Here is a 57,671-nt window from a genome sequence, read left to right on the forward strand (position 1 = left end):
CCAGCGGGAGCAAGCTCCCTCGCCACAAGAGCCTCAGCTCCGCCCTCCAGACAAGTCCTGGCGATCAGCGCTTGTCTTCAACGGTCCATTTACCGCCGTCGTAGTACGCCTTCCACCCGGTCGGCTTGCCGTCGACTTCGGTCTGCACGTACTGCTCCTTGGTCTTGCGGCTATAGCGAATGACCGCTGGGCGCCCGTCAGGATCCTTCTGCGGCGCTTCGCAGAGGAAATGGTACTTCGGATCGATCTCATCCTTGTGCGGCACGATTTCCAACACCAACGGTGCACGGGTCTCGCGGTTTTTCGGGAACTGACTGGCCGCCAGGAACAGGCCGGACGCACCGTCGCGCAGAATGTAGGTATCGTTGACCTTCTCGCATTTGAGTTCGGGCATCTTCACCGGGTCCATTTTCGGCGGCGCCGCGTCACCGCTCTTGAGCAGCTTGCGGGTGTTCTTGCAGGTCGGGTTGGTGCAACCGAAGAACTTGCCGAAACGACCGGTCTTGAGCTGCATCTCGCTGCCACACTTGTCGCATTCCAGGCTTGGACCTTCATAGCCCTTGATGCGGTAGGTGCCCTCTTCAATCTCATAGCCGGCACAGTCCGGGTTGTTGCCACAGATGTGCAGCTTGCGTTTTTCGTCCAGCAGATAGGCATCCATCGCCGTGCTGCAGATCGGGCAACGATGCTTGCCGCGCAGCACCAGGGATTCGGATTCGCCCTCGTCGTCAGCGGCGATTTCATCGCCTGGCACCAGGTTGACAGTCGCCTTGCAGCGCTCCTTGGGTGGCAGGCTGTAGCCCGAGCAACCGAGGAACACGCCGGTCGAGGCGGTACGAATTTGCATCGGACGCCCGCAGGTCAGGCACGGAATGTCGGTCATGACCGGCTGGTTGGCCCGCATGCCGTTGTCCGGGCTCTCGGCCACTTCGAGCTTTTTCTTGAAGTCGCCGTAGAACTCGTCAAGGACGTTTTTCCAGTCTCGCTCGCCCTGGGCCACGTCGTCGAGATTCTCTTCCATGCCGGCGGTGAAACCGTAATCCATCAGGTTCGAGAAGCTCTCGGACAGGCGTTCGGTAACGATGTCACCCATCTTTTCCGAGTAGAAGCGACGGTTGTGCAGCGCCACGTAGCCACGATCCTGAATGGTGGAGATGATCGCCGCGTAGGTCGAAGGACGACCAATACCGCGCTTTTCCATTTCCTTGACCAGGCTGGCTTCCGAATAACGCGCCGGCGGCTTGGTGAAATGCTGCGTCGGATCGAGCTTGATCAGCTTCATCACGTCGCCCTGGGCCATATCTGGCAGGACGTCATCGTCACCAGGCTTGGTGATTTGCGGCATGACGCGGGTGTAGCCGTCGAACTTCAGGATACGGCCCTTGGCGCGCAGCTCGAAGTCACCGGCTCCGACGCTGACTGTGGTCGACAGGTATTGCGCCGGCAGCATCTGGCAGGCGAGGAACTGGCGCCAGATCAATTCGTAGAGACGCTCTGCATCACGCTCCATGCCCGATAGCTTGCTTGGCTCGGTGTTGGCATCGGACGGACGAATCGCTTCGTGAGCCTCTTGGGCGCCTTCCTTGCTGCTATAGACGTTTGGCGTTTCTGGCAGATACTTCTTGCCGAACTCGCTTTCTATATAGGTACGTGCCATCGCCACGGCGTCAGCCGAGAGGTTGGTCGAGTCGGTACGCATGTACGTGATGTAACCAGCTTCGTACAGACGCTGGGCCATCATCATGGTTTTCTTCACGCCAAAGCCCAGGCGGTTGCTCGCGGCCTGCTGCAGCGTGGACGTGATGAACGGCGCGGACGGCTTGCTGCTGGTCGGCTTGTCCTCGCGCTTGACGATGCTGTAGCTGGAAGCCTTGAGCTTTTCCAGCGCGGCCATGGCCTGTGCTTCATTGAGAGGCTTGAAGGCTTCGCCCTTCTCCCGGGCCACGTCGAAGCGCACGGTGGCGCCCTTCGCGGTGCCGAGGTCGGCATGGACTTCCCAATATTCTTCAGGGATGAACGCACGGATTTCCCGCTCGCGCTCCACCACCAGTTTCACTGCGACCGACTGCACGCGACCGGCCGACAGGCCACGGGCGATCTTGGCCCACAGCAATGGCGAGACCATGTAGCCGACCACACGATCGAGGAAGCGACGCGCCTGCTGGGCGTTGACCCGATCGATGTCCAGCTCGCCCGGCTGGGAGAAGGCCTCCTGGATGGCCTTCTTGGTAATTTCGTTGAACACCACGCGCTTGTAGCGGCTGTCATCCCCACCAATGGCTTCGCGCAGGTGCCAGGCAATGGCTTCCCCTTCGCGGTCCAAGTCCGTCGCGAGATAGATGGTGTCGGCATCCTTGGCGAGCCGGCGCAGCTCCTCGATGACTTTTTCCTTGCCCGGGAGGATCTCGTACTTGGCTTTCCAGCCGTGTTCCGGATCGACCCCCATGCGCGAGACCAGCTGCTTGCGCGCCTTGTCTTTCGGCGACAGCGCCGGCGCTTCACCAGCCGCAGCCTTGCCGCGCTTGGCGGCAGGCTCCTTGCTGGCGCTAGCCGAACCGCTGGTGGGCAGGTCTCGGATATGGCCGATACTCGACTTCACCACGTATTGGTTGCCCAGATACTTGTTGATGGTCTTGGCCTTAGCCGGGGATTCCACAATGACCAGCGATTTGCCCATGGATCAGAAAATTCCTGAATTCTAAAAAGTGAAAGGCGGTTGGCGCCTGACGCGGCACCGCTATATATAGTGGCTGCAAGGTGAGGTCAAGCGCAGGGTTGCCCGCATGTGGACCTCAAGACCTGGAAAAAATGCTCTCTTCGGCCTGCACCAAAGCAAAGCGTGGCACCTGTTCGCCGTCAACCTCGACGGACTCCTGGAACATGCTCAAGGGACGCACCCAAAAGCCGTAATCGCCATACAAGGCTTGATAGAAGACCACTTCTTCCTCGGTCTCGGAATGCCGCGCAATGCTGAATACGCGGTACTGCGGACCTTTGTAATGCTGGTAGAGCCCAGGTTGTATCGGCATGCTTTGGCCCTCACTCAAATCTTTTCAAAATAAAAATAAAATCTTTTTCTACTAAACCCGTAAAAACAAAAACCGGGGCACTTGGCCCCGGCTTCCATCGACGCAACGCTTAGACGCGTTCGAAGACAGTGGCGATGCCCTGGCCGAGGCCAATGCACATGGTGGATACGCCAAAGGTGCCGCCATTCTGCTTCATGACGTTGAGCAGCGTGCCGGAGATACGTGCACCGGAGCAACCGAACGGGTGACCCAGGGCGATCGCACCGCCGTGCAGGTTAACCTTCTCATTCATCTTGTCGAGCACTTTCAAATCTTTCAACACTGGCAGGGCCTGTGCGGCGAACGCTTCGTTGAGCTCGAAGAAGTCGATGTCGGAAATACCCAGGCCTGCACGCTTCAAGGCTTTCTGCGTGGCCGGTACTGGACCATAGCCCATGATCGCCGGGTCCACACCCGCCACGGCCATCGAACGAATCACCGCCATCGGCTGGATACCCAGGTCCTGGGCACGCTGGGCCGACATCACGATCATGCACGAGGCGCCGTCAGTGATCTGCGACGAGGTACCGGCCGTCACGGTGCCGCCCTTCGGATTGAATGCCGGCTTGAGGGCTGCCAGGCTTTCCAGGGTGGTTTCCGGACGAATGGTTTCGTCGTAGTCGAACAGCTTCAGGAAGCCATTCTCGTCGTAGCCCTGCATCGGAATGATTTCGTCCTTGAACTTGCCTTCCACCGTCGCCTTGTGGGCGAGCTGATGGGAGCGCACGCCAAAGGCATCCTGCTGCTCACGGGTGATGCCATGCATTTTGCCGAGCATTTCCGCGGTCAGGCCCATCATGCCCGAGGCTTTTGCCGCATGCAGCGACATGTGCGGGTTCGGATCGACGCCATGCATCATGCTCACGTGGCCCATGTGCTCGACACCACCCACGACGAATACATCACCGTTGCCGGTCATGATCGCCTGGGCGGCGGTGTGCAGCGCGCTCATGGACGAACCGCACAGGCGGCTGACGGTCTGGCCGGCCGCGGTGTGAGGGATCTGGGTCATCAGCGAGGCCATGCGGGCGATGTTCCAGCCCTGCTCCAGGGTCTGGTTCACACAGCCCCAGATCACGTCTTCGACTTCGTTGGGGTCGACCTCGACGTTGCGTTCCAGCAGCTTGCTGATCAGGTGCGCCGACATGTCTTCGGCGCGGGTGTTGCGGTGCATGCCGCCTTTGGAGCGGCCCATCGGCGTACGACCGAAGTCGACAATCACGACGTCTCTAGGATTCAAGCTCATAAATGTTCTCTCGCTCTAGTCGTTGGGCGCTTAACCGAAGAAGCTCTGGCCGTTCTTGGCCATTTCACGCAGCTTCGCGGTCGGGTGGTACAGCGCGCCCAGATCAGCGTACTGGTCAGCCAGGGCAACGAACTCGGCCACACCGATCGAATCGATATAGCGCAGCGCACCGCCACGGAATGGAGGGAAACCGATACCGTAGACCAGACCCATGTCGGCTTCGGCGGCGGTTTCGACAATGCCGTCTTCCAGGCAACGCACGGTTTCGAGGCACAGCGGGATCATCATCCAATTGATGATGTCTTCGTCGGTGACTTCGCGCTGCTCGTAGACGATCGGCTTGAGCACTTCCAGCACCGACGCGTCGGCCACCTTCTTCTGCTTGCCGCGCTTGTCGGTCTCGTAGGCATAGAAGCCTTTGCCGTTCTTCTGGCCCAGGCGCTTGGCTTCGTAGAGCACGTCCACAGCCGAACGACGGTCGTCTTTCATGCGGTCCGGGAAGCCTTCAGCCATCACGTCACGACCGTGGTGACCGGTGTCGATGCCGACCACGTCCATCAGGTATGCCGGGCCCATTGGCCAGCCGAATTTTTCCATGATCTTGTCGATGCGCACGAAGTCCACGCCAGCGCTGACCAGCTTGGCGAAACCGCCGAAGTATGGGAACAGCACACGGTTGACCAGGAAACCCGGGCAGTCATTGACGACGATCGGGTTCTTACCCATTTTCTTGGCGTAAGCCACGGTAGTGGCGACGGCATGTTCGCTGGACTTCTCGCCACGGATCACTTCCACCAGCGGCATCATGTGCACCGGGTTGAAGAAGTGCATGCCGACGAAGTTTTCCGGACGCTTGAGCGCCTTGGCCAGCAGCGAGATGGAAATGGTCGAGGTGTTCGAGGCGAGGATGGTGTCCTCCTTGACCTTGTCTTCGACTTCAGCCAACACCGCCTGCTTGACCTTCGGGTTCTCGACAACCGCTTCGACCACCAGGTCGACATGGCCGAAATCGCCGTAGGACAGCGTAGGACGAATGCCGTTGAGCACTTCGGCCATCTTCGCAGCCGTCATGCGGCCTTTGTCGACACGGCCGACCAACAGCTTGGCGGCTTCGGCCAGGCCCTGTTCGATCCCGTGTTCGTTGATGTCCTTCATCAGGATCGGCGTGCCCTTGGACGCCGACTGATAGGCGATGCCGCCGCCCATGATGCCGGCGCCGAGTACGGCAGCCTGCTTCACGTCGCGAGCGATTTCGTCATAGGCCTTGGCCTTTTTCTTCAGTTCCTGGTCATTGAGGAACAAACCAATCAGGCTTTGTGCAGCCGAAGTCTTGGCCAACTTGACGAAGCCGGCGGCCTCGACTTCAAGGGCCTTGTCGCGACCGAAGTTGGCGGCTTTCTGGATGGTCTTGATCGCTTCGACCGGCGCCGGATAGTTCGGGCCTGCCTGGCCTGCAACGAAACCCTTGGCGGTTTCGAACGCCATCATCTGTTCAATGGCGTTGAGCTTGAGCTTCTCCAGCTTCGGCTGGCGCTTGGCCTTGTAGTCGAACTCGCCGCTGATGGCGCGTTTGATGGTCTCAAGGGCCGCGTCCTGGAGCTTGCCAGGTTCGACCACGGCATCTACGGCACCGACTTTCAGCGCGTCTTCAGCGCGGTTTTCCTTGCCGGCGGCAATCCACTCGATGGCGTTGTCGGCACCGATGAGGCGCGGCAAGCGCACGGTTCCGCCGAAGCCTGGGTAGATACCCAGCTTGACTTCCGGCAGGCCGATCTTGGCGGTGGTGGACATGACGCGGTAATCCGCTGCCAGGCACATTTCCAGGCCGCCACCCAGGGCGACGCCATTGATGGCAGCAACGGTGGGGACGTTAAGGTCTTCGAAGTCGCTGAAAATACGGTTGGCTTCGAGGTTGCCAGCGATCAGTTCGGCATCGGGCAGCTTGAAGTTATCGACGAATTCGGTGATGTCGGCGCCGACGATGAACACGTCCTTGCCGCTGCTGACGATCACACCCTTGATCGAAGCATCTGCCTTGATAGTGTCTACGGCCTGACGCAGTTCATTCAGGGTTAGACGGTTGAACTTGTTGACGGACTCACCCTTGAGATCGAACTTCAGTTCGACGATGCCACTTTCAAGAGCCTTAACCGTGATGGCTTTACCTTCGTAAATCATCAACTGATCTCCACGATATGGAAGCTGAACAGTACACGTTGAACGCTGACCGCTGGTTTGGGCATTGACGTTGTCATCAATGCTACGCCAATCCGCCAGGCACACCCGTCAACGCGATAGTCGGGTTCTGTAGGAGCATTCTGAAAATACAAACGCTCAATTCATACGCCCGTTTGATTTGGGTACGTCACCTTCACGGAATTTCCGACAATTGTCAATCGCCCTAAACAGGGGCAAGAATTCGACTTTACGGTCATTTCCGAACCCCATGGATCCGCAACACGGCGGTGCATGAGCAGCCATTCATAGAATCAATAATTAGAAAAGTCGCCCTAATTGCAGGCGCGTCGGATTCAGTTGGCTACGCTGTCAGGAAGACGAGTGGATATTTGGGAATGATGGGGCGATGTGAACGACACCCGACATGAGAAATAAATTACCGGCCTGCCTGGCCAACCCGCCCGATGAGACTGTCGGGCTTTTTTACGCCTCAGGCCAGCGCCTTGAGCACGTCGGCAATGTCCTGCAAGATTCTGGCTTCGCCTTTTTCGCCCCAATACAAGGCAATCATTTGCCCATCGGCTTCGACTTTGTAGACGTTGGCCGGCAATTTTTCGAAATGATTGAGCAATGCCTCATCCTGGCAGACCTCGCGCCACTGGTTGACCCACACGCCCGGCGCCGTTTGCCAATAACACCAGCAGGCCGGTTGCTTGCCCCGCCGAGGCCGATGGTACTGGGCGCAAGGGTTCGGTGGCTGCTGACCGAGCCAGTGTGGCCACTCCTGGGGCGCCAATTGCATGGCCAGTCCCAGGCGCCGCGCTTCCATGCGCAGGGCCATGCGACCGCTCTGGACACGGGACGGGCGCAACCATGCCAGCGGACTTAACACCACCAACAGGATTGACAGCACTATCCAGACCGTCATATTCGTACTCCCCGATTCTGATGAGCCATCGACGCACATCGCCGTCAATGCGCTTGAAACCAGCCATACTTACCGTATCGCAATTCTCTGGAGTGCTTTCCATGTACTACAACCACGTCCTGGTCGCTGTCGACCTCACTGAAGAATGCGATCCCGTTGTCAAGCGCGCTCGCGCCCTGTGCGACGACAGAGACACGAAATTGTCGCTGGTGCATATCGTCGAACCGATGGCCATGGCCTTTGGCGGCGACGTGCCGATGGACCTTTCCCAATTGCAGCAACAGCAGTTCGACCAAGCCAAGGAGCGCCTGGACCGGTTGATCGTGAAATATCCGGACCTGAAAAAGGAAAACTGCCACCTGACCTACGGCCAGCCGCGCCAGGAGATTCATCATCTGGCCAAGGAACAGGGTTGCGACTTGATCGTTGTCGGCAGTCATGGCCGGCACGGCCTGGCGTTGCTGCTGGGTTCGACCGCCAACGATGTGCTGCATGGCGCGCCCTGCGATGTGCTGGCAGTGCACTTGGTCAAACGCAGCTAGTTCACTCACTGAACCTGTGGCGAGGGAGCTTGCTCCCGCTTGAGTGCGAAGCACTCACCGCCAGGGCTGCTTCGCAGCCCAACGGGAGCAAGCTCCCTCGCCACAGCCATTGAGCGGGCGGACTCAAGCGTCCAATTCAGCCCAACGCTCGACCAGGGTATCCAGCTCGGCCTGCAGTTGTTCCAAGTGCGCGATCACCTTGGCGGTTTCGGCAGCAGGACGCTGGTAAAAGCCGGCATCGGCCATTTCGGCCTCTACCGCTGCAATCTGCTGCTCCTTCGCATCGATGTCACCCGGCAACGCTTCCAGCTCGCGCTGCAGCTTGTAGCTGAGCTTTTTCTTGGCCGGCGCCGCTGCGGCGGCAGCTGGGGCGGGCTCGGCCTTGACTACCGCTGAGTTCAGGTCGGCCTTGCCGGATTTGCTCTCGGTTACCCCCAAAAGACGCGGCGAGCCACCCTGGCGCAACCAATCCTGATAGCCGCCGACGTATTCACGCACGAGGCCTTCACCTTCGAAGACCAGGGTGCTGGTGACCACGTTGTCGAGGAATGCCCGGTCGTGGCTGACCATCAGCACGGTGCCGTTGAAGGTCAGCAATACCTCTTCCAGCAGTTCGAGGGTTTCCACGTCCAGGTCGTTGGTCGGTTCGTCGAGCACCAGCAGGTTCGCCGGCTTGCTGAACAACTTGGCCAGCAACAGACGGGCGCGCTCACCACCGGACAGCGCCTTGACCGGCGTACGGGCACGCTGGGGGCTGAACAGGAAATCGCCCAGGTAGCTCAGGACATGGCGGCTCTGACCATCGATATCGATGAAATCGCGGCCTTCGGCCACGTTGTCGATCACGGTTTTTTCCAAGTCCAACTGGTGGCGCAACTGGTCGAAATAGGCCACGTCGATCTTCGTGCCCTCTTCTACCTTACCGCTGGTCGGCACCAGGCCACCGAGCATCAGCTTGAGCAACGTGGTCTTGCCGGTGCCGTTGGCGCCCAGCAGGCCAATGCGATCGCCACGCTGCAGGACCATGGAGAAGTCCTTGACCAGGAACGGGCCGCCCGGATGGGCGAAACTGACGTTCTCCAGCACCATGACCTGCTTGCCGGACTTATCGGCCGTTTCCAGCTGAATATTCGCCTTGCCGGTGCGCTCGCGGCGCTCGCTGCGTTCGACACGCAAGGCCTTGAGGGCCCGGACACGCCCTTCGTTACGGGTACGACGGGCCTTGATGCCCTGCCGAATCCAGACCTCTTCCTGGGCCAGACGCTTGTCGAACAAGGCGTTGGCGGTTTCTTCCGCTGCCAGGGCCGCTTCCTTGTGCACCAGGAAGCTGGCGTAGTCGCCGTTCCAGTCGATCAGGCCGCCGCGGTCCAGTTCGAGGATGCGCGTTGCCAGGTTCTGCAGGAAGGAACGGTCGTGGGTGATGAACAGCACGGCACCCTGGAAATCCTTCAAGGCCTCTTCAAGCCAGGCGATGGCACCGATGTCCAAGTGGTTGGTCGGTTCGTCGAGCAGCAGCAGATCCGGCTCGGACACCAGGGCCTGGGCCAGCAGGACGCGACGACGCCAGCCACCGGACAACTCGGCGAGGGTTTTGTCGGCGGGCAATTGCAGGCGGCTCAGGGTGCTGTCGACCAGTTGCTGCAACCGCCAGCCATCACGGGCTTCCAGGTCATGTTGCACATGCATCAACTTGTCCAGGTCGGCATCGGTGACGATGTTCTGGCTCAAGTGGTGATATTCGGCCAACAGCGCACCGACGCCGTCCAGGCCTTCGGCGACCACGTCGAACACCGTCCGCTCGTCGGCCACCGGCAATTCCTGGGGCAATTCGCCTATTTTCAGGCCTGGCGCACGCCAGACCGAGCCGTCATCGGGCTTCTGGTCGCCCTTGACCAGCTTCATCATGCTGGACTTGCCAGTGCCGTTGCGGCCGATGATGCACACCCGCTCACCACGGGCGATCTGCCAGGACACCTTGTCCAACAACGGCATCGCGCCGAAAGCAAGGGACACATCGCTGAATTTGAGCAGGGTCATGAGCTTCTCCAAAAACCGGGCGCGCATTCTACCTGAGATGAGACCTCAGGAGTCCGCCAATTTCGCAACTGAAGCACTCTGCACAACAAATGTTGCGAACTTGCGCCGACGGCCTTGCAAAGCTTTCGCCGGCTGCTGGCAAAAGGCTAAGCTACAGACAGTTACCCTGGGGTCACCCCTGGGCTTGTCATGTTTTTTCTGCCCGGATGTCTCATGCGCAGTCGCCTTTTCAGTGTTTTAACGTGTCTTTTTGTGTGTGCCACTGCCGCTCAAACCGCTCAGGCGGTGGATATTTCCATTCAACGCCAGTATTACGACGAGGCCAAGCGAGCCCTGGCCAAGGGCGATTCAGGCCCCTATTTTCGCTACAGCCAGGCCCTGCGCGATTATCCGCTGGAGCCGTACCTGGCCTATGACGAATTGACCGCCCGTCTCAAGAGCGCGAGCAACGCCGAGATCGAGAAATTTCTCGCCGAGCACGGCGACCTGCCCCAGGCCAACTGGATGAAGTTGCGCTGGTTGCGCTGGCTGACCGAGCGCGGCGATTGGGAGACGTTCGTCAAATACTACGACCCCAAGCTCAATTTCACCGAACTGGACTGCCTCAACGCCCAGTATCAGATTACCCATGGGCTGAAGGCCGAGGGCTACGCCAATACGGAAAAGCTCTGGCTCACCGGCAAATCCCAGCCGGCGACCTGTGATGCGCTGTTCGGCCTGTGGGCCTCCGAAGGCCAGTTGACCGAACAGAAGCGCTGGGACCGTGCCAAGCTGGCCGCCCAGGCTCGCAACTACCCACTGGCCAACAGCCTGAGCAGTGGCCTGACGACGCTCGCCCCACGCGGCAAACTGCTGGTGGATGTCGCGCAAAAACCCGAGCTGCTCAACCAGCCGGCGCGCTTCAGCCCAGCCGACGAACCGATGTCCGACATTGTCAGCCTCGGCCTGCGTCGCCTGGCCCGCCAAGACCCGGACAAAGCAATGGCCTTGCTGGATGGCTACGCCAGTATCATGCACTTTTCCCGGGATGAAAAAGTCGCCATTGCTCGCGAGATCGGCCTGACCCTGGCCAAGCGCTTCGACAGTCGCGCCTTGGACGTAATGACCCAATACGATCCGGAACTGCGGGACGACACAGTTTCGGAATGGCGCTTGCGCCTGCTGCTGCGCCTGGCCCGTTGGGACGACGCTTACCAGTTGACCCGACGCCTGCCGGAATCGCTGGCCAGCACCAACCGCTGGCGCTACTGGCAGGCCCGCACATTGGAGCTGGCACAGCCGCAGAACCCCGAGGCGCTGACACTTTACAAGCACCTGGCCCGCGAACGGGATTTCTATGGCTTCCTGGCTGCCGACCGCTCCCAGTCACCGTACTCGCTCGTCAACAAGCCATTGGTCATGAGCCAGGCGCTGATCAACAAAGTGCGCAACACGCCCGGTGTGCGCCGGGCGCTGGAATTCCACGCCCGAGGCGACATCGTCGACGGACGCCGCGAGTGGTATCACGTCAGCCGTCACTTCAACCGGGACGAGATGGTCGCCCAGGCGAAACTGGCTTATGACCTGAAATGGTATTTCCCGGCGATCCGCACCATCAGCCAGGCCAAGTACTGGGACGACCTGGACATCCGCTTCCCCATGGCCCACCGCGACACCCTGGTGCGCGAAGCCAAGGTTCGCGGACTGCATTCGAGTTGGGTATTTGCGATCACCCGCCAGGAAAGTGCTTTCATGGACGACGCCCGCTCCGGCGTCGGTGCCACCGGCCTCATGCAGTTGATGCCCGGCACCGCCAAGGAAACCGCGCGCAAGTTCAGCATTCCCCTCGCTTCGCCACAGCAGGTGCTGAATCCGGACAAGAACATCGAGTTGGGCGCTGCATACCTGAGCCAGGTGCACAGCCAGTTCAATGGCAACCGCGTCCTCGCCTCTGCTGCCTACAACGCTGGCCCCGGTCGCGTCCGCCAATGGTTGCGCGGCGCCGATCACCTGAGCTTCGACGTCTGGGTCGAAAGCATTCCCTTCGACGAAACCCGCCAATACGTGCAGAACGTGCTGTCTTATTCGGTGATCTACGGTCAGAAGCTCAACTCACCGCAGCCGCTGGTGGACTGGCATGAGCGGTATTTTGATGATCAGTGAGTGAATGGCGAACGCTGGCCTCAAGCAGCCATCTACCCCTGGAAAACAAAATGCCCGTATCGAAAGACGCGGGCATTTGTTTTGGTCGGTGGCTGGACTTTGTAAGTCGGTGGTGAACAGCGAATCTGGGAAGACCCCAGCCCCCTCTGTGGGAGCGAGCCTGCTCGCGAAGACGGTGCCACAGCCAACATCCCTGTGGCTGATCTACCGCCATCGCGAGCAAGCTCGCTCCCACATGGATTTCGGCTCACAATGACTCATGCTTCAGAACCGCCATGTTGGCTGAACTGCAACGCCGCCAACCGCGCATACAGAGCATTGCTGGCGACCAGTTCCTGGTGGGTACCAATGGCCACCACCCTGCCCTGGTCCATGACCGCGATCCGGTCGGCGTTTTTCACCGTGGCCAGGCGATGGGCAATGACCAGGGTCGTGCGGTTTTTCATCAGGCTGGGCAGGGCTTGCTGGATCAGATGTTCACTTTGCGCATCAAGGGCGCTGGTGGCTTCGTCCAGCAGCAGGATCGGTGCGTCCACCAGCAGCGCGCGGGCGATGGCCAGGCGCTGGCGCTGGCCGCCGGATAGCCCCAGGCCTCCGTCGCCCAGGTGGGTCTGGTAGCCGTCGGGCATTTTTTCGATGAAGTCATGGGCATGGGCGATCTGCGCGGCCTCACGCACCTGCGCGGAAGTCGCCTGAGGGTTTCCGTAGCGAATGTTCTCCTCGACCGTGCCAAAAAATAGCGCCGGGCTTTGTGAGACCAGGGCGAAATGCCGGCGCAGGTCCAGCGGATCGAGCAAGGTCAGCGGCACGTCGTCGATCAGGATCTGCCCTTGCGACGGATCGTAGAAACGCAACAGCAAGTCGTAAACCGTCGATTTGCCCGCGCCGGACGGCCCGACAAGGGCCAGGGTCTCGCCGGCATGGACCGTCAGGTCGAGGCCGTCGACCGCGTAACTTTCCGGCCGGGACGGGTAGGAAAACCGCACGCCTTCGAGGCGCAGGTCACCCCGGACACGCTCCGGCAAGATCACCAGGCCAGACGCCGGCGGCTGGATGATGTTTTGCGAGCGCAACAGTTCGGCAATGCGTTCCGCCGCGCCGGCCGCCCGTTGCAGCTCGCCAATGACTTCGCTCAGGGTACCGAAGGCACTGCCGACGATCAGGCTGTAGAAGACGAAAGCCGCCAGCTCGCCGCCGGAGATGCGCCCGGCGATCACATCCATGCCACCGACCCAAAGCATCACGCCCACCGCTCCAAGCACCAGCACGATCACCAGCGTGATCAGCCATGCCCGCTGGGCGATACGCTGCCGGGCCGTGTCGAAGGCCTGCTCAACCGTCACCGAAAAGCGTTGTTCATCCTGGACCTGATGGTTGTAAGCCTGCACGGTCTTGATCTGGCCGAGGGTTTCGGAAACGTAGCTGCCGACATCGGCAATGCGGTCCTGGCTCTGGCGCGACAGGCTGCGCACCCGTCGGCCAAAAATCAGGATCGGCGCGAGCACCAGGGGCAAGGCAATCACCACGATGCTGGTCAGCTTGGGGTTGGTGACGAACAACAGCACGATGCCACCGATCACCATCAACACGTTGCGCAAGAACAACGACAGCGATGAGCCGATCACCGACTGCAGCAAGGTGGTATCGGCGGTCAGCCGTGATTGGATTTCCGAGCTGCGGTTGTTTTCGTAGAAGCCCGGGTGCAGGTACACCAAGTGGTTGAAGACCTGTCGGCGGATATCGGCGACCACCCGCTCGCCGATCCAGGACACCAGGTAGAAACGGGCAAACGTACCGATCGCCAGCGCCACCACCAGCACCATGAACAGGCCGATGGATTGATTGAGCAGGTGCGGTGAGCGGGTCATGAAGCCCTGGTCCACCAGCAACCGTATGCCCTGCCCCATGGACAAGGTGATGCCAGCGGTGACGATCAAAGCCAGCAAGGCGCCGGCAACCTGTTTGCGATAAGGGGTAATGAAGCCGCTGGCCAAGCGAATGGCACGGCGATGACGGGAAGAAAGCATCAGAAGCATCCGATAATACAGCGGGAGAAAACCGGCCAGCGGCACCGAAGCGCGACGGAACCAAGTTGAATCAGAATGAGTCAGGTTAAATATGACCACAACGACTAGCGGCTAGATGTTATCGGTCTAAAGTCTGGCTGGAAACGCGAGTGTGTTTCTGATTGAGTGGAGGTGTCGCCATGAACCTACAAGGAGTGTCATGGCTCGGTCACCTGGCGACATTAAAGTAGGCACACAACCTGATGAGGAGACAGGCCATGTCCTTGCAACACAGCAGCGACGACAAGATCCAAGTAATCCGTACGCAACCGGACCAGTCCCTGGGTTGCTCGTTCATCGATGCCCAAGGGCACGAAGTTCCGATCACCGAAGACATGATCCAGAAAGCGTGCAGCGAGCTGGAAAAAAGACTGGTCAAGCCTGCCGAACAAGAGTGATACAGCCCGTCTTCAATTGGAACCCGACGTTGATGTCGGGTTTTTTATGCCTGCATGGCTAGGGAGCATTCCACCGTTAAAGAGTGGTGGCGCCCAGCGCTGTCACGATCTGCTGCAAAGCCTGGGACGCCCCGTCGATACGCACCTTCAAGCTGTCGATTTCCCGACGCGGCGGATAGTGCTTGCGCAAGGCATCGAACGCACCGCGTTGTTCACTGACCGTTCCCACCAGGCTGCGGCGAAAATCCGCGTCGTCGCGTCTTGGGTCGTACACGCTCCGGCATAGTGCCGCCAGGGCCCAGGCTGGATCGGTTGCGGCGTTCAGGGTGATGCCACCCAGCCAGGGCTTGGGCAGTAGGTCGCCGAGGCTGACTTCAACCGGCCGCTGCAGGAAACCACACAAGGCCTCATAGATCTGCGCGGTGCCGCGTTGACGCCCATCGAGGCTGTAGCCGGCGATGTGCGGCGTGGCAATTACGCACAGATCAGCCAGGTCCACGTCTACGGTCGGTTCCTGTTCCCAGACGTCGAGCACGGCTTGCAGGTCTTCGCGCTCCAGCAGCACCTCGCGCAGCGCCGCGTTGTCGATAACCGGGCCGCGGGCCGCATTGATCAGCCAGGTCCCAGGTTTGAGCCGGTTCAGGCGTTCTTCGTCGAAGAGATGCCAGGTCGGTTGATCGCCGTCACGGGTCAGCGGGGTGTGCAGGCTGATCACATCGCACTGCTCGATGATCTGCTCCAGGCTCACATATTCGCCACCCTCGGCAGCCTGGCGCGGCGGATCGCAGATTTTCACGGCCCAGCCAAGGGCCTTGAGCACCTCAATCAATCGCCCCCCCACCTGGCCCGCACCGACCACACCAAAAGTCCGCTGTCGCAAGTCCACGCCTTCAATCTCAGCCAGGGTCATCAGGCTGCCCAGCACATAGTCCACCACGCCACGGGCATTGCACCCCGGAGCACTGGCCCAGCGGATGCCGGCCTCGGCGAAATAATCCAGGTCCAGGTGATCGGTACCGATGGTGCAAGTGCCGACGAAGCGCACCTTGCTGCCTTCGAGCAGGGCCCGATTGACCTGGCTGACCGAGCGCACCAGCAGCACATCGGCCTGCTCGACCATCGCCCGATCGATGCCCCGTCCCGGCACCCGGCGGATCTCGCCGAAACCTTGAAAAAAGGCATCGAGAAGGGGGATGTTTTCGTCAGCGACGATCAGCATGGCAAAGCTCCTTTGGCGGGGATGGGCAGTGTAGGCGCTACGCGGCTAGATGGGCCAGCGCATTACTTCAGTGAACGATGTTGTGGCGAGGGAGCTTGCACCCGCTGGGTTGCGAAGCAACCCCTATCCAAAGAGCGACGACTGCTGCGCAGCCGAGCGGGAGCAAGCGCCCTCGCCACGGGTCACCCTATCCCCGGTCAACAGTACAGGCTGGACACACGGGAGCAGGCGATTACAAATCCCCAACACAGCTTTTTTCCTGACCACTGCGTCAAGGCGTAGAATGCGCCGCCTCGCGCTTAATCTTTTCGGACGCTTCGCCTGTGAATACGGTTACAGACACCCCCCCACTCTCCCGCCCGGCCCGGATTCGCCTGGAACTCAAGACGCTGCTGGCCCTGGCAGTGCCGATCATGGTGGCGCAACTGGCGACCACTGCGATGGGGTTCGTCGATGCGGTGATGGCCGGTCGTGTCGGCCCGCGGGATTTGGCGGCGGTGGCGCTGGGCAACTCGATCTGGGTGCCGGTGTTCCTGTTGATGACCGGCACGCTGCTGGCCACCACCCCGAAAGTCGCCCAGCGCTTTGGCGCCGGCACGTTCGACGAGATCGGCCCACTGGTGCGCCAGGCGTTGTGGCTCGCGCTAGTGGTGGGATTGATCGCAACGCTGGCGCTATTCAGCGCCGAACCCATCCTGCACGTCATGAAGGTCGATCCCGAATTGATCGGCCCGTGCATGGAATACCTGCGAGGCATCGGCACGGGCCTGCCAGCCGTGGCGTTGTATCACGTGCTGCGGTGTTTCAGCGACGGCCTGGGTCGTACGCGACCGGCCATGGTGCTGGGCTTGTGCGGGCTCGCCCTGAACATTCCGCTCAATTACATTTTCATTTACGGCCACCTGGGCGTGCCCGCCATAGGTGGCGTGGGTTGCGGCTGGGCCACCGCCATCGTGATGTGGGTCATGGCGCTGGGCATGGCCGGTTGGGCCCGCTGGGCGCCGGCCTATCAGTCGAGTCGACTGTTCAGCCGTTTCGACTGGCCGCAATGGGCGACCATCAAGCGCCTGCTGGGCATTGGCCTGCCGATTGGCATCGCGGTGTTTGCCGAATCGAGCATCTTTGCAGTGATAGCCCTGCTGATCGGCAGCCTCGGCGCTACGGTGGTGGCTGGACACCAGATCGCCCTGAACTTCAGCTCCCTGGTGTTCATGATCCCCTATTCTCTAGGCATGGCCGTGACCGTGCGCGTCGGTCAAGCCCTGGGGCGGCGCCAGCCTCGGGAGGCGCGCTTCGCCGCCGGCGTGGGAATGGCCACGGCGCTGGCCTATGCCTGCCTGTCGGCGAGCCTGATGTTCGGCTTGCGCGGCCCCATCGCTGCGATCTACACCGCCGATCCGATAGTGATCGAGGTGGCATCGATGCTGATTGTCTATGCGGCGCTGTTCCAGTTTTCCGATGCGATACAAGTCACGGCGGCGGGTGCGTTGCGCGGTTACCAGGACACGCGTGTGACGATGATCCTCACCCTGTTCGCCTACTGGGGCATCGGGTTGCCGGTCGGTTACGCCCTGGGCCTGACCGACTGGCTCGGCGCAGCCAGCGGCCCAAGCGGGTTATGGCAAGGCTTGATCGTGGGCTTGAGTTGCGCGGCGCTGATGCTGTCGATCCGCCTGGCCCGCAGTGCGCACAAGCAGATCCGCATCAGCCGCTCGATCGATTAAGCGAGTTTCTTGCGGATCCAGTAGAGGTAGGTGCCGGCCTCTTCCTGCTGCGCCACCAGCTCATGGTCGAGAAACACGCAAAACTTGGGGATGTCGCGGCGGGTCGACGGGTCGGTGGCAATCACCTTGAGCAAACCGCCGGGGGCCAGGTCGCGGATGTGCTGATGCAGCATCATCACCGGTTCCGGGCAATTAAGGCCCGTGGCATCCAGTGTGCCGTCGACCGGCGTATCGTTCATTTCACTCATGTTCTACTCCTGAAACAGGCCGGCATTGTCGCGCAATGCCGGCGCCCTTAACAGACCTGCATCAATCCCTGTGGCGAGGGAGCTATTCAAGGCAACGTCAACGGGACTTCGGCTTTTTACTATCCAACCGCCGCAGATGGCAGGTCACTTCTTCGCGATCGTGGTACAGCTGCTTGCAACCGATCTCAACCTTGATGCCCCGGGCCTTGAAGCCCTCGGCGATGCGTTCGAGCAAGCGCTTGACCTCGGCATACCGTTGTTTCATCGGCAACTTGAGGTTCACCACCGCTTCGCGGCAATGCCCGTCGCCGATCCATTCTTCCAGCATTGCCGCGTTACGTGCCGGCTTCTCGACGATGTCGCAGACCATCCAGTCCACCGGCTGCTTGGGCTTGAAGGTAAAGCCGTCCGCCATCAAATGCTGCACCAAGCCGGTGTCCATCAGGCTTTCGGCCATGGGACCATTGTCGATGGCCGTGACCAACATGCCACGGTTGACCAGTTGCCAGGTCCAGCCGCCCGGTGCCGCGCCGAGGTCCACGCCGGTCATGTCGCTGTGCAGGCGTTCGTCCCACTGGTCACGCGGGATGAAATGGTGCCAGGCTTCCTCGAGCTTGAGGGTCGAGCGGCTCGGTGCTTCCCGGGGGAATTTAAGGCGTGGAATACCCATGGGCCACATCGCCGAATTATCCGCATCCGCCAGGCCCATGAACACTTCGCGGCCGCTCTTGAAGGTCAGCAGTAAACGCGGCTTGCGCGGGTCGTCCACCAACTTGCCGGCCCCAGTCAACGCCTTGCGCAGCGGGCCTTCGAATTTCTTGCAAAAATTCGAAAGTTCCTTGCCGTCGTTGGTGTCCACCACTTCCAGCCACAGGCTGCCGCAGGTCGGGAATGCCGCCATGTGCGCCAGGATCACACTGATGCGGTCGGTTTCCGGCAAATCGATGAAAGTGCCGCGCGCCCATTGGCGCGGAAAAATAAGGTCGGCGAAACGCTGGCCGCGCATCAGGCGCTCGGCCCCGTCGTCTTCGGTGCAGACGAATTCAGCGCAGGCACTGGCCGGTTTGGCCTTGGCGTAGCCGGCCACGTTGAGCCGGGCAGCATGCTCGGCGATCTCGGAACAGACCTCGCCTTCGAAGCCCGGCCGGCAGTGCATAAAAAGCGTGTTCATTGAAACTCCGTAGCAAAGCCTGTCACGAAAACCGCCGCATGATAGCGGAGTTCGGAACCCCGAACCTGCTCGTAGAGTCCAGTGATTAGTCATTCGCTAAAAACAGGGCTAGGTTAAAGGCTCTGTCCGTTCCGTCAGTCCGTAGCCGTGCGGACTCAAAGGAGTGATTTCAATGCCGTCCCTCGATAGCCTGAAAACCCTTAAAACGCTGCAAGTCGACGCCAAGACCTATCATTATTTCAGCCTGCCGGATGCCGCCCGAAGCCTGGGCGACCTGGACAAGCTGCCCATGTCGCTGAAAGTGCTGCTGGAAAACCTGCTGCGCTGGGAAGATGAAAAAACCGTCACTGGCGCTGACCTCAAGGCCCTGGCCGCGTGGCTCAAGGAGCGTCGCTCCGACCGGGAAATCCAGTACCGCCCGGCACGGGTATTGATGCAAGACTTCACCGGTGTCCCCGCCGTGGTCGACCTGGCTGCCATGCGCGCCGCAGTGGAAAAGGCCGGCGGCGATCCCCAGCGGATCAACCCGCTGTCACCCGTGGACCTGGTGATCGACCATTCGGTGATGGTGGACAAATTCGCCAGCAGCCAGGCGTTCGAGCAGAACGTCGACATCGAAATGCAGCGCAACGGCGAGCGCTACGCCTTCCTGCGCTGGGGCCAGAGTGCCTTCGATAATTTCAGCGTGGTACCGCCGGGCACCGGCATCTGCCACCAGGTCAACCTCGAATACCTGGGCCGCACCGTGTGGACCCGCGAGGAGGATGGCCGCCTTTATGCATTCCCGGACACGCTGGTAGGCACCGACTCCCACACCACCATGATCAATGGCCTCGGCGTACTGGGCTGGGGCGTCGGCGGCATCGAAGCCGAAGCGGCCATGCTCGGCCAACCGGTGTCGATGCTGATTCCCGAAGTCGTCGGTTTCAAACTTACCGGCAAGCTGCGCGAAGGCATCACCGCCACCGACCTGGTGCTTACCGTCACGCAGATGCTGCGCAAGAAGGGCGTGGTGGGTAAATTCGTCGAGTTCTATGGCGACGGCCTCGCCGACCTGCCCTTGGCCGACCGCGCCACTATTGCCAACATGGCCCCGGAATATGGCGCCACCTGTGGATTCTTCCCGGTCGACGATGTAACCCTGGACTATCTGCGCTTGTCCGGCCGGCCGGCCGACACTGTGAAACTGGTGGAAGCCTACTGCAAGATCCAGGGCCTGTGGCGCTTGCCCGGCCAGGAACCGGTGTTCACCGACACCCTGGAATTGGACATGGGCAGCGTCGAGGCCAGCCTCGCCGGACCGAAACGCCCCCAAGACCGGGTATCGCTGCCAAACGTCGGCCAGGCCTTCAGTGACTTCCTGGGACTCCAGGTCAAACCCACCAGTAAGGAGGAAGGTCGCCTGGAAAGCGAAGGCGGCGGTGGCGTGGCGGTGGGCAACGCCGATCAGGTGGGCGAAGCCGAGTACGAGTTCGAAGGCCAGACCCATCGTCTGAAGAACGGCGCGGTGGTGATTGCTGCCATTACGTCCTGCACCAACACCTCCAACCCCAGCGTGATGATGGCCGCCGGGCTGCTGGCCAAAAAAGCAGTGGAAAAGGGCTTGACCCGCAAACCCTGGGTCAAGAGCTCCCTCGCACCGGGCTCCAAGGTCGTCACCGACTATTACAAGGCCGCTGGCCTGACCGAGTACCTGGATAAACTCGGTTTCGACTTGGTGGGCTACGGCTGCACCACCTGTATCGGTAACTCCGGACCGCTGCGGGAACCGATTGAAAAAGCTATCCAGAAAGCCGATCTCACCGTGGCTTCGGTCTTGTCGGGCAACCGCAACTTCGAAGGACGAGTCCATCCGCTGGTCAAGACCAATTGGCTGGCCTCGCCGCCCCTCGTGGTCGCCTATGCCCTGGCCGGTACCGTGCGCATCGACATCAGCAGCGAGCCGCTGGGTAACGATCGAGATGGCAACCCAGTGTACCTGCGGGACATCTGGCCGAGCAGCCGGGAAGTGGCCGACGCCGTGGCCCAGGTGAACACCAGCATGTTCCACAAGGAATACGCGGCGGTGTTCGCCGGGGACGAGCAATGGCAAGCCATCGAAGTGCCGCAAGCGGCCACCTACGTATGGCAATCGGACTCGACCTATATCCAGCATCCGCCGTTCTTCGACGACATCGGCGGGCCGCCACCAGCGGTCAAGAACGTCGAAGGCGCCCGGATCCTGGCCCTGCTGGGAGATTCGGTGACCACCGACCATATTTCCCCGGCCGGCAACATCAAGGCTGACAGCCCGGCCGGTCGCTACCTGCGCGAGCAGGGCGTGGAGCCTAGGGACTTCAATTCCTACGGCTCAAGACGCGGCAATCACCAGGTCATGATGCGTGGCACCTTCGCCAATATCCGCATTCGCAACGAAATGCTCGACGGCGAAGAAGGCGGCAACACGATCTACATCCCCAACGGCGAAAGAATGCCGATCTACGATGCTGCAATGCTCTATCAAGCCACGGGGACGCCGCTGGTGGTGATTGCGGGGCAGGAATACGGTACGGGGTCGAGCCGCGACTGGGCGGCCAAGGGCACTAACCTGCTGGGGGTCAAGGCGGTGATCGCCGAAAGCTTCGAGCGGATCCATCGCTCCAATTTGGTGGGGATGGGCGTGCTGCCATTGCAGTTCAAGCTCGATCAGAATCGCAAGAGCCTGAACCTCACGGGCAAGGAAACCGTGGACATCCTGGGCCTGGACAACATCGAACTGACGCCACGCATGAACCTGCCCCTGGTCATCACCCGCGAGGACGGCAGCCAGGAACGGATTGAAGTGCTGTGTCGGATCGATACCCTCAATGAAGTCGAGTATTTCAAGGCCGGTGGCATCCTTCACTATGTCCTACGGCAATTGATTGCAGCTTAACAGGACCGCTCCTACAAAAACACCGCCGCTTTAGGGCGGTGTTTTTGTATCGGTCTGCCTATAATCCCCGCCGCTAACTTTGCCCTGCCCGCTTTGCGCGTTCGTCAGCCTCAAAAGGATGTGATATGTCTGCCCTGCCCTGGCCCTATCTGGCCCTCCTTTCAATCGGTTACGTCATGGCCCTGGCCTACGGTCAGTTGGCTTGGACTGCCGCCATCTCGGTTGCGCTGCTGCTATTTGCCGGCTATGCCGTTCGCCAGCAGAAGACACCGGTCGGCCAGTTTCTCGGGCACGCGCTGTTCGTGGTGATGGCGCTGGCACTGGCCATGCATTGGATGCCAGGCTTTTTCAACGGGCGGGCCATTGCCGCGCAACGCTTGACCGATGATGCAACGCGCTTCGCCATGTACCTGAACCAGGACAAGCCATTGATCGGCTTCTGGCTGCTGCTGGCCTGCCCGTGGATCGTTGGCCGCCGCTCGTTTCGCCTGTCGGTCTACGCCACGGCCCTGGGCCTGGGCCTAAGCGTAGCGCTGGCCCTCGGCGGGGCCCTGCTGCTGGGCATGATCCACTGGGCACCGAAGTGGCCGGATCACGCCTGGCTGTGGCTACTCAATAATCTTCTATTGGTCACCCTGGTGGAGGAAGCCCTATTTCGCGGCTACATTCAGGGTGGCCTGAGCCGGCACTTCAAACACTTGGCTCATGGCGACAATCTGGCGTTGCTGCTGGCCTCGCTGCTGTTCGGCCTGGTGCATGCGGGCGCCGGTTGGGAATGGGTGCTGCTGTCCGGCCTGGCGGGGATCGGTTATGGCTTGGCGTATCGTTTCGGCGGCCTGAGCGCGGCGATCGCCACGCATTTTGGCCTCAATCTGCTTCATTACGCCCTATTTACTTACCCGATGCTGGCGTGATAGCGACAGGTGAAAATAACTTCAATAAAAACCTGACGACGCCGACAACCTTTCAAAGCCTTGCGGACTCACACACCATGCGTAACAACCAGCCCGTCACACAGCGTGAAAGGACCTTCCCGGCCCAGCAGCGATTGATTTCCACCACCGACGCCAAGGGCGTGATCACCTACTGCAATGACGCCTTCATTGAAATCAGCGGGTATTCGAAAGAAGAACTGATCCGTTCGCCACACAATCTGGTGCGCCATCCCGATGTTCCGTCCGCTGTGTTCGCGCACATGTGGGGCACGCTCAAACAGGGCTTGCCATGGATGGGCATTGTCAAGAACCGCAGCAAGAACGGCGACCATTACTGGGTCAACGCCTATGTCACGCCCGTGTTCGAGGGCAACCAGGTGGTCGGCTACGAGTCGGTGCGGATCAAGCCCACCGCCGAGCAGATCGGCCGGGCCGAGGCGCTCTACCTGCGCATCAACCAGGGTAAATCTGCGGTTCCCAGCAGCGACAAATGGTTGCCGATGCTGCAGGACTGGCTGCCGTTCATTCTGGTCAGCCAGTTGAGCTTCGTCGTTGGCGCCTTCCTCAACTCCCATTGGGGCTTTGCCCTGGCGGCGGTGCTATCGGTGCCCTTGGGACTGATGGGCCTGCAATGGCAGCAACGCGGGATCAAGCGCCTGCTGCGCCTGGCCGAACAAACCACCTCCGACCCGCTGATCGCCCGGATGTACACCGACAGCCGCGGCGCCCAGGCGCGCCTGGAGATGTCGATTCTCAGCCAGGAAGCTCGCCTGAAAACCTGCCTGACCCGCCTGCAGGACACCGCCGAACACCTCAACGATCAGGCACGCCAATCCAACACGCTGGCCCACGACAGCTCCAGCGGCCTGGAACGCCAGCGCGTGGAAACCGAACAGGTTGCCACTGCCGTCAACCAGATGGCCGCGACCACCCAGGAAGTCGCCAGCCATGTGCAACGCACCGCCGACGCTACCCAGGAAGCCAATCGCCTGACCGGACGTGGCCGAGACATCGCTGGGGAAACCCGCGAAGCCATCGAGCGATTGTCGGTGGTGGTCGGCGAGACGGGGCAGACCGTGACCCAACTGGCCAAGGACAGCGACGAGATCGGTGGCGTGGTGGACGTGATCAAGGGCATCGCCGACCAGACCAATTTGCTGGCCCTCAACGCAGCGATCGAAGCGGCCCGTGCCGGTGAGATGGGTCGTGGCTTTGCCGTGGTAGCCGACGAAGTACGCCAACTGGCACAACGCACCAGCGAGTCCACCGGGCAGATCCATGCCCTGATCGCCAAGCTCCAGCAAACCGCCACCAACGCCGTGCAGACCATGGACGCCGGTCATCGCCAAGCCGAAGAAGGCGTGGCGCGGGTCATGGAAGCCGACCGGGCATTGGTTGGCATCAGCGAAGCGGTGGCTCACATCACCGACATGACCACGCAGATCGCAGCCGCAACCGAAGAACAGAGCTCGGTGGCCGAGGAGATCAGCCGCAACATCAGCAACATCTCCGCACTGGCCGACCAGACCTCGGGCCAGGCCCACAGCTCGGCCCTGCTGAGCGAAGAACTGACCCGTACGGCCAATACCCAGTATTCGCTGGTGGAGCGATTCAACCGCTGATAGATGTCTGCCCCATAAAAAACCGGGAAGGTGACGCTTCCCGGTTTTTTATTGCTAATTCAAAATGGTGTCGCGTTATGAACCGTCTTCGCAAGCAAGCCCGCTCCCACAAGGGGATTACAGTTGTTCATGCGAACGCATTTCAAAATGTGGGAGCGGGCTTGCTCGCGAAGAGGCCAGGACAGACGCTATAAATCCTGAAGAAACGCCGCCACCTTTCCCGCCGCCGCCTCCAGATGCTGTTCATGGCTAAACCCCGAAGCCTTCAGCGGCTTGAGATCATGATCCCCAGCCACCAGCCACATCACCTCGATGCTCGGCGACAAGTCATAACCCTGCACCGCCTCCCGATTGCCCAACGCATCGCGCTCGCCCTGGACGATCAAGGTGGGAGTCTTCAGTTCCGCCAGGTGCTCGACCCGTGGCTTTTCTGGCTTGCCCACCGCATAGAAGGGATACCCCAGGCACACCAGCGCGTCGGCGCCCAATTCATCGGCGAGCAAACTCGCCATTCGTCCGCCCATGGATTTGCCGCCGATGGCCAGCCGGCCAGCGACATAAGGCCGCACCGTGGCGTACACCTCACGCCAACACTCCAACAGTTTCGGTGCTGGGTTCGGAGGACGCTTACCACCGTCTTGGCGCCGCTGAGCCATGTAGGGAAACTCGAAGCGCAGCACGTTGACGCCCTGTGCGGCAAGGCGCACGGCCATTTCGTCCATGAAGCCGCTGTCCATCGGGGCACCGGCGCCATGAGCCAGGATCAGGGTCGGCGACTCGCTTCCACTCTTTGATTGGGCGACGTTCCATAGCCAGCCATGTTGCTCCACACACTGCGCCCATTGATCCCCGTCAATACTGGCCTTGTGCTGTTTGTCCATGCTTGCCTCGCTTTTAGTCTGCCTATAACTCCAGGCGAAGAACGCTGCACTGCCCTGCGCAGGCGCTCACTTCGGCTGAACCGTGGATGGGGAACCATGAACACTTCTATCAGTACCGCCTACAACTACAAGGTGGTCCGCCAATTCGCCATTATGACGGTGGTGTGGGGCATCGTCGGCATGGGGCTCGGGGTTTTTCTCGCGGCTCAATTGGTCTGGCCACAACTCAATTTCGATTTGCCCTGGACCAGCTTCGGCCGCCTGCGCCCGCTGCACACCAACGCGGTGATCTTCGCCTTTGGCGGCTGCGCCTTGTTCGCCAGTTCGTTCTATTCGGTGCAACGCACCTGCCAGACGCAATTGTTCGCCCCGAAAATCGCCGCGTTCTGCTTCTGGGGCTGGCAACTGGTGATCGTGCTGGCGGCCATCAGCCTGCCACTGGGCTACACCAGTTCCAAGGAATACGCCGAGCTGGAATGGCCGATCGACATCCTGATCACCATCGTCTGGGTCGCCTACGCCATCGTGTTCTTCGGCACCGTGGCCAAGCGCAACACCAAGCACATCTATGTCGGTAACTGGTTCTTCGGCGGGTTCATCCTCACCGTGGCGATCCTGCACATCGTCAACAACCTGGAACTGCCGGTGAGCTTCACCAAGTCCTACTCGGTGTATGCCGGGGCCACCGATGCGATGGTGCAATGGTGGTACGGGCACAACGCCGTGGGCTTTTTCCTCACCGCAGGCTTCCTGGGGATGATGTACTACTTCGTGCCCAAGCAGGCTGAGCGTCCGGTGTATTCCTATCGCCTGTCCATCGTCCACTTCTGGGCCCTGATCACCCTGTACATCTGGGCTGGCCCGCATCACCTGCACTACACCGCGCTGCCGGACTGGGCACAGTCGCTGGGCATGGTGATGTCGCTGATCCTGCTGGCGCCCAGCTGGGGCGGCATGATCAACGGCATGATGACCCTCTCGGGCGCCTGGCATAAGTTGCGCAGCGACCCGATCCTGCGGTTCCTGGTGGTATCCCTGGCGTTCTACGGCATGTCGACCTTCGAGGGCCCGATGATGGCCATCAAGACCGTCAACGCCCTCTCCCACTACACCGACTGGACCATCGGCCACGTGCATGCCGGCGCCCTCGGCTGGGTGGCGATGATTTCCATCGGTGCGCTGTATCACATGATCCCGAAAGTCTTTGGCCGGCCACAGATGCACAGCATCGGCCTGATCAACGCGCACTTCTGGCTCGCGACCATCGGCACCGTGCTGTACATCGCCTCGATGTGGGTCAACGGCATCGCCCAAGGCCTGATGTGGCGCGCAGTGAACGAGGACGGCACGCTCACCTACTCCTTCGTCGAAACACTGGTGGCCAGCCACCCGGGCTTCGTCGTACGGCTGGTGGGCGGAGCGATTTTCCTCAGCGGCATGCTGCTGATGGCCTACAACACCTGGCGCACCGTGCGGGCCTACCAACCCGCCGAAGCCGCCGCTGCCGCGCAGATGGCCTGAGGAGTCCGCCATGAAACACGAAACCATCGAAAAAAACGTCGGCCTGCTGATGCTGCTGATGGTCCTGGCCGTGAGCATTGGTGGCCTGACCCAGATCGTGCCGCTGTTCTTCCAGGACGTGACCAATAAACCGGTGGACGGCATGAAGCCCTACACCGCCCTGCAACTGGAAGGCCGCGACATCTACATCCGCGAAGGTTGCGTCGGCTGCCACTCGCAGATGATCCGTCCGTTCCGTGCCGAGACCGAGCGCTACGGCCATTACTCGGTCGCTGGTGAAAGCGTCTGGGACCACCCGTTCCTGTGGGGTTCCAAGCGTACCGGGCCGGACCTGGCCCGGGTCGGCGCACGCTACTCCGATGACTGGCACCGCGCGCACCTGTACAACCCGCGCAACGTCGTGCCCGAGTCGAAAATGCCGGCCTACCCGTGGCTGGTCACCCAAGCGGTAGACAGCAGCCACACCGAAGGCAAGCTGCGGGCCATGCGCACCCTGGGCGTGCCGTACACCGACGACGACATCGCCGGCAGCGTGGCCTCGCTCAAGGGCAAGACCGAAATGGATGCGCTGGTGGCCTACCTGCAAGTGCTCGGCACTGCCATCAAGAGCAAGAGGTGAGCCATGGTTCTTGAAATGAGTACCGGAATGATCCGCGGCCTGGGCACCGTCGTGGTGTTCATAGCCTTCATCGGCCTGACCCTGTGGGTGTTCAACAGCAAGCGCAGCCCGGAGTTCGCCGAGGCACGCCTGCTGCCGTTCGCCGACGAACCCGCCGCCGACATCGCCAACCCCCAAGACCCTGCAACAAGGAGTACCCGGCCATGACCACCTTCTGGAGTACGTGGATCTGCGTACTGACCATCGGCAGCCTGATCGGCCTGACCTGGCTGCTGATCGGCACCCGCAAGGGCGAGACCAAGGGCAGCGTCGACCAGACCATGGGCCACAGCTTCGACGGCATCGAGGAATACGACAACCCGCTGCCACAGTGGTGGTTCCTGTTGTTCGCTGGCACCTTGGTGTTTTCCGTCGGTTACCTGGTCCTGTACCCAGGCCTGGGCAACTGGAAAGGCATCCTGCCGGGCTACGAGAATGGTTGGACCGGCGCCCATGAATGGGAAAAGGAAATGGCCAAGGCCGACGCCAAATTCGGGCCGATCTTCGCCAAATTCGCCGCCATGCCGGTGGGGGAAGTGGCCAAGGACCCCCAGGCCCTGAAGATGGGCGGCCGGCTGTTTGCCTCCAATTGCTCGGTCTGCCACGGCTCGGACGCCAAGGGTGCCTTCGGCTTCCCGAACCTGGCCGACAGCAACTGGCGTTGGGGCGGCGCGGCCGACACCATCAAGGCCACCATCCTGGGCGGCCGTATGGCGGCGATGCCGGCCTGGGGCGAAGTGCTGGGAGATGCCGGGGTCAAGAATGTCGCCGCGTATGTGCGCCATGACCTGGCCGGCCTGCCTCTTGCGGCCGACAGCGGTGCCGACCTGCAAGCCGGCCAGCAGACGTTCAACACCACGTGTGCTGCCTGCCATGGCGCCAACGGCCAGGGCACCGAGGCCATGGGCGCGCCGAACCTGACGCAACCGGCCGGCTTCATCTACGGCACCAGCCTTGCACAATTGCAGCAGACCATTCGCCACGGTCGCCAGGGTCACATGCCCGCGCAGAACGAACTGCTGGGTAACGACAAAGTGCAACTGCTGGCCGCCTACGTTTACAGCCTGTCCCACACCGTCAGCGCCGAGCGCCTGCAAGCTGACAGCAAAAGCGAATAAATCCTGACCACACGAACAGCCGCATTCTTCCGGATGCGGCAGTTCCGTGCCCCAGCGCGACGCATTGTCGCACCCTTCCAAGGTCTGCCTTTCGGTTCCCTCCAATCGGGTCTAAGCTAGTTTTGACGTGCACGGGTGATTGCCGGTTTTCAGGTTGACGCGACTCGATGTGTTCGACAATCCGTTCGATAAAAGGCCGCAAATTCAGGTGGATACCCGCTGTTGCGAGATCTGTCCCGCCTGACCCGGACACGGTGTTCGAACACACCCCGTTACAACCGATCCGCCCCCCTCACCTGTTTCATTCGCTGCGACAATTTGTCGGGGGTCAATTTTGACCCTACCCTGCGCATGGAAAGGCCGCAGAATCAGCTTTTGAAAGCATTGACCCAGGTCATGGCGCGTTGCAATGACCCCCCGCTTTCTCCATACTTGCGACCGATTTTTATCCTAATAAAACACCCAAACCGTGGAACCTTAGAATGAGCACAGCAATCAGTCCGACTGCTTATAACTATAAGGTAGTCCGCCAGTTCGCCATCATGACGGTGGTCTGGGGGATCCTTGGCATGGGGCTCGGTGTCTTCATTGCCTCGCAATTGGTCTGGCCGGAGTTGAACTTCGATCTGCCATGGACGACATTTGGACGCCTTCGCCCGTTGCACACCAACCTGGTGATCTTCGCCTTCGGTGGTTGTGCATTGTTTGCCACTTCTTACTACGTCGTGCAGCGAACCTGCCAAACGCGACTGATTTCCGACAGCCTCGCCGCCTTCACCTTCTGGGGTTGGCAAGCGGTGATCGTCGGCGCGATCGTGACCTTGCCACTGGGTTACACCACTACCAAGGAATACGCGGAACTGGAATGGCCCCTGGCTATTCTGCTGGCCATCGTCTGGGTGACCTACGGTCTGGTGTTCTTCGGCACCATCGTCAAGCGCAAGACCAAGCACATTTATGTCGGCAACTGGTTCTACGGCGCCTTCATCGTCGTGACGGCCATGCTGCACATCGTCAACCACGCCTCCCTGCCGGTCAGCTTCTTCAAGTCGTACTCGGCCTACTCGGGCGCGACCGATGCGATGATCCAGTGGTGGTACGGCCACAACGCCGTGGGTTTCTTCCTGACCACCGGTTTCCTGGGGATGATGTACTACTTCGTGCCGAAACAGGCCGAGCGTCCGATCTATTCCTATCGCCTGTCCATCGTCCACTTCTGGGCGCTGATCACCCTCTACATCTGGGCCGGTCCGCACCACTTGCACTACACCGCGCTGCCGGACTGGGCACAATCGCTCGGCATGGCGATGTCGATCATCCTGCTGGCGCCAAGCTGGGGCGGCATGATCAACGGCATGATGACCTTGTCGGGTGCCTGGCATAAATTGCGCACCGATCCGATCCTGCGGTTCCTGGTGGTGTCCCTGGCGTTCTACGGCATGTCGACCTTTGAAGGCCCGATGATGGCCATCAAGACCGTCAACTCCCTGAGCCACTACACCGACTGGACCATCGGCCACGTACACGCCGGCGCCCTCGGCTGGGTAGCGATGATTTCCATCGGCGCCATCTACCACATGATCCCGAAACTGTTCGGGCGTGCCCAGATGCACAGCACCAGCCTGATCAACGCGCATTTCTGGCTCGCGACCATCGGTACCGTGCTGTACATCGCTTCGATGTGGGTCAACGGCATCACCCAGGGCCTGATGTGGCGTGCAATCAACGACGACGGCACCCTGACCTACTCGTTCGTTGAAGCGCTGCAAGCCAGCCACCCTGGCTATATCGTGCGTGCCCTGGGCGGCGCGTTCTTCGCCAGCGGCATGCTGTTCATGGCCTACAACGTGTACCGCACCGTTCGTGCCTCTGACCCGGCTGAAGCTGAAGCCGCCGCCAAGATCGCCGTAGTTGGAGCTCACTGATGAAGCACGAAGCAGTAGAGAAGAATATCGGCCTGCTGGCCTTCTTCATGGTCATTGCCGTGAGCATCGGCGGCCTGACCCAGATCGTTCCGCTGTTTTTCCAAGACGTGACCAACAAGCCGGTCGAAGGCATGAAGCCGCGTACCGCCCTTGAACTGGAAGGCCGCGACATCTACATCGCCAACGGTTGTGTCGGCTGCCACTCGCAGATGATCCGTCCGTTCCGTGCCGAGACCGAACGCTACGGCCACTACTCGGTCGCCGGTGAAAGCGTCTGGGACCACCCGTTCCTGTGGGGCTCCAAGCGTACCGGCCCGGACCTGGCCCGTGTTGGCGCTCGCTACTCCGACGATTGGCACCGTGCGCACCTGTATAACCCGCGCAACGTGGTGCCCGAGTCGAAGATGCCGGCCTACCCGTTCCTCGTGGAAAACAAGCTCGACGGCAAAGACACCGCCAAGAAAATGGAAGTCCTGCGCACCCTGGGCGTGCCTTACACCGACGAAGACATCGCCGGTGCCAAGGATGCCGTGAAGGGCAAGACTGAAATGGACGCGCTGGTGGCCTATCTGCAAGGCCTGGGCACCATCATCAAAAGCAAACGGTGATTGTTAATGGATATCGGGATGATTCGAGGCCTGGGCACCGTCGTTGTGATGGTGGCCTTCATCGGCCTGGCCCTGTGGGTGTTCAGCCCCAAGCGCAAGTCGGAGTTTGACGACGCGACCCTGCTGCCGTTCGCGGATGATCCCGAAGCCATCAAGCACGTCGAGCAAGCTTCTAGGAGTAACAAAGAATGACTACGTTCTGGAGTCTGTACGTCACAGTCCTCAGTCTGGGTACGATCTTCGCCCTGACCTGGCTGCTGCTGTCGACCCGCAAGGGCCAGCGCGCCGAACAAACGGACGAGACCGTTGGCCACTCGTTCGATGGCATCGAGGAGTACGACAACCCTCTGCCGAAATGGTGGTTCATGCTGTTCGTGGGCACTATCGTGTTCGCCCTCGGCTACCTGGCGCTCTACCCCGGCCTGGGCAACTGGAAAGGCCTGCTGCCAGGTTATAACTACCTGGACACGGAAAAGCAGACCGCCTTCGCCAACGGCCAGACCGGCTGGACAGGCGTTCATGAGTGGGAAAAGGAAATGGCTCGCTCGGACGCCAAGTTCGGTCCGATCTTCGCCAAGTTCGCCTCCATGCCGATCGAGGAAGTCGCCAAGGACCCGCAAGCCTTGAAGATGGGGGGCCGCCTGTTTGCCTCCAACTGCTCGGTCTGCCACGGTTCCGACGCCAAGGGCGCCTACGGTTTCCCTAACCTGACCGACGCCGATTGGCGTTGGGGCGGCGAACCGGAAACCATCAAGACCACCATCATGGGCGGTCGTCACGCAGTGATGCCGGGCTGGGCTGCCGTCGTGGGCGAACAGGGCGTGGCCGACGTGGCTTCCTACCTGGTCACCAGCCTGCACGGTCGCAAGCTGCCGGAAGGCGCCAAGGCCGATCCGGCCAACGGCCAGAAGCTGTTCGCTGCCAACTGCGTGGCCTGCCACGGTCCGGAAGGTAAAGGTACGCCCGCCATGGGCGCACCGAACCTGACGCATCCAGCCGCGTTTATCTACGGCTCGAGCTTCGCCCAACTGCAGCAGACCATCCGCTACGGCCGCCAAGGCCAGATGCCTGCCCAGGCCGATCTGCAGGGCAACGACAAGGTCCACTTGCTGGCCGCCTATGTCTACAGCCTGTCCCACGGCGAAAAGGCTCCTGCGGCTGACGCCCAGTAAAGCCCGCTGCCGATGTACGAAAGGCCCCGTCAACCAACGTTGACGGGGCCTTTTTATTTACCGCAGCGATATGCTCAGATTGTTTATCTTGCCCGCAAGCAGCGGCGGTAGTAACGTTCCTACATTAAAGTTTCTTGAGGACGCCGCCATGTCCATCACCACGATTTCCAGCCGCGAATTCAACCACGACACAAGTGGTGCCAAAAAAGCCAGTCGCGAGGGGCCGGTCATCATCACCGACCGTGGCAAGCCGGCTCATGTACTGCTAAGCATTGAGGAGTACCAAAAACTGACCGGCCTTGGCAGCAGCATCGTCGAGTTGCTGGTCATGCCCGATACGCCGGATATCGATTTCGACACCGAGCGTGCCGTCATCACGCCTCGACCGGTGGACCTGTCCTGATGTACCTGCTCGATACCCAAGTCATTTCAGAATTACGCAAGCCTCAAGCCGATAAAAACGTACAGGCCTGGGCGCGTAGCGTCCCCGCCCCCAGCCTCTACGTCTCGGCCATTACCGTATTGGAACTGGAAACCGGCGTATTGCGCTTCGAACGCAAGGACCCGGAGCAAGGGAGCCGCTTGCGCGCATGGCTGGATAATCATGTCATGCCCGCATTTGCTGGAAGAATCCTGGCGGTCGACCGCGCCGTCGCGCTACGCTGCGCTCGCCTGCACGGTCCGGATCGCAGCAATGAATGCGATGCAATGATTGCCGCCATCGCGCTGGTCCACGGGCTGACTGTCGTCACTCGCAACGCCGCAGATTTCCAAAGCAGCGGCGTGGCGTTGCTTAATCCGTGGTCGCACTGATACGCCCCTGCAACAGCCCCTCAATAAAATCGCCAAGGAGACAGGCGCAATGGAAGGCATCGAAGTACTCAAGCGCACAGCCCATATGAGCGTCGAGCATGTCTGACGCGCTCTGGGCGGCCCGCCTGGGCGATGCACTCAACCACACTTCAATGATGGCCGACATCCTCGGCGGCGTGCTGGAGGTGGCGGCGAATATCGCCATCACAGCCCTGGCCACCGCCGCCGTCGTGGCGGCCACCGGCATCACCGTCGTCACAGGCGGCCTGGGCTGCTTCGTCCTTGGCCTGGTGGTCGGCACCATCGTTGGCCTGGCCATGAGCAAGACCGGGGCCGACAAGGGCTTGAGCAATATATGCGAGGGCATCGGCAACGCCCTCTTTCCGCCCACGGTGCAGGCGAACATTCTCACCGGCTCCACCGACACCCTGACCAACAACATCCCCGCCGCCCGCGCTGCCGGAGCGATCGAGTCCCATGTCGCGCCAGCCGGCACCGAGTTGGAAGCTCCCGAGGCGCAAGCCGAACCCAGCTACCTGGACATGGCCGGCAATTTTTTCTCGCAGATGTGGCGCCCCACCGTCGCCACGCCTGCGCCAGGGGCCGTGCCCAAGCCGCAAGACCTGGTCATCTGCATGAAGCACCCGCCGATGCCGCCGCAGTTCATGGCCGAGGGCTCCGACAAGGTCACTATCAATGGCCAGCCTGCCGTGCGCAGTGGCGACCGCAGCACTTGCGATGCGACGGTGGTGTCATCGGGCTTGATCTCTTCGAATGTGACCATTGGCGGCGGTTCGGTGGTGGTGCGTGAAATCCGCAGCGGCAAGACCCCGGGCGTCGGCCTGGCGGTCACGGCGCTGCTGATGCTCAAGGGCGGCAAGGGCAAATTCTTCAGCAAACTGCCCTGCATGCTGGTGGGCGGCGCGGTATCCATGGCCGCCAGCAGCGCCGCGAACGCGGCGGCCAATGCGGCGCTGGGTTCGTCGAACCCGGTCCACGCGGCCACCGGAGCCAAGGTGCTGGGCGGCAACGAAGAGCTGGATTTCGTATTGCCCGGTCTCCTGCCCATCGACTGGCAACGCGTCTACAACAGCCGCGACGAGCGCCGCGACAGTTTGTTCGGTAATGGCTGGAGTGTGTCCTACGAAGTGCAGGTGGAAATCGTCCCTCACCCGGACGGCGGCGAAACCCTGGTCTACACCGACGAACAGGGCCGCCCCATCGACATGGGTTCGATCCCCTTGGGTGGCGCGGTGTTCAGTGCGGGCGAAGGCCTGGCCGTGCGCCGCCACGTCAATGGCCAGTTGCTGATCGAAAGCGACAATGGCCTGTATCGCTTGTTCGAGCCCACGCCGGCCAACCCATCGCGGCTGCGCCTGAACCAATTCGGCGACCGCAACGACAACCGTATTTATCTCGACTACGACGACGCCGGACGCCTGGTGCGGCTGCGTGACACCTTCGACCTCGTGCAAATCGACCTGATCCGCGAAGGCCAGCACGTCAGCCAGATCGAACGCCTCTACCCGGACCAACAGCGCGAGGTGCTGGTCAGCTACGCCTACGACGCCGCCGGCAACCTGGCCGAAGTGCGCGATGCCACCGGCCAGGTGCAGCGGCGCTTCAGCTACGATGCCGGCCGGCGCCTGGTGGAACATCAGTTGCCCACCGGCCTGCACTGCTTCTACGACTGGGCCCTGATCGAGGACCAGGAATGGCGTGTGGTCCGTCACTGGACCGACGAAGGCGATGCCTACCAGTTCGACTATGACCTCAAGGCGGGCACCACGCGCATCACCGACAGCCTCCAGCGGGTCAGCATGCGGCAGTGGAACAGCCAGCACCAGATCACTCGATTCAGCGATAACCTCGGCCAGACCTGGCTGTTCGAATGGAACGACGAGCGCCAGTTGCTCAACGCCACCGACCCACAGGGCGGGTGCTACGCGTACAGCTACGACGAAGCCGGCAACCTGATCAGCGAAACCGACCCGCTGGGTCGCAGTGAGTCCACCCTCTGGCTTGAGCACTGGGCCCTGCCATTGGTGGACACCAATGCCGCCGGCCATAGCTGGCGGTACCGTTATGACCCGCGTGGCAACTGCATCGCCGAGACCGATCCGTTGGGCCACGTCACTCGCTACCGCTACGACGCCCACGGCCAGATTATCGAAGTCATCGACGCCACCGGCAAAAGCAAAAAGCTGCGCTGGAACCCGTTCGGGCAATTGGTGGAGCACGTCGACTGCTCGGGTTACCCGACGCGGTTCAGCTACGACTCGCGTGGCTACTTGCAGACCATCACCGACGCCCTCGGCGAACGCACGCAATTCAGTTACGACGCCCAAGGCCGACTGCTCAGCAGCCAATTGCCGGACGGCCGCACCGAGCATTACCAGCGCGACATCGCGGGTCAGTTGACCGGCTATACCGACCCGGCCGGACATACCACCCTTTACCAGCACAACCGCCGCGGCCAGATCCGCCAACGCACCGACGCCCAAGGCCGGCAGGTACAGTTCGGGTATGACAGCTTCGGGCGGCTGCAAGCGCTGATCAACGAGAATGGCGAGAGCTATCGATTTGCCTGGGATGCCGGGAACCGGCTGATTGAGCAACAGGACCTGGACGGCAGCGCCAAACGCTACCGCTACGACGTGCTCGATAATGTCGCGGCGGTGACGGCCCTTCCGGCACCTTACGGCAATGGCCTGGCCGTGGTGCCCGAAACCCCACCGGCGCCTATCGTTCATCGCCTGGAACGCGACGCCGTGGGCCGGCTGATTGCCAAAGTCACCGACGATGGCCGCACCGAGTACACCTACAACGCACTGGACCAGCTCACGGCGATCACCTTCACCGACCTGCAAGGCAACACCCAGACCCTGGGCTTCACCTACGACGCGACCGGCCAGTTGCTGGAAGAACTCAGCGCCGCCGGCAGCCTGCAACACCACTACGACGAACTCGGCAACCTGATCCAGACCCAACTGCCCGATGGCCGCTGGGTCAACCGCCTGTACTACGGCAGCGGCCACCTGCACCAGATCAACCTCGACGGCCAGGTCATCAGTGACTTCGAACGCGACCGCCTGCACCGCGAAGTGCTGCGCACCCAAGGGCAGATCAGCACCCGCAGCGAATACGACCGCAGCGGTCGCCTGCGCGCTCGCCAACGTCGCCACGGCAGCCAACCTTCGCTGCTGCCGGCGGCGGTGCAAAAACACTTCGAATATGACCCCGCCGACCACCTGATCGGCAAACTTGACCAGCAACCCGCCGCGCAACACCGGCAGCTGCTGCATTACGACACCACCGGCCGCATCATCGCCAGCCAGGACAGCCTGCACGGTCAGCGCGAAACCTTCGCCTACGACGCCGCCGCCAACCTGCTCGACGGCCCATCCCCCGGCGCCGGGCTGGTGGTGCACAACAAACTGCTGACCTATCAGGACAAGCGCTACCGCTATGACGCCTTTGGCCGGATGATCGAGAAACGCAGCGCTGCCCGCGGCCTGCAACGCTTCGCCTATGACGCCCAGAGCCGCTTGATTGAAGTGCGCAATGACAACGGCAGCGTGGTCCGCATGACCTACGACCCGTTGGGCCGGCGCATCGAAAAAACCGAACACGACAGCCACGGCTACCCGCTGGGTGAAACCCGCTTCATCTGGGACGGCATGCGCTTATTGCAGGAAAGCCGGTACAACCAGACCAGCCTTTATCTTTATGCGGATAACACCTACGACCCGCTTGCACGGATCGATGGATACGGAGCGCACCAGACCGTCCGTTATTACCACAACGACCTGAACGGTTTGCCAGAACAACTCACCGAGGCCGACGGACGTAGCGTCTGGCAAGCTCGCTATGAGGTGTGGGGTAACCCCCTTCAGGAAATTCGCGAGCCCTACTTCCTCGAAGAGCAAAACCTGAGGTTCCAGGGACAGTACCTCGATCGAGAAATCGGCCTGCATTACAACGTTTTGAGGTTTTACGATCCCGACGTGGGTCGCTTCACCACGCCCGACCCGATCGGTTTGGCGGGAGGCCTCAATTTCTACGCCTATGCACCCAACCCGATTGGCTACGCGGACCCCCTGGGCCTTGCGGTCGACCCCCTGATAAAACTGAAAGACCGCGGCTATACAGGCGTTACGAAAACCCCTGGTGGAGGTCTCGACTATTCTGAAAGCAATGCGCTCTACAACAAAAAACCTGGCGTAAACCCGATCGTCAGAATTGAATACACCGGGGACTACGCCAAAGACTTCGAGGCCGCGAACAAAGCGGCCAAGTTGAGCCAGAAAACCACACCGGCCGGCCATGTATGGCACCATCTGGACGATTACGATCCCAAGACCAACACCGGCACCATGCAGCTCATCAAGCAAAGCGCCCACAACGGCATCGGCCATAGCGGGGGCGTTGCTCAATACAAAGCGGCTACAGGCAAGGCCTATACCCACCCCGCTCGTTTCAAGAGCAGAACAACAGGAGCCTCCAAATGCGGTTGACCCTCGAAGAATCCGAACAGGCCCTCTCCGTGCAGGAGCTGAATGAGTTCCAAGAGAAATTCAATGTGCAATTACCGACAGCCTTCAGGGAGTTTTATCTAAAGCACAACGGCGGCGATTTGTCTGAGCGTTGTAGCGAGAACGAGTTTTTGCTGGGCGGATTCACACCGATCAAATACGGCAATGCGCCTATCGAAGTTGTCTATCGCGACCTGGTTGACGATATTCCATCGTTGAAAGGAATGATCCCTTTTGCATACGACCAGGGCGGTAATTCATTTCTGCTCTCGCTCAAAGAAGATGACTTTGAAAACATCTACCTGTATTTGATGGACGAAGAAGATTTGGCGTTCGTATGCGAATCATTTGAAGAATTCCTCGCTGAACTCACAAGCCAGTAGCAACTGGGTCCGCGCATTCGATGTGGCACTGGCGAGCAAAGCGCTGAGTTCGGGCAACAATTGGCCAGGGCAAATCAAGCCTCAACGCCAACCCAAAGGGCTCGCCGAATCAGTCAGCAGGCCCTTGGGTTTTTCCCTGCGACGTGGAATGGCTATAGTCAATTGATCTGGGTCAAGACTTGTTACATCCGCTACACCATTCTACGCAGAGCCCCAACGCGACCAAAGGTCGCACCCTTGAGCCAGAGCGACAGGCGTATCATTGCGCCACTGCAACACCCCCCTGTGACCCTGGTCGGCACGTACTGGCCTCGGCACTTTCCACTGCCGTGGGATGCAATTGATGAGCAACCAGATTCCGGTACATGACGTTACCCCGCCTGCCAAGGACGCGAATAAAAGCGTCGACCTCTATGCCTCTCGGGAAAAAATCTACACCCGTGCCTTCACTGGCCTGTTTCGCAATCTGCGAATGGTCGGTGGAGCGGCGTTGTTCCTGCTGTACTTCGGTACGGTCTGGTTGAACTGGGGCGGTCATCAGGCCGTCTGGTGGAACCTGCCGGAACGCAAATTCTTTATTTTCGGTGCAACTTTCTGGCCCCAGGATTTCATCCTGCTGTCCGGGCTGCTGATCATTGCCGCCTTCGGCCTGTTTTTCATTACCGTCTATGCCGGACGAGTCTGGTGTGGCTACACCTGCCCGCAAAGCGTATGGACGTGGATTTTCATGTGGTGCGAAAAAGTCACCGAAGGCGACCGTAACCAGCGCATCAAGCTCGACAAGGCGCCCATGGGGGCCAACAAGTTCCTGCGCAAAACCGCCAAGCACAGCCTGTGGTTGCTGATCGGTTTTGTTACCGGCATGACCTTTGTCGGCTACTTCACACCGATCCGAGAACTGGTGTTCGAATTCTTCACCGGCCAGGCCGATGGCTGGTCATATTTCTGGGTCGGCTTCTTCACCCTCGCCACTTATGGCAACGCCGGCTGGCTGCGTGAACAGGTGTGCATCTATATGTGCCCTTATGCCCGCTTCCAGAGCGTCATGTTCGACAAAGACACCCTGATCGTTTCCTACGACCCGCGTCGTGGCGAAAGCCGTGGCCCGCGCAAGAAAGGTGTTGATTACAAGGCCCTGGGGCTGGGGGATTGCATCGATTGCACCATGTGCGTCCAGGTTTGCCCCACCGGCATCGACATACGCGACGGCCTGCAGATCGAGTGCATCGGTTGTGCGGCGTGCATCGACGCCTGCGACAACATCATGGACAAGATGGATTACCCGCGCGGCCTGATCAGCTACACCACTGAACACAACCTGTCGGGCCAGAAAACCCACAAGCTGCGCCCGCGCCTGATCGGCTATGCCCTGGTGCTGCTGGCGATGATCAGCCTGCTGGTAACGGCGTTCTTCATGCGTTCGCTGGTGGGTTTCGATGTCAGCAAGGACCGCGTGCTGTACCGTGAAAACGCCGAAGGCCGGATCGAGAACGTCTACAGCCTGAAGATCATGAACAAGGACCAGCGCGACCATACGTATGTGCTGGAGGCCGCCGGCCTGCCTGATCTCAAGCTGCAAGGCCGAAGGGAAATCAAAGTCGCGGCCGGCGAGATTTTCAGCCAGCCGGTGGAATTGTCCAGCGCACCGGAGCAACTGCCATCGAGCACCAACGAGGTGATCTTCATCCTCAAGGACGCCGATGACGAAAGCGTACATATCGAAGCCAAGAGCCGGTTCATCGGCCCACAAACTCGTTGAGAGAACTGAACATGCCTGCAGCAACCGCCACCAGCCCTTGGTACAAGCACCTCTGGCCGTGGATCATCATCGCGATCCTGACCTGTTCGGTGACCCTGAGCCTGACGATGGTGACCATTGCGGTCAAGAATCCGGACAACCTGGTCAATGACAACTATTACGAAGCCGGCAAGGGCATCAATCGCTCGCTGGAGCGCGAACTGCTGGCCCAGACCCTGCAATTGCATGCCAACGTAAAGCTCGATGACGTCACCGGCGAAGTGAACCTGCGCCTGAGCGGCAACAGCCGTCCCCAGACCCTGGAACTGAGCCTGGTCTCCCCGACGCAGCCGGAGAAGGACCGCAAGGTCGTCCTCACCCGTAACGACAGCGAGCCGGGACGTTATATCGGCCAGTTGACCGACCGGATCGAAGGTCGGCGCTTTGTCGAGTTGCTGGGCGTGGAAAGCGACAAGACCTGGCGTCTGTTCGAAGAAGAGCAGATCAATCGCGACCAGGACATCCTGCTGGGCGACGAACCGCTGCAAGGCGCCGAAGACCTGAAGAAGTAAACGGGCTTCCTGTGGCGAGGGAGCTTGCTCCCGCTGGGCCGCGAAACGCCCCCCCGCTGTTCGGACTACTGGTTCTCCTCAGGCATACTGAGCGCTCAATTTACGACGGCTTCGCCGCCGAGCGGGAGCAAGCTCCCTCGCCACAAAGGCTTTCATGCGACAACCATGACCACTCCACAGCCCTGCTACCACTGCGCCCTGCCCGTTCCTCCCGGCAGTCGCTTCACCGCCGTTGTCCTCGGTGAAACCCGCGAGCTGTGCTGCCCGGGCTGCCAGGCCGTGGCCGAAGCCATTGTCGCCGGGGGCCTGGAAAGTTATTACCTGCATCGCAGCGAAGCCTCGGCCAACCCCGAAACCCTGCCCGTCCAACTGACCGATGAGCTGGCGCTGTACGATCGTCCTGATGTACAGCAGTCGTTCGTGCGCCATGAAGGCGAGCTGGCCGAAACTACCCTGTTGATGGAAGGCATCAGCTGCGCCGCCTGTGGCTGGTTGATCGAAAAACAATTGCGCAGCCTGCCAGCCGTGGCCGAGGCGCGGTTGAACCTGTCCAATCATCGCTTGCATGTACGTTGGGCCGATGCGCAATTGCCGCTGAGCACGCTGCTCGCCGAACTGCGCCAGATCGGCTACGTCGCCCACCCGTACCAGGCCGACCTGGCCTGCGAACAGCTCGCCGCGCAGAATCGCCTGGCTCTGCGCCAGTTGGGCGTGGCCGGGCTGCTGTGGTTCCAGGCCATGATGGCGACCATGGCCACCTGGCCCGAGTTCAACATCGACCTGAGCCCGGAGATGCACACCATCCTGCGCTGGGTCGCGCTGTTCCTGACCACGCCCATCGTGTTCTATAGCTGCGCGCCATTCTTCAAGGGTGCGATGCGTGACTTGCGCACCCGTCACCTGACCATGGACGTTTCGGTGTCCCTGGCCATCGGCAGCGCTTATGTCGCCGGGATCTGGACCTCGATCACCGGGGTGGGCGAGTTGTATTTCGATGCGGTGGGCATGTTCGCCCTGTTCCTGCTGGCCGGCCGCTATCTGGAACGCCGGGCCCGGGAGCGCACCGCTGCGGCTACCGCGCAATTGGTCAACCTGTTGCCGGCCTCGTGCCTGCGCCTGGAAGATAACGGCCAGAGTGAACGCATCCTGCTCAGCGAGCTGCGCACCGGCGACCGGGTGTTGGTACATCCGGGCGCGGTCCTGCCGGCCGACGGCAGAATCCTCGACGGCCAATCCAGCATCGACGAATCACTGCTGACCGGCGAATACCTGCCACAGCCTCGCCAGATCGGCGATGCGGTCACGGCGGGCACGCTGAACGTCGAAGGTGCCTTGACGGTGGAGGTGCTCGCCCTTGGGCAGGACACGCGCTTGTCAGCCATCGTGCGGCTGCTGGACCGGGCCCAGGCCGAGAAACCGCGGCTGGCCGAAGTCGCCGATCGTGCCGCCCAATGGTTCCTGTTGCTCTCCTTGATTGCCGCCGCCGCCATCGGCCTGCTGTGGTGGCAGCTGGATGCCTCTCGCGCCTTCTGGATTGTGTTGGCGATGCTGGTCGCCACCTGCCCTTGCGCCCTATCGCTGGCCACGCCAACCGCCCTCACCGCCGCCACCGGCACCCTGCACAAACTTGGCCTGCTGCTGACCCGCGGTCATGTGTTGGAGGGCCTGAACCAGATCGACACCGTCATTTTCGACAAGACCGGCACCCTCACCGAAGGTCGCCTGGCGTTGCGAGCCATTCGACCGCTGACGGCCCTGGACAGCGATCAGTGCCTCGGACTCGCCGCAGCCCTGGAGAACCGCTCGGAACATCCCATCGCTCGCGCCTTCGGTCGTGCGCCGTTGGCGGCGGAGCAGGTGCAGAGTACGCCGGGGCTGGGACTGGAAGGCCTGGTAGGCGAACAACGGCTGCGTATCGGTCACCCCGGTTTTGTCTGCAACCTGAGTGGCGCCCCCGTACTGCAGATGCCGGACGAACCCGGTCAGTGGCTGCTGCTGGGCGATGAGATCGGGCCGCTGGCCTGGTTCGTCCTCGACGATCGCTTGCGCGCCGATGCGCCTGCCTTGCTGGCCGCTTGCAAGGCGCGGGGCTGGCGGACGTTGCTGCTGTCGGGTGACAGCTCGCCGATGGTGGCCAGTGTCGCCGCCGATCTGGGCATCGACGAAGCCCGGGGCGGTCTGCGTCCAGACGACAAACTGGCCGTGTTGCAGCAGTTGCACCAGCAAGGCCGCAAGGTGTTAATGCTCGGCGACGGCGTGAACGACGTGCCGGTGCTGGCGGCCGCGGACATCAGCGTCGCGATGGGCTCGGCCACCGACCTGGCCAAGACCAGTGCCGATGCGGTGTTGTTGTCCAACCGCCTCGACGCATTGATCCATGCCTTCAGCCTGGCCCGGCGTACTCGTCGAGTGATCATCGAGAACCTCGTCTGGGCGGGGCTGTACAATGGCCTCATGTTGCCGTTCGCCGCCCTCGGCTGGATCACTCCGGTGTGGGCCGCAGTCGGCATGTCCATCAGTTCATTGACCGTGGTGTTGAATGCCCTGAGGCTGACCCGTCAGCCGAAGGCGCAGGTTATCTACGCCACGCCCGATACCCGTCCGCTGCCGGCCTGAGCCGCGCGGGCATGGAGTTTCGACATGCCAGCTCTTTACGTGATGATCCCGGCCGCACTGCTGATCGTGGCCATCGCCGTGTACATTTTTTTCTGGGCCGTGGACAGCGGACAGTACGACGATCTTGACGGTCCGGCCCACAGCATCCTGTTCGACGATCAGGACCCGAACCACAAGGCAGCAGTAGACGAAGCCAGTGGCGAGGCCCGCAAGCCGGACGACAAGGCTCCGCCCCATGCTTGAATTAGCGCCATTGCTGGTCTCTGCGGTGATCCTTGGCCTGCTGGGCGGCGGCCATTGCCTGGGCATGTGCGGTGGCCTGATGGGCGCCCTGACCCTGGCGATTCCCAAGGAGCAGCGCAGCCGGCGCTTTCGGCTGCTGCTGGCCTACAACCTGGGGCGAATCTTGAGCTACGCCACCGCTGGGTTATTGATTGGCCTGGCCGGCTGGGCCGTGGCGAGCAGCCCGGCGGCGATGATCATGCGGGTACTGGCCGGTTTGCTGCTGATTGCCATGGGCTTATACCTGGCGGGTTGGTGGAGCGGCCTGACCCGCATCGAGAGCTTGGGGCGTGGCTTGTGGCGGCACATCCAGCCCGTCGCCAACCGCCTGCTGCCAGTGTCCAGCCTGCCCCGGGCCTTGCTGCTCGGCGCGTTATGGGGTTGGCTGCCGTGCGGGTTGGTCTACAGCACCCTGTTGTGGTCCGCCAGCCAGGGTAACGCGTTGGACAGCGCACTGTTGATGCTCGCCTTTGGCCTCGGCACCTGGCCGGTGCTGCTCGCCACCGGCCTGGCCGCCGAACGCATCACCGCCCTGCTACGCAAACGCAGCGTGCGCATGGCCGGTGGGTTGTTGGTGATTGTGTTCGGGATCTGGACGCTGCCGGGGCCACATCAGCATTGGCTCATGGGGCATTGATCGAGTAGCACCCAATCGCGAGCGAGCTCGCTCCCACAGGAGCACTAGCGTCGAGACCCTGCTCACACTCAGTGCCCGTTGATGCAAATCAACACACCACCACGCCCGCCCCCCTAGACTCGCGCCCATGCCAGCCTATCCGGGGAACGCCCGCATGCTCGACACCATTCGTTGGGACTCTGACCTGATCCGCCGCTACGACCTGACGGGACCGCGCTACACTTCATACCCGACCGCGGCGCAGTTCGCCGGCCAGGTGGGTACGTTCGACCTGCTCCATGCCCTGCGCGATAGTCGCAAGGCCCAGCGACCGCTTTCGCTGTACGTCCATGTGCCGTTCTGCGCAAACATTTGCTACTACTGCGCCTGCAACAAAGTCATCACCAAGGATCGAGGCCGTGCCCACGCCTACCTGCAGCGCCTGGAGCAGGAAATCCAGTTGATCGGCTGTCACCTCGACCCAGCCCAGCGCGTGGAACAGCTGCATTTGGGCGGCGGGACCCCGACGTTCCTCAGCCATGATGAGCTGCGCCAGTTGATGGCCACGCTGCGCAAGCACTTGAACCTGCTGGACGACGATTCTGGAGACTACGGCATCGAGATCGATCCACGGGAGGCCGATTGGTCGACCATGGGGCTGCTGCGGGAGCTGGGCTTCAACCGGGTCAGTATCGGCCTGCAAGACCTCGACCCGGCCGTGCAGCGTGCCGTCAATCGTTTGCAAAGCCTGGATGAAACCCGCGCGGTGATCGAAGCCGCCAGGACCTTGCAGTTCCGTTCGAACATCGACCTGATCTACGGGCTGCCCAAACAAACGCCGGAGAATTTCGCCCACACCGTGGAGGAAGTCATCAACCTGCAACCCGACCGGCTGTCGGTGTTCAACTACGCCCACCTGCCGGAACGCTTCATGCCCCAGCGGCGAATCAACAGCCAGGATTTGCCGAACCCGGAGCAGAAACTGGCGATGCTGCAAGGCACCATCGAACAACTCACCGCTGCCGGTTATCGCTACGTCGGCATGGATCACTTCGCCCTGCCCGATGATGAACTGGCAATTGCCCAGGAAGAAGCCACCCTGCAACGTAACTTCCAGGGCTATACCACCCACGGTCACTGCGACCTGATAGGCCTGGGTGTGTCGGCCATCAGCCAGATCGGTGACCTGTACTGCCAGAACAGCAGCGACCTGAACCAATACCAGAACACCCTCGCCGACGGTCAACTGGCGACCAGCCGCGGGCTGATATGCAATGCCGACGACCGGTTGCGCCGCGCGGTGATCCAGCAATTGATCTGCCATTTCTACCTGGACTTCGCCGAGATCGAGCAACGCTTCAATATTGATTTTCGCGGCTATTTCGCGCCGCTGTGGCCGCAGTTACAGGCGATGGCCCACGATGGCCTGATACACCTCGATGGCGCATACATCAGGGTATTGCCTGCTGGCCGGCTGCTGGTGCGTTCGGTGTGCATGGTCTTTGATGCCTATCTTGACCAGCAAAATCGGCAGCGTTTCTCCCGCGTGATTTGAGCGCGACAATTTGACGAGAAAACCACACTGGCTGCCGTGCCTGCGCTGGGGTACCCTTACGTCTTATGTGTGTTTTCCCACAAGGATTTAAGAAATGTCCGAGCCCGTCAAACAGCGCGCCCACAACCAGGCCCATTGCAAGGATTGCAGCCTAGCGCCCCTCTGCCTGCCACTTTCTTTGAATCTGGAGGACATGGATGCGCTGGACGATATCGTTAAACGGGGCCGGCCCTTGAAGAAAGGCGAATTCCTGTTTCGCCAGGGCGACACTTTCGATTCCGTTTATGCGGTGCGCTCGGGCGCCTTGAAAACCTTCAACCTCAGTGACGGCGGCGAAGAACAGCTCACCGGCTTCCATCTGCCCAGCGAGCTGGTGGGCCTGTCGGGCATGGATACCGAAAGCCATCCGGTCTCGGCCCAAGCGCTGGAAACCACTTCGGTGTGCGAGATTCCTTTTGATCGCCTGGACGAACTGGCCCTGCAACTGCCGCAACTGCGTCGCCAGTTGATGCGCGTCATGAGCCGGGAAATCCGTGACGATCAGCAAATGATGTTGCTGCTCTCGAAAAAAACCGCCGACGAGCGCATCGCCACATTCCTGGTCAACCTCTCGGCACGCTTCCGCGCCCGCGGGTTTTCGGCCAACCAGTTCCGCCTGAGCATGTCCCGCAACGAAATCGGCAACTATCTGGGCCTGGCGGTGGAAACCGTGTCCCGGGTGTTCACCCGTTTCCAACAGAACGAGCTGATCGCCGCCGAGGGCAAGGAAATTCATATTCTCGACCCGATCCAGCTCTGCGCCCTGGCCGGGGGCTCGCTCGACGGCTGATGGACGAGCGCGGCTGAGGGATTCCTCGGGCCGCGCTATACTGCCGCGTTTGCAGCCCTGCCAGGACACCTCGACGATGGTCTTCGATTCCTTCGACATCAAATCCCTGATCCGCCCCGTAATCGACTTTCCCAAACCAGGCGTGATCTTTCGCGACATCACCCCGCTGTTCCAGTCCCCCACTGCCCTGCGGTTGGTGATGGATAGCTTTGCCCACCGCTACGTCGAGGCCGAGTTCACCCACATCGGTGCGATGGACGCACGGGGCTTCCTGATCGGCTCGATCCTGGCCTATCAGTTGAACAAGCCATTGGTGTTGTTTCGCAAGCAAGGCAAACTGCCGGCTGATGTATTGGCCGAGGGCTACCAGACCGAATACGGCGAGGCTTTCCTGGAAGTGCACGCCGATAGCTTGTGCGAAGGCGATTCGGTGGTGATGTTCGATGACCTCATCGCCACCGGCGGCACGCTGATCGCCGCCGCCAACCTGATCCGCCGCATGGGCGCCAAAGTCCACGAAGCCGCAGCGATCATCGACCTGCCGGAACTGCTCGGCTCCCAGCGTCTGGAAGACATGGGCATCCCGACGTTCTGCCTGACACAGTTTTCGCTTAGCGAAAAATAAAGTTCACGATAAACCTAATGTGGGAGCGGGCTTGCTCGCGAATGCGGGGTGTCAGCCAACATAAGTGCTGACTGATACACCGCATTCGCGAGCAAGCCCACTCCCACAGGTTTTGTATGGCCGTTACAACGCGATCGGTTTGCGCCCGGCAAACGAATGCGCCAGCGTCCCGCCGTCCACCAGTTCCAGCTCCCCCCCCAACGGCACGCCATGGGCGATGCGCGAAGCGACCAAACCTTTGTTGCTCAGCAATTGAGCGATGTAATGGGCGGTGGCTTCGCCCTCGACCGTCGGGTTGGTGGCGAGGATGACTTCGGTGAACGTGCCCGCCTCTTCGATCCGCGCGATCAACTGGGGAATGCCAATCGCTTCCGGCCCCAGACCGTCGAGGGGCGACAAATGGCCCTTGAGCACGAAATAGCGACCCCGAAAACCGGTCTGCTCCACCGCATACACATCCATCGGTCCTTCCACGACGCAGAGCAGGCTGTCATCGCGCCGCGGATCGGCGCATTGCGGGCAGAGGTCGTCTTCGGTGAGGGTCCGGCACAAGCGGCAATGGCCTACACCTTCCATGGCCTGGCTCAGGGCCTGGGCCAGGCGCGAGCCGCCGCTGCGGTCACGCTCGAGCAGCTGCAACGCCATGCGCTGGGCAGTTTTCTGACCCACACCCGGCAGCGTTCGCAGGGCATCGATCAGTTGGCGAATCAAAGGGCTGAAGCTCATTGAGGAAATGTCCGACATGACAACAAGACGCGGTTTATACCCGCGCCTCCGATTAGCGTCAAATACTCAATCCTGCGCGACCCGTACCACCAACTTGCCGAAGTTGCGCCCTTCCAGCAGGCCGATAAAGGCCTGGGGCGCGTTCTCAAGTCCATCGACCACGTCCTCGCGGAACTTGACCTTGCCATCGCGCACCCACGGCGCCATGGCGCTGATGAACTCCGGCTGGCGATCACCGTAGTCGTCAAACACGATAAATCCCTGGATACGCACGCGTTTGGTCAGCAATGTCCGCTGCAGTTGCGGCAAACGATCCGGGCCGCTGGGGGCCTGATGCTCGTTGTAGGAAGCGATCAAGCCACAGAGCGGGATGCGCGCCTTGGCGTTAAGCAGCGGTACCACCGCGTCGAAGACCTTGCCACCGACGTTTTCGTAGTAAATATCGATGCCTTTGCCACAGGCCCGGGCCAACTCCTCGGCAAAGTTTTCACTCTTGTGATCGACGCAGGCGTCGAACCCCAACTCGTCCACCACGTATTGGCATTTTTCGCTGCCGCCGGCCACGCCGACGACCCGCAAGCCTTTGATCTTCGCCACTTGGCCGACCACCGAGCCCACGGCGCCCGAGGCTGCCGCGACCACCAGGGTTTCCCCGGCCTTGGGTTGACCGATGTCCATCAGGCCCATGTAGGCGGTCATGCCAGGCATGCCCAGCACACCCAGGGCCATCGACGGGCTGGGCAAGCCGGATGGGATGGGAATGACGTTACGGCCGTCACTGATGCTGTGGCTTTGCCAACCTGTGGCGCCCACCACCAGATCGCCCTCCTGGAATTTCGGGTGCATCGATCGCTCCACCCGGCTGACGGCGCCACCTGTCATCACCTCGTCGATTTGCACCGGCGCGGCGTAGGACGGCGCATCGCTCATCCGCCCGCGCATATACGGGTCCAAGGACAGGAACAGGGTCTTGAGCAGGATCTGGCCTTGTGCCAAGTCCGGCAGTGTCACGTGTTCCAGGCGGAAATTGTCCGGCGTCGGTGCTCCCTGGGGGCGGGAGGCCAGGACGATGCGCTGGTTGGAGGTCAATGCTTGTGACATGGGAAGCGTCTCCTTGATCTGAGTGGCACGTATAAGGGAGCAGACCATTGCCGAAGGGGCGGCGTTCGATGTTTGTTCAGTTGGACGGCGGCGCTTGCTCGCGATGGCGATCTCACCGCCAACGCAGTTCTGAAGCAGAAACAAAAATGCCAGGCGCGATGCCTGGCATTGTGTGTAGCCCATCCCGACCGGGATGGCGAATCAGAACGGCAGCTTCATGCCCGGCGGCAGTTGCATGCCAGCGGTCATGCCGGACATCTTGTCCTGGCTGTTGGCTTCGATCTTGCGCACCGCATCGTTGACGGCGGCAGCGAACAGGGCTTCGAGCATTTCCTTATCGTCTTCGCTCAGACCTTCGACCACGCTTGGGTCGATGCTGACGCGCTTGATGTCGTGGCGACCGGTCATGACCACGGTCACCATGTCGCCGCCGGACTTGCCGGTGACTTCGGCGTTGGCCAGCTCTTCCTGCATCTTGGCCATTTTTTCCTGCATCTGCTGCGCCTGCTTCATCAGGCCGGCCATGCCACCTTTCATCATGGGAATCACCTCGAAAGTACTTGGATAAACAACGCGCCCGGCCCGTTCGGCCCGGCGCTTTCAGTTATGAGCCCTGGATGACCGGGGCCTCGACAGGTTCGATAGTATCGTGACGGACCACGGCGCCGAACTGTTGCATCATCTGCTGGATGAACGGATCGCTGTGGATCGACTCCTCGGCTTCGCGCTGACGGTCGGCACGACGACGGGACGCGGCCTGGGCCGGGGTCTCCTGCTCCGGCTTGATCAGCTCGATGCTCAGCGTCAGGGTGCGCTGGTGGTACTGGTTCAGCGCGTCGTTGAGGCGCCGTTGCTGGGTCGCGTTGAACAGGGCGCTGTGGGCCGGATCCAGGTGCAGCAGCCAGTGGTCGCCCTCCACGGAAATCAGCGTACAGTTGGCGGCGATGCTGCCGGTCATGCCGGTAATCGGCAGTTTCGGGAACAGCTCCAGCCATTGCAGGGCCAGACCGGTGGCCGGCATTGCCGCAGGTTCCGGCTCGGGCTCCGGGGCCGGCTCGGCGGCGTGCTCGCTGGCCAGCTCATCCAGATAACTGTAGGCCGAATCCATGTCCGGTTCGATGTAATCCTCATCCAGCGGCGGCTCATCGTCCGGGTCGATGCCCGACGTGGCGACATCCACATCCGCTACCGTCGGCTCAGGCACCGGGGCGGCGACCCATTCCGGCGCATCGGGCACCACGCTGTCGGGCGTCGGCAGGGGCATCGGCGGCAACTCGGGCTGCTCGGCGACGGTCTCAAGCACCGGTTCCACCGCAGGCTGCTGGACGATTTCAGGCTCGACCGGGTCGTTCCAGGGCAGGTCTATAACGGCTTCGGCCACAGGCGCGGGCGTGGGCTCGGCGATCATTTCCGGTTCCGGTTCAGGCACCGCAACAGCAGGCGCCGGCGCCGGCGCCGGCTGCACCATAGGCGCCTGCGCTGTCGGAGGCGAAGCCACTGCCGGCGCAACGTTGGGCGCGGCAGCCACTGGCTTGGCGGAATCAGCTGTGGCCTGGCTGATCCCCACTGGCTTTAGCGGCTGCCTCGGGGCGTCCGCCGTGTCGGCAGGCCGGAAGGCCAGCATTCGCAGCAGTACCATTTCGAAGCCACCGCGTGGATCCGGCGCCAGGGGCAGGTCGCGACGACCGATCAGGCCCATCTGGTAATAGAACTGCACGTCTTCGGCGGGCAATGCCTGGGCCAGCGCCAATACGCGATCGCGGTCGCCATGGCCGTTGTCGACGCCTTCAGGCAAAGCCTGGGCGATGGCGACACGGTGCAACACGTTGAGAATTTCCGAGAGCACGCCATTCCAGTCCGGCCCCTGCTCGGCCAAATGACGCACCGCCTCGAGCAACGCCTTCGCATCGCCTTCGATCAGTGCATGCAGCACGTCGTAGACCTGGCCGTGATCGAGGGTGCCGAGCATCGCCCGCACATCGGCGGCCATGACCTTGCCCTCACCAAAGGCGATGGCCTGGTCGGTCAGGCTCATGGCATCGCGCATCGAACCGTCGGCGGCGCGGCCCAGCAGCCACAGCGCGTCGTCTTCGAAAGGCACGTTTTCGACGCCCAGCACGTGGGTCAGATGCTCAACGACCCGTTCCGGGGTCATGTTCTTCAAGGAGAACTGCAGGCATCGCGACAGAATCGTTGCGGGAAGTTTCTGCGGATCGGTGGTCGCCAGGATGAACTTGACGTAGGGCGGCGGTTCTTCGAGGGTCTTGAGCAGCGCATTGAAGGAATGGCTGGAAAGCATGTGCACTTCGTCGATCAGGTAGACCTTGAAGCGCCCACGGCTTGGCGCGTACTGCACGTTGTCGAGCAGTTCGCGGGTGTCTTCGACCTTGGTGCGGCTGGCGGCGTCGATCTCGATCAGGTCGACGAAACGGCCTTCGTCGATTTCCCGACAGACCGAACACTCGCCGCAAGGCGTCGAGGTAATGCCGGTTTCACAGTTCAGGCACTTGGCGATGATCCGCGCGATGGTGGTCTTGCCCACACCCCGGGTGCCGGTGAACAGGTAGGCGTGGTGCAGCCGCTGGCTGTCCAAGGCATTGATCAGAGCCTTGAGCACATGGGTCTGGCCGACCATTTCGCGGAACGAGCGCGGACGCCATTTACGTGCAAGAACCTGATAACTCATCGAAAACCGTCGCAACGAAGGAACATAAGCGGCTAATGCTAGCGGAGCAGGGGCGAAATTGCATCCGGTGTACTCGTCTAATCTGACTAAGCTTGGATCTGGGGCACGGTTGTCGACTTGGTTTTGCACAGTCAGGAGAGTGTATGCGCTCAGCCATGGGGGCTTTGCTGTTGGTGAGTACCGGTTGCTTCGCTGAACAACTACCGTTGCGTTTCGCTATCACCGACGGCTGGGCCATGCCCATGGTGCAGATCGAACGAGGCCGTCCGACCCAGGGCATCATTCCCGACATCATGACCAGCCTGGCAACCCAGGTCGGCATGTCGGCGCAATTTCACGTGCTGTCCCGCGCCCGTCTGGATGGCGCCATGAAACACGGCGAAGTCGACCTGCGCTGCTATGTCAGTCCCGATTGGGTCGACGACAAAAGCGGTGACTACCTCTGGAGTGTCCCGCTGTTCTTCCAGCGCGACCTCCTGGTCGGCATGCCAGGCACCCCCGGCCCGGTGGTACCGGCGGGTCTGGCGCAACAGGCCATCGGCACCGTGCTCGGCTACACCTACCCGACCTTGCAGCCGCTGTTCGACAGCCGCAATCTGCGCCGTGATGACGCGCGCAGCCAGGACCAGGTATTGGAGAAACTGCTGGCCGGCCGCTACCGCTATGGCGTGACCAATCAATGGGCCCTGGACTGGTTCAATCAACGGCACACCGCTGACCGGCAATTGCAAATCGTGGCGGTCCTGCAGGAACGGCAATTGAGTTGCTACCTGCGTGACAACCCGGCAATCCCGACGCAACGCATTTTGCGCACCTTGCTGAAGATGAAAACCTCAGGGGAAATCGATGCGATCATCCAGCTCTACACCGGCCGCAGCGAATCGACAGGCGCCCAATCTGGTTCACCTTGAATCCCTGATCGCCGCTGCCACTGCGCTGGGGCAATAAAGCCTTTTACCCAGCCTGGCACCTGCTCGGGCGGCATGGGCCGGGCGATGAAGTAGCCTTGCGCCACCTCGCAGCCCAGGCGCAGCAACAGTTGCCCATGCTCAAGGCTGTCCAGTCCCTCGGCCACGACCTGACGGCCAAACGCCCGGGCCAGGCCGATCACGGCCTCGGTCAACGCCAGGTCGTCCTGGTCATTGAGAATGTCGCGCACAAAAGTCTTGTCGATCTTGATGGTCTGCGTGCGCAAGTGCTTGAGGTCGTTCAGCGAACAATAGCCGGTGCCGAAGCCCCCGAGGGAAAAGCCCACCCCCAGGGCCTGGCACGCCTGGAGACAAGCGCTGACATGTTGAAGGTTTTCCACGGCGACGGATTCGACGATTTGCAGGTCCAGCATGCGCGGCGACACCGCCGGATGCCGCTCTAGCACCTGTCGCAATCGCTCGACGAAATCGGCGCGCTGGAAATGCCGGACTGAAATATTAATGCTCACGGGCCAGCCCTGCCCCGCTTTCTGCCAAGACTGCAGTTGGGTCAGAACCTGTTCCATGACCCACTCGCCGATCTCGACGATCAGGTCGGTTTCCTCGACCAGCGGCAGAAATTCCCGTGGCGGCACCAGCCCGCGCTGCGGATGCTTCCAACGCAGCAGCGCCTCGAGGCCAACCACCACGCCACTGCGCATATTGACCTTGGGCTGGAAATGCAAGCGCAGTTCATTACCGGTCAGTGCCTGCCGGACCCGTTCGACGGTCTGGTAGGTGGCCCGCACCTCCTTGTCCCGGGACACATCGAACAAATGGAAACGGTTGCGGCCACTCTGCTTGGCCACATACATCGCCTGATCGGCATGGCGCAACAAGGTCTCGGCATCGTCGTTATCCCAAGGGAACAACGTGACGCCGATGCTGGCGAAGACCTTGATCCCCTTGCCGTCGATGGCATACGGCATCGAAACGGCGATCAATACCCGGTTCAACGCGGCGTGCAATTCATCCATCCCATGGACGTGGCGCAGCACCAGTACGAACTCGTCCCCCGCCAGTCTCGCGACCACATCCTCGCCGCGCACAATGCTGCGCAAGCGCCTGGCAACTTCCACCAGCAGCCGGTCGCCGCTGGCATGGCCGTAGCTGTCATTGACGGCTTTGAAACCGTCCAGGTCGAGCATGCACACCGCCAGGGGAAGATTCTCTACGCGCGAAAACTCCAGCGCCTGGTCCAACAGATCGGAAAGATAGGTGCGATTGGGCAAGCCAGTCAGCACGTCGTGGCCGACGCGCCATTGCAAGGAGTCCAGCAGCCGGCGTTTCTCGCTGACATCGAAGCGAATCGCCAGGTAGCGCTCGACTTGCCCGGTCACATCGTCGATCACCGGAATCAGGGTCGTGTCGACCCAATGCAACGAACCGTCCCTGGCGCGGTTGCAGATTTCCCCCTTCCATACCTGCCCCATTGCAATGGTTCGCCACATGGCACTGAAAAACTCGCCCGGGTGCTGTCCGGAATTGAGCAGGCGATGGTTTGCCCCCAGCAATTCATCGCGCCGGTAGCCGAAAAGGTTACAGAACTGGTCATTGACGTGGGTGATGCGCCCGCTCGAATCGGTTTCGGAAAAAATCGCGGCGGCGTCAACGGCTCTGCGGTACTTCTTATCCATCGAAGCAGTCATCCATGAGTCAGGCTCATTTGTCGCGCGCGGTTGCCGCCTTCAAAAAGGCGAAGATCAACTAGGCTCAAACACTTTGAGAAACTGGAGCGCGGGCCTTGATGGCGTTTCCCGAGGGTTCGAGGCCATGCCCATGGTCGCGGCAAAAACGCAAGACCTGGTCTCCTCACACATCCTGGCACCTGTAACAGGTCACCGAATGCCCGTGCTAAAGGCCGATTCTACGAAACACATCACACTTTGCAAAGCAAGGTGATGGAATACGTGGTTGCCTAATGCGAAAATCTATCGTTAAGTTCTTGATTCTAAATGGGAATTGAGCGATGCGAATTTCAAGTTTGGGTCCGGCCATCAGACGCTACCGCAAAGTAGCGGGGCTTACTCAGGCTGAACTTGGCGAAAAAACCGGTTTTGACCCCAAAACCATCAGCCGTTTCGAAACCGGCACCTACACCCCCAGCGTCGAGGCGTTGTATCTGCTTGCCAACGTGCTGGATGTGCAGCTTAAAGTCTTTTTTGCCGACATGGACGACGAAGATGAACAGCGAGCGTACCTGTTCGGTGTCATTCACAGAGCCACCCCCAAGGATCTGGGAAAGCTGATCGCAGCGGTTGACCAGGCCTTGTCCAAGCCTTGATGTAGCCATGAAAAAGAGAAGCCAGTATACCTTCCGACCCTGCTGCTTCTGTTCGACGGCGGGTACTTGCGGCGTGACAACGCGCTCAGCCTGGAACACGTACTAGTCAAACTGCTGGCGAACATGTTGATGCAACATGTCATCGATGGCATGGAAACCGCCAGGGCAGGTTCTGTCTTCGGGAAAATTCCAAAGCTTGCCTTACGGCAGCGTTGCGCGGGATACGAGTGCCCGCCGACCGCCGGGATGGGGTCATGAGCAGAGCTTGGTAGACGATGCACACCGGCCAATTGAGAGGAATCAATAACCGGCTCAAGCACAATAAGCGCACGCCCGTGGCTAACGAACAGTGAGTTCCTTTTATATAAAGCGACTCTCCCTGCAAATCGCGAAGAACTTAAAACCACCGCTCGTCCGGACTGTCAGTTCTGACAGTAGACAGCAAATATGGCAAAAAAAATACTCACAGGGCAAGAAACCGCTAACTTCTTGCAGCGCCGCACCAACTCAGGCCATGTTTACTGGACAATCAAATGAAAACCAAATCAGTGACCGCATCAAATAAAACGCCCATGACCATCAGATCTTCTAAGGCGCTTTTATTGTCAAAGAGCTTGTATACCCGGACTGGCCTTACAAATCCAGAATGGAGACTGGTTGAAACCTGGCAAGTCGAGCCGTTTCTTTTCCCTACAACAACAGATATACGCCCTAACCATTATGGCTTAATAGTCGCCTACATCCCTGACTCAATCACTCTGAAAATGAGTGACCCAGAAACAGGGGCCATATTCGAAATAAAAAAATTTGGAGACCACGTTACTTATACATCAATGAACTCACAGGGGTCGGTCGCGACAGGCTTTGAGTGGGGCATCCTCGTATCCGTGGATCTTATCGTTGGCGGGCAAAGCCAGTCATCTCATAACAACAAAAACCAGTTTCATGAAGAAAATGACATCCAACACCTTATAGCAGTTGGCGAGGAACAAGGTTCCATTTTCAGCAATGCAAAAGAATCCGTCATCATTCCGAACACGACATATTTTTCATTTACAACAAATACCAGCTTGTATTTCTCCGCAGGCGAAAACCAAGCTAGCTCCATCCATCAAGTGATTAATGAGAAATTAGTAAAAGTAGAGAGCCGCATCCTCCGGGGCTATGCATCTACGGGAGGAAGATATGCCCTTACCGATAACGAGGACACGCTTTACCCTGACGGAATATCAATCTTGAATATAGATGATGGATTTTCGGAGAGTGTAGCTAAAATAGAATTCAACCATAACACCACCGACGGAACCGTTAAAATATCGGTACTGTCGAAAACAGTTAGAGTTTGTGAACTAAGAGAATCGATGATTGTATTTGCACTATAACTTCGGGAGTGAAACACCTCACCCAAGCACGGGCGTTTTCACCAGCAATAACCTGCGCTATCCCAGAAAATTTCAAAGCGAAAAGGATCATCCCGCTTCAGACTGACCGAAAGGCATCTCATAGACCTTACGAACGAAGGCCTGGGTGTTATGGAGGCAACCCCACCAGCCACACCCCGGCACACAATGTTCCCGCTGTGGCTGCTTCCTTCCGGATCTGACCAGGTTCACGGGTAATCGTTGCGGGGGGACCGATGGGGTCACCATAACGACGCCCGCCTGACGGCGAGCCGGGCCATTGTACCTATCTGACGAGAAGTTACAAGCGTTCGCGGCGGATAAAAAAACTGAAGATGTTCAAGTACTTGCTGTGAGCGCATCGCTTGCTAGCGATGACGTTGGCACATTCGACATGAATGCAAGCTGGCTCAGCGTTATCGCGAGCAGGCTCCCACAGGGGATCTGTAGTGATGCAAATCCCGAGGCCATCCAAAAACAACTGTGGGAGACTCTATGGTGCATGCATAGCCCTTAAATGCCTTTCGGCAGATATTCGCAACGGCTCGTTTGCACAGCTTTGCTTGAGGCTGACACGAGCCTGAACCAAGGCGCCCCGCGCCGAAGAAGACTTATAAGCCGGCGCGGTTCAGGAGTGCAGGTCATGCCCTTCGTTTTCAAGTAGCGGGCCAGCAGTCGAGCATCCAGCGCATCAGTTTTGGCCCGTACGTTCACGCCCTTGCGGTAATGGCTGAGCTCATAACCACCGACCATATGGATCACACAGCCGCCCCGCATGAACCAGATCGGTGAACTTCTGGTGATAGATGTTGCTGGCTTCGATGGCCACTCCCACTGGCGCGAACAAGGCCTTGAGCCATTTCTTGACCGCCGATTTGTTGTTGGGAATCGTCTCAAGCCGATCTCCCTTGGATGAACGGAGGAGGAGTGAAATCTCCCACGGCCTGTACTGCGCTAACAGTCAGAAGCAGACTTTGTCCCTTCTCCTCCCTTCAAGTCCTACCTTACAAGCGGGCTTGCTCACGAAAGCGCCGGCACACGCAACATGAACGCCTACACCCTACACTTTTAACTAACCCCGAATCATTGTCGACGTTAGATCCTAGCAGCAAGAGCGGCGAAAATTAATCTTTCGGCGACAGGATTGAACACTCAGAGGTCGTTATGCTTGAACAGCAATTAATCACGACGAAGTATTACAAACTACTACTGGGCAGAATGGTCCATACTCGCCATTAAGCGCCTGGGCCCGAACTTGAACATTGAAGTACACCGGCCTGGAGCCACCACTGACGCCTATTTCATGGCGGTACCAACCACGATGGTCCGGCCGGACTGTGGTGGCGGGGACAAACTGCCCCTGCCCAGTAGACACGGCGGTCACTCTGAACGTATGAGCGGCAATCTGGTCGGGGCGGACGTTATCCGATATTTGCCAGGCCAATATAATTGTGTAAGTGCTTTGTCCTGCCTGGGAAAGCCTCCGGGGCACATTGGGAATGGTCGTCGCCTTATCCATCTGATCGTGTTTCATAAAATTCTCCATAATAAATATAGCCATCATCCATGGCGGCCTTAGAGTAAAGGAAAGCTAGAATATAAAACCACCGTCAAAACAAAT

46 protein-coding genes, 1 other RNA gene and 1 pseudogene are annotated in these 57,671 nt (G+C 60.6%); 30 read left to right on the forward strand and 18 right to left on the reverse strand.

All coding sequences use genetic code 11. The features are described 5' to 3' along the window. Positions 1-64 precede the first annotated feature (64 nt). The 5 genes from topA to AD663_RS17770 all read right to left on the reverse strand — a co-directional run bounded on the left by topA (position 65) and on the right by AD663_RS17770 (position 7,420). Positions 65-2,677 carry a type I DNA topoisomerase gene (topA, locus tag AD663_RS17750; protein WP_003183422.1) on the reverse strand — a complete coding sequence of 871 codons (2,613 nt, stop codon included), beginning with the start codon at positions 2,675-2,677 and terminating at the stop codon, positions 65-67. A gap of 115 nt (positions 2,678-2,792) precedes the next feature. After that, positions 2,793-3,029 (reverse strand): DUF1653 domain-containing protein, encoded by a 237-nt coding sequence (locus AD663_RS17755; RefSeq protein WP_003183424.1) that lies wholly within the window; start codon positions 3,027-3,029, stop codon positions 2,793-2,795. A gap of 109 nt (positions 3,030-3,138) precedes the next feature. Next, a complete protein-coding gene (gene fadA / locus AD663_RS17760; RefSeq protein ID WP_003183426.1) occupies positions 3,139-4,314 on the reverse strand; it encodes an acetyl-CoA C-acyltransferase FadA in 1,176 nt (391 codons plus the stop codon). 30 nt (positions 4,315-4,344) lie between these two features. Further along, complete coding sequence (gene fadB / locus AD663_RS17765) at positions 4,345-6,492, reverse strand: fatty acid oxidation complex subunit alpha FadB (RefSeq protein ID WP_053214265.1); 2,148 nt, start codon at positions 6,490-6,492, stop codon at positions 4,345-4,347. Between the two features lie 490 nt (positions 6,493-6,982). Further along, positions 6,983-7,420, reverse strand: coding sequence for a hypothetical protein (locus tag AD663_RS17770; RefSeq protein WP_003183438.1), 438 nt, complete (start codon positions 7,418-7,420; stop codon positions 6,983-6,985). A gap of 101 nt (positions 7,421-7,521) precedes the next feature. Here AD663_RS17770 and AD663_RS17775 point away from each other — a divergent pair, with 101 nt between their 5' ends. Then, positions 7,522-7,962: a universal stress protein gene (locus AD663_RS17775; protein WP_003183440.1), complete on the forward strand. Its 441-nt coding sequence runs from the start codon at positions 7,522-7,524 to the stop codon at positions 7,960-7,962. A 123-nt stretch (positions 7,963-8,085) separates the two neighbouring features. Here the strand turns inward: AD663_RS17775 and AD663_RS17780 are convergent, their stop codons facing one another. After that, positions 8,086-9,999: an ATP-binding cassette domain-containing protein gene (locus AD663_RS17780; protein WP_003183442.1), complete on the reverse strand. Its 1,914-nt coding sequence runs from the start codon at positions 9,997-9,999 to the stop codon at positions 8,086-8,088. 213 nt (positions 10,000-10,212) lie between these two features. On the opposite strand from AD663_RS17780, the gene AD663_RS17785 reads away from it, so the two are divergent. Next, positions 10,213-12,141 carry a transglycosylase SLT domain-containing protein gene (locus AD663_RS17785; protein WP_003183443.1) on the forward strand — a complete coding sequence of 643 codons (1,929 nt, stop codon included), beginning with the start codon at positions 10,213-10,215 and terminating at the stop codon, positions 12,139-12,141. Positions 12,142-12,398: 257 nt separating this feature from the next. Here AD663_RS17785 and AD663_RS17790 read toward each other — a convergent pair whose 3' ends face one another. After that, positions 12,399-14,177 (reverse strand): ABC transporter transmembrane domain-containing protein, encoded by a 1,779-nt coding sequence (locus AD663_RS17790; RefSeq protein ID WP_172680612.1) that lies wholly within the window; start codon positions 14,175-14,177, stop codon positions 12,399-12,401. Positions 14,178-14,425: 248 nt separating this feature from the next. Between AD663_RS17790 and AD663_RS17795 the strand changes: the two genes are divergently transcribed. After that, on the forward strand, positions 14,426-14,605 hold the full coding sequence (locus tag AD663_RS17795) for a PA1571 family protein (protein WP_003183448.1): 180 nt from the start codon (positions 14,426-14,428) through the stop codon (positions 14,603-14,605). 76 nt (positions 14,606-14,681) lie between these two features. Here AD663_RS17795 and pdxB read toward each other — a convergent pair whose 3' ends face one another. Further along, positions 14,682-15,824 (reverse strand): 4-phosphoerythronate dehydrogenase PdxB, encoded by a 1,143-nt coding sequence (pdxB, locus tag AD663_RS17800; RefSeq protein WP_053214266.1) that lies wholly within the window; start codon positions 15,822-15,824, stop codon positions 14,682-14,684. A 323-nt stretch (positions 15,825-16,147) separates the two neighbouring features. Here pdxB and AD663_RS17805 point away from each other — a divergent pair, with 323 nt between their 5' ends. Beyond that, the gene (locus tag AD663_RS17805; RefSeq protein ID WP_003183452.1) at positions 16,148-17,548 is read left to right on the forward strand and encodes an MATE family efflux transporter; all 1,401 of its coding nucleotides are present in this window, start codon (positions 16,148-16,150) and stop codon (positions 17,546-17,548) included. Here AD663_RS17805 and tusA read toward each other — a convergent pair. Both tusA and rlmM read right to left on the reverse strand, forming a co-directional pair. Then, entirely contained in the window at positions 17,545-17,796 is a 252-nt protein-coding gene (gene tusA, locus AD663_RS17810; RefSeq protein ID WP_003183455.1) for a sulfurtransferase TusA, read from the reverse strand. The genes AD663_RS17805 and tusA overlap by 4 nt on opposite strands. Positions 17,797-17,893: 97 nt before the next feature. Beyond that, positions 17,894-18,967 carry a 23S rRNA (cytidine(2498)-2'-O)-methyltransferase RlmM gene (gene rlmM / locus AD663_RS17815; RefSeq protein WP_003183457.1) on the reverse strand — a complete coding sequence of 358 codons (1,074 nt, stop codon included), beginning with the start codon at positions 18,965-18,967 and terminating at the stop codon, positions 17,894-17,896. A gap of 172 nt (positions 18,968-19,139) precedes the next feature. On the opposite strand from rlmM, the gene acnA reads away from it, so the two are divergent. The 3 genes from acnA (at position 19,140) to AD663_RS17830 (ending at position 24,438) form a co-directional block, all read left to right on the forward strand. After that, positions 19,140-21,881, forward strand: coding sequence for an aconitate hydratase AcnA (acnA, locus tag AD663_RS17820; RefSeq protein WP_053214267.1), 2,742 nt, complete (start codon positions 19,140-19,142; stop codon positions 21,879-21,881). A gap of 125 nt (positions 21,882-22,006) precedes the next feature. After that, entirely contained in the window at positions 22,007-22,795 is a 789-nt protein-coding gene (locus AD663_RS17825) for a CPBP family intramembrane glutamic endopeptidase (RefSeq protein WP_003183460.1), read from the forward strand. 77 nt (positions 22,796-22,872) lie between these two features. Then, positions 22,873-24,438, forward strand: coding sequence for a PAS domain-containing methyl-accepting chemotaxis protein (locus tag AD663_RS17830; protein ID WP_003183462.1), 1,566 nt, complete (start codon positions 22,873-22,875; stop codon positions 24,436-24,438). A gap of 188 nt (positions 24,439-24,626) precedes the next feature. Here AD663_RS17830 and AD663_RS17835 read toward each other — a convergent pair whose 3' ends face one another. Next, a complete protein-coding gene (locus AD663_RS17835; protein WP_053214268.1) occupies positions 24,627-25,319 on the reverse strand; it encodes an alpha/beta family hydrolase in 693 nt (230 codons plus the stop codon). Between the two features lie 96 nt (positions 25,320-25,415). Here AD663_RS17835 and ccoN (AD663_RS17840) point away from each other — a divergent pair, with 96 nt between their 5' ends. The 20 genes from ccoN (AD663_RS17840) to AD663_RS17935 all read left to right on the forward strand — a co-directional run bounded on the left by ccoN (AD663_RS17840) (position 25,416) and on the right by AD663_RS17935 (position 46,885). After that, positions 25,416-26,840, forward strand: a complete 1,425-nt coding sequence (gene ccoN / locus AD663_RS17840) for a cytochrome-c oxidase, cbb3-type subunit I (RefSeq protein ID WP_003183467.1) — start codon at positions 25,416-25,418, stop codon at positions 26,838-26,840. A 10-nt stretch (positions 26,841-26,850) separates the two neighbouring features. Further along, on the forward strand, positions 26,851-27,459 hold the full coding sequence (gene ccoO, locus AD663_RS17845; RefSeq protein WP_003183469.1) for a cytochrome-c oxidase, cbb3-type subunit II: 609 nt from the start codon (positions 26,851-26,853) through the stop codon (positions 27,457-27,459). A 3-nt stretch (positions 27,460-27,462) separates the two neighbouring features. Continuing rightward, positions 27,463-27,666: a cbb3-type cytochrome c oxidase subunit 3 gene (locus tag AD663_RS17850; RefSeq protein WP_053214269.1), complete on the forward strand. Its 204-nt coding sequence runs from the start codon at positions 27,463-27,465 to the stop codon at positions 27,664-27,666. Further along, entirely contained in the window at positions 27,663-28,616 is a 954-nt protein-coding gene (ccoP, locus tag AD663_RS17855; protein ID WP_003183471.1) for a cytochrome-c oxidase, cbb3-type subunit III, read from the forward strand. The genes AD663_RS17850 and ccoP (AD663_RS17855) overlap by 4 nt, the downstream gene beginning before the upstream one ends. Positions 28,617-29,098: 482 nt before the next feature. Next, entirely contained in the window at positions 29,099-30,541 is a 1,443-nt protein-coding gene (ccoN, locus tag AD663_RS17860) for a cytochrome-c oxidase, cbb3-type subunit I (protein ID WP_003183472.1), read from the forward strand. Next, positions 30,541-31,149: a cytochrome-c oxidase, cbb3-type subunit II gene (ccoO, locus tag AD663_RS17865; RefSeq protein WP_003183473.1), complete on the forward strand. Its 609-nt coding sequence runs from the start codon at positions 30,541-30,543 to the stop codon at positions 31,147-31,149. The genes ccoN (AD663_RS17860) and ccoO (AD663_RS17865) overlap by 1 nt, the downstream gene beginning before the upstream one ends. Positions 31,150-31,155: 6 nt before the next feature. After that, complete coding sequence (locus tag AD663_RS17870; RefSeq protein ID WP_003183474.1) at positions 31,156-31,341, forward strand: CcoQ/FixQ family Cbb3-type cytochrome c oxidase assembly chaperone; 186 nt, start codon at positions 31,156-31,158, stop codon at positions 31,339-31,341. Further along, the gene (gene ccoP / locus AD663_RS17875) at positions 31,338-32,321 is read left to right on the forward strand and encodes a cytochrome-c oxidase, cbb3-type subunit III (protein ID WP_003183475.1); all 984 of its coding nucleotides are present in this window, start codon (positions 31,338-31,340) and stop codon (positions 32,319-32,321) included. The genes AD663_RS17870 and ccoP (AD663_RS17875) overlap by 4 nt, the downstream gene beginning before the upstream one ends. 148 nt (positions 32,322-32,469) lie before the next feature. Beyond that, positions 32,470-32,724 carry a type II toxin-antitoxin system Phd/YefM family antitoxin gene (locus AD663_RS17880; protein ID WP_003183476.1) on the forward strand — a complete coding sequence of 85 codons (255 nt, stop codon included), beginning with the start codon at positions 32,470-32,472 and terminating at the stop codon, positions 32,722-32,724. Then, the gene (locus AD663_RS17885; protein WP_053214270.1) at positions 32,724-33,134 is read left to right on the forward strand and encodes a type II toxin-antitoxin system VapC family toxin; all 411 of its coding nucleotides are present in this window, start codon (positions 32,724-32,726) and stop codon (positions 33,132-33,134) included. The genes AD663_RS17880 and AD663_RS17885 overlap by 1 nt, the downstream gene beginning before the upstream one ends. A 98-nt stretch (positions 33,135-33,232) precedes the next feature. Next, the gene (locus tag AD663_RS17890) at positions 33,233-37,651 is read left to right on the forward strand and encodes an RHS repeat-associated core domain-containing protein (protein ID WP_053214271.1); all 4,419 of its coding nucleotides are present in this window, start codon (positions 33,233-33,235) and stop codon (positions 37,649-37,651) included. After that, positions 37,642-38,052: an SMI1/KNR4 family protein gene (locus AD663_RS17895; protein ID WP_003183481.1), complete on the forward strand. Its 411-nt coding sequence runs from the start codon at positions 37,642-37,644 to the stop codon at positions 38,050-38,052. Before AD663_RS17890 ends, AD663_RS17895 begins: the two co-directional genes overlap by 10 nt. A 343-nt stretch (positions 38,053-38,395) precedes the next feature. Further along, complete coding sequence (gene ccoG, locus AD663_RS17900; protein ID WP_003183484.1) at positions 38,396-39,811, forward strand: cytochrome c oxidase accessory protein CcoG; 1,416 nt, start codon at positions 38,396-38,398, stop codon at positions 39,809-39,811. 11 nt (positions 39,812-39,822) lie between these two features. Then, positions 39,823-40,362 (forward strand): FixH family protein, encoded by a 540-nt coding sequence (locus AD663_RS17905; protein ID WP_003183492.1) that lies wholly within the window; start codon positions 39,823-39,825, stop codon positions 40,360-40,362. Between the two features lie 165 nt (positions 40,363-40,527). After that, entirely contained in the window at positions 40,528-42,978 is a 2,451-nt protein-coding gene (locus tag AD663_RS17910; protein WP_003183493.1) for a heavy metal translocating P-type ATPase, read from the forward strand. 24 nt (positions 42,979-43,002) lie between these two features. Then, complete coding sequence (gene ccoS, locus AD663_RS17915; protein WP_003183505.1) at positions 43,003-43,221, forward strand: cbb3-type cytochrome oxidase assembly protein CcoS; 219 nt, start codon at positions 43,003-43,005, stop codon at positions 43,219-43,221. After that, on the forward strand, positions 43,214-43,897 hold the full coding sequence (locus AD663_RS17920; protein ID WP_003183506.1) for a sulfite exporter TauE/SafE family protein: 684 nt from the start codon (positions 43,214-43,216) through the stop codon (positions 43,895-43,897). The genes ccoS and AD663_RS17920 overlap by 8 nt, the downstream gene beginning before the upstream one ends. A 154-nt stretch (positions 43,898-44,051) precedes the next feature. Next, a complete protein-coding gene (hemN, locus tag AD663_RS17925) occupies positions 44,052-45,431 on the forward strand; it encodes an oxygen-independent coproporphyrinogen III oxidase (protein WP_053214272.1) in 1,380 nt (459 codons plus the stop codon). A 94-nt stretch (positions 45,432-45,525) separates the two neighbouring features. Further along, positions 45,526-46,260 (forward strand): fumarate/nitrate reduction transcriptional regulator Fnr, encoded by a 735-nt coding sequence (gene fnr, locus AD663_RS17930; RefSeq protein ID WP_003183508.1) that lies wholly within the window; start codon positions 45,526-45,528, stop codon positions 46,258-46,260. Between the two features lie 76 nt (positions 46,261-46,336). Beyond that, a complete protein-coding gene (locus AD663_RS17935) occupies positions 46,337-46,885 on the forward strand; it encodes an adenine phosphoribosyltransferase (RefSeq protein ID WP_003183509.1) in 549 nt (182 codons plus the stop codon). 123 nt (positions 46,886-47,008) lie between these two features. Here the strand turns inward: AD663_RS17935 and recR are convergent, their stop codons facing one another. From recR to dnaX, 4 genes are all read right to left on the reverse strand, one after another. Continuing rightward, positions 47,009-47,611: a recombination mediator RecR gene (gene recR, locus AD663_RS17940; RefSeq protein ID WP_003183510.1), complete on the reverse strand. Its 603-nt coding sequence runs from the start codon at positions 47,609-47,611 to the stop codon at positions 47,009-47,011. Between the two features lie 66 nt (positions 47,612-47,677). Further along, entirely contained in the window at positions 47,678-48,712 is a 1,035-nt protein-coding gene (locus AD663_RS17945) for an NADP-dependent oxidoreductase (protein WP_053214273.1), read from the reverse strand. A 201-nt stretch (positions 48,713-48,913) separates the two neighbouring features. Continuing rightward, positions 48,914-49,252 (reverse strand): YbaB/EbfC family nucleoid-associated protein, encoded by a 339-nt coding sequence (locus AD663_RS17950; protein WP_003183512.1) that lies wholly within the window; start codon positions 49,250-49,252, stop codon positions 48,914-48,916. 64 nt (positions 49,253-49,316) lie between these two features. Then, complete coding sequence (dnaX, locus tag AD663_RS17955; protein WP_003183513.1) at positions 49,317-51,398, reverse strand: DNA polymerase III subunit gamma/tau; 2,082 nt, start codon at positions 51,396-51,398, stop codon at positions 49,317-49,319. A 143-nt stretch (positions 51,399-51,541) separates the two neighbouring features. Here dnaX and AD663_RS17960 point away from each other — a divergent pair, with 143 nt between their 5' ends. Beyond that, positions 51,542-52,309, forward strand: coding sequence for an ABC transporter substrate-binding protein (locus tag AD663_RS17960; protein WP_003183514.1), 768 nt, complete (start codon positions 51,542-51,544; stop codon positions 52,307-52,309). Here AD663_RS17960 and AD663_RS17965 read toward each other — a convergent pair. Then, entirely contained in the window at positions 52,261-54,003 is a 1,743-nt protein-coding gene (locus AD663_RS17965) for a bifunctional diguanylate cyclase/phosphodiesterase (protein ID WP_003183515.1), read from the reverse strand. The genes AD663_RS17960 and AD663_RS17965 overlap by 49 nt on opposite strands. Before the next feature lie 332 nt (positions 54,004-54,335). Between AD663_RS17965 and AD663_RS17970 the strand changes: the two genes are divergently transcribed. Both AD663_RS17970 and AD663_RS28945 read left to right on the forward strand, forming a co-directional pair. Beyond that, a complete protein-coding gene (locus tag AD663_RS17970) occupies positions 54,336-54,650 on the forward strand; it encodes a helix-turn-helix domain-containing protein (protein ID WP_003183516.1) in 315 nt (104 codons plus the stop codon). Between the two features lie 533 nt (positions 54,651-55,183). Beyond that, complete coding sequence (locus AD663_RS28945) at positions 55,184-56,032, forward strand: hypothetical protein (RefSeq protein WP_152632792.1); 849 nt, start codon at positions 55,184-55,186, stop codon at positions 56,030-56,032. A gap of 160 nt (positions 56,033-56,192) precedes the next feature. Here AD663_RS28945 and ffs read toward each other — a convergent pair. Together ffs and AD663_RS29650 are read right to left on the reverse strand one after the other, a co-directional pair. Continuing rightward, positions 56,193-56,289: signal recognition particle sRNA small type (ffs, locus tag AD663_RS28510), an RNA gene on the reverse strand. Between the two features lie 299 nt (positions 56,290-56,588). After that, positions 56,589-56,984: pseudogene (locus AD663_RS29650) on the reverse strand (transposase); the annotation flags it as partial. Positions 56,985-57,671 lie beyond the last annotated feature (687 nt).

The organism is Pseudomonas sp. Q12-87, from assembly GCF_001269755.1.
Taxonomy (GTDB): domain Bacteria; phylum Pseudomonadota; class Gammaproteobacteria; order Pseudomonadales; family Pseudomonadaceae; genus Aquipseudomonas; species Aquipseudomonas fluorescens_S.

Excerpts from the sequence above, each read along its gene's own strand:
- topA (WP_003183422.1), bottom strand. The coding sequence starts at position 2,677 with ATGGGCAAATCGCTGGTCATTGTGGAATCCCCGGCTAAGGCCAAGACC.
- AD663_RS17755 (WP_003183424.1), bottom strand. The coding sequence starts at position 3,029 with ATGCCGATACAACCTGGGCTCTACCAGCATTACAAAGGTCCGCAGTAC.
- fadA (WP_003183426.1), bottom strand. The coding sequence starts at position 4,314 with ATGAGCTTGAATCCTAGAGACGTCGTGATTGTCGACTTCGGTCGTACG.
- fadB (WP_053214265.1), bottom strand. The coding sequence starts at position 6,492 with ATGATTTACGAAGGTAAAGCCATCACGGTTAAGGCTCTTGAAAGTGGC.
- AD663_RS17770 (WP_003183438.1), bottom strand. The coding sequence starts at position 7,420 with ATGACGGTCTGGATAGTGCTGTCAATCCTGTTGGTGGTGTTAAGTCCG.
- AD663_RS17775 (WP_003183440.1), top strand. The coding sequence starts at position 7,522 with ATGTACTACAACCACGTCCTGGTCGCTGTCGACCTCACTGAAGAATGC.
- AD663_RS17780 (WP_003183442.1), bottom strand. The coding sequence starts at position 9,999 with ATGACCCTGCTCAAATTCAGCGATGTGTCCCTTGCTTTCGGCGCGATG.
- AD663_RS17785 (WP_003183443.1), top strand. The coding sequence starts at position 10,213 with ATGCGCAGTCGCCTTTTCAGTGTTTTAACGTGTCTTTTTGTGTGTGCC.
- AD663_RS17790 (WP_172680612.1), bottom strand. The coding sequence starts at position 14,177 with ATGCTTCTGATGCTTTCTTCCCGTCATCGCCGTGCCATTCGCTTGGCC.
- AD663_RS17795 (WP_003183448.1), top strand. The coding sequence starts at position 14,426 with ATGTCCTTGCAACACAGCAGCGACGACAAGATCCAAGTAATCCGTACG.
- pdxB (WP_053214266.1), bottom strand. The coding sequence starts at position 15,824 with ATGCTGATCGTCGCTGACGAAAACATCCCCCTTCTCGATGCCTTTTTT.
- tusA (WP_003183455.1), bottom strand. The coding sequence starts at position 17,796 with ATGAGTGAAATGAACGATACGCCGGTCGACGGCACACTGGATGCCACG.
- rlmM (WP_003183457.1), bottom strand. The coding sequence starts at position 18,967 with ATGAACACGCTTTTTATGCACTGCCGGCCGGGCTTCGAAGGCGAGGTC.
- acnA (WP_053214267.1), top strand. The coding sequence starts at position 19,140 with ATGCCGTCCCTCGATAGCCTGAAAACCCTTAAAACGCTGCAAGTCGAC.
- AD663_RS17825 (WP_003183460.1), top strand. The coding sequence starts at position 22,007 with ATGTCTGCCCTGCCCTGGCCCTATCTGGCCCTCCTTTCAATCGGTTAC.
- AD663_RS17830 (WP_003183462.1), top strand. The coding sequence starts at position 22,873 with ATGCGTAACAACCAGCCCGTCACACAGCGTGAAAGGACCTTCCCGGCC.
- AD663_RS17835 (WP_053214268.1), bottom strand. The coding sequence starts at position 25,319 with ATGGACAAACAGCACAAGGCCAGTATTGACGGGGATCAATGGGCGCAG.
- ccoN (WP_003183467.1), top strand. The coding sequence starts at position 25,416 with ATGAACACTTCTATCAGTACCGCCTACAACTACAAGGTGGTCCGCCAA.
- ccoO (WP_003183469.1), top strand. The coding sequence starts at position 26,851 with ATGAAACACGAAACCATCGAAAAAAACGTCGGCCTGCTGATGCTGCTG.
- AD663_RS17850 (WP_053214269.1), top strand. The coding sequence starts at position 27,463 with ATGGTTCTTGAAATGAGTACCGGAATGATCCGCGGCCTGGGCACCGTC.
- ccoP (WP_003183471.1), top strand. The coding sequence starts at position 27,663 with ATGACCACCTTCTGGAGTACGTGGATCTGCGTACTGACCATCGGCAGC.
- ccoN (WP_003183472.1), top strand. The coding sequence starts at position 29,099 with ATGAGCACAGCAATCAGTCCGACTGCTTATAACTATAAGGTAGTCCGC.
- ccoO (WP_003183473.1), top strand. The coding sequence starts at position 30,541 with ATGAAGCACGAAGCAGTAGAGAAGAATATCGGCCTGCTGGCCTTCTTC.
- AD663_RS17870 (WP_003183474.1), top strand. The coding sequence starts at position 31,156 with ATGGATATCGGGATGATTCGAGGCCTGGGCACCGTCGTTGTGATGGTG.
- ccoP (WP_003183475.1), top strand. The coding sequence starts at position 31,338 with ATGACTACGTTCTGGAGTCTGTACGTCACAGTCCTCAGTCTGGGTACG.
- AD663_RS17880 (WP_003183476.1), top strand. The coding sequence starts at position 32,470 with ATGTCCATCACCACGATTTCCAGCCGCGAATTCAACCACGACACAAGT.
- AD663_RS17885 (WP_053214270.1), top strand. The coding sequence starts at position 32,724 with ATGTACCTGCTCGATACCCAAGTCATTTCAGAATTACGCAAGCCTCAA.
- AD663_RS17890 (WP_053214271.1), top strand. The coding sequence starts at position 33,233 with ATGTCTGACGCGCTCTGGGCGGCCCGCCTGGGCGATGCACTCAACCAC.
- AD663_RS17895 (WP_003183481.1), top strand. The coding sequence starts at position 37,642 with ATGCGGTTGACCCTCGAAGAATCCGAACAGGCCCTCTCCGTGCAGGAG.
- ccoG (WP_003183484.1), top strand. The coding sequence starts at position 38,396 with ATGAGCAACCAGATTCCGGTACATGACGTTACCCCGCCTGCCAAGGAC.
- AD663_RS17905 (WP_003183492.1), top strand. The coding sequence starts at position 39,823 with ATGCCTGCAGCAACCGCCACCAGCCCTTGGTACAAGCACCTCTGGCCG.
- AD663_RS17910 (WP_003183493.1), top strand. The coding sequence starts at position 40,528 with ATGACCACTCCACAGCCCTGCTACCACTGCGCCCTGCCCGTTCCTCCC.
- ccoS (WP_003183505.1), top strand. The coding sequence starts at position 43,003 with ATGCCAGCTCTTTACGTGATGATCCCGGCCGCACTGCTGATCGTGGCC.
- AD663_RS17920 (WP_003183506.1), top strand. The coding sequence starts at position 43,214 with ATGCTTGAATTAGCGCCATTGCTGGTCTCTGCGGTGATCCTTGGCCTG.
- hemN (WP_053214272.1), top strand. The coding sequence starts at position 44,052 with ATGCTCGACACCATTCGTTGGGACTCTGACCTGATCCGCCGCTACGAC.
- fnr (WP_003183508.1), top strand. The coding sequence starts at position 45,526 with ATGTCCGAGCCCGTCAAACAGCGCGCCCACAACCAGGCCCATTGCAAG.
- AD663_RS17935 (WP_003183509.1), top strand. The coding sequence starts at position 46,337 with ATGGTCTTCGATTCCTTCGACATCAAATCCCTGATCCGCCCCGTAATC.
- recR (WP_003183510.1), bottom strand. The coding sequence starts at position 47,611 with ATGAGCTTCAGCCCTTTGATTCGCCAACTGATCGATGCCCTGCGAACG.
- AD663_RS17945 (WP_053214273.1), bottom strand. The coding sequence starts at position 48,712 with ATGTCACAAGCATTGACCTCCAACCAGCGCATCGTCCTGGCCTCCCGC.
- AD663_RS17950 (WP_003183512.1), bottom strand. The coding sequence starts at position 49,252 with ATGATGAAAGGTGGCATGGCCGGCCTGATGAAGCAGGCGCAGCAGATG.
- dnaX (WP_003183513.1), bottom strand. The coding sequence starts at position 51,398 with ATGAGTTATCAGGTTCTTGCACGTAAATGGCGTCCGCGCTCGTTCCGC.
- AD663_RS17960 (WP_003183514.1), top strand. The coding sequence starts at position 51,542 with ATGCGCTCAGCCATGGGGGCTTTGCTGTTGGTGAGTACCGGTTGCTTC.
- AD663_RS17965 (WP_003183515.1), bottom strand. The coding sequence starts at position 54,003 with ATGGATAAGAAGTACCGCAGAGCCGTTGACGCCGCCGCGATTTTTTCC.
- AD663_RS17970 (WP_003183516.1), top strand. The coding sequence starts at position 54,336 with ATGCGAATTTCAAGTTTGGGTCCGGCCATCAGACGCTACCGCAAAGTA.
- AD663_RS28945 (WP_152632792.1), top strand. The coding sequence starts at position 55,184 with ATGAAAACCAAATCAGTGACCGCATCAAATAAAACGCCCATGACCATC.